Consider the following 48407-nt stretch of genomic DNA (forward strand, 5'->3'; position numbering starts at 1 on the left):
CTCATAATCATCAGGAATATTAGCAGTTGCAAAGTTTGTGAAATCATCTGTGTAGGCGACGAGTTCGCAAGATTTCATATATTGTTTGGTGGCTCTTTTTTGCGTGTGAGATTGTATGTTTTTTCTGCGAACACAAACGTAATTTTTACTAGACACATAATAGATCTTATACCCAGCGTTGTAACACTTTTTCAACCATTTCGCGTCAGATCCTCCGATGGTATCCTCCGGAAACTTGATTTTTTTCCATACGCTTTTTCGAAAGAATAATGTTCCGCCTTTCAGCCTTCTTCCGAGCATGTGTTCTTTTCCTTGACGGTACTCCATGAGCGCTTTCTTTTCCTCGAAGTATACATAAGTGGAATGTTTACCGACGATCGGTGCTTTTTTTGCCCTCAAGGCGAGAAGAGATTCTTTTAAATAATGGGGTCCATAGTAATCATCATCATCGAATTTTGCGATAAAAGTTCCCTTTGCTCTTTCAATGGCCCAATTCAGACATTTTCCTAAAGTGTAACGCTCGGGGAGCTTGTAGACTCTCACATTATCATATTCTTTTGCTTTTTTCTTCCATGCTTTAAGACTCATACTGTCATTATTCAGGATAATGATTAGTTCTTTATTCTGCCACTCCTGCCGTTCATAATTCGAAAAAATGTTGTCCATGAACTCGGGTCTCATGGTGCAAGCGATGATGGAAGCCATATTATCTGTTCAACTCCTTATCTATAATCGCTTTTTTTTTACTCCATGTAGAATTTTTCGTTACTTTATATTTTTTCTTTTTGATTACCTTTTTATAAAGCTTTAAAAAGTTATCTGTCATTACTTTATCTGAATAATATTTCTTAACGTACAAGCGGCACGTTTTTGGGGAGGGATAAGATTTACCACTTTTCACTTTGCGCGACATCTCATTCACATTATTACAGAGTAGCTGTGGCAAGCCATGAAGGACTTCAGGAATGGCTCCTGCTTTGAATGCAAGCACGGGTGTGCCGCAAGCTAATGCTTCAATGAGAACTAAACCGAAAGGTTCATTCCAAGTGGAAGTAAATAGGACACAGCTTGCTTCAGATAACAGTTTCATTTTCTGAGCGCCGCCAACAGGACCAATAAACCGGATCTTGTCATTTAAATGAGGTTTAATTTGTTCATTAAAGTACGCTACATAATTTGGGTTGTTATTAAAGGTCCCTGCGATAATCAGCTCTTTGCCTGTTTTCTGCGCGACCTCAACGGCAAGATGAACACCTTTTCCACTCATCATTCTGCCAATAAAGAGTAAGTAACCTTTTTTCTGCTTTTTATAAGGGTAGTCACTTAGACGGATTCCATTATGAACATAATAGCCTTTTTTGTTGATGTCTCTTATTTTTTTGCTGACAAACACAGGGATTTGGCTTCCTGCCGCGCTTTTAGAATGTGAATTACGGATGGTGGGAATAGGAGGGTTAGACTTGGCTACGATGCCGTAGTGGTCATGAATGATATCTACATCAGAAGGAGTGTTTTTAATGATAAATTCTAGTTGTTCTTCTTTACTATCTGATGGATATTCAAACGTTTTCGTCGCACGGGTGTTCGATCCTTTTTTTGCAAAGAGAATCACTTCATGCCCCCGATTAACTAATTCTTCCGTAAGATAATAAACATCTCGCTGCGTACCGCCGTAATCGATAGGCGGTACGGGAAGTGAATTTGTTGATACTTGAACAATCTTCAAAATGAATCTGCCTCCTTTGAACTAGCCGAAGCTAAGCCTTGCTACTCCACATTCTATGCTGATTGCTTTGGGATGGAATGGGCCTTTTTAGAACCTATTAAACTAATGACTCTTTCTCCTTTAAGGTACGAGAATCCAATCCAAAGCTATTTATTTTTCATAGAATATTGAGAATGTAGTAATGAAAGGAGTGTGCGATCCTTTGAAAGGACTAATCTTATGTGCAGGAAAAGGAACTCGGTTATATCCGTTCACCATTTCTCATCCTAAAACATTGATTCCTGTAGCGAACGTCCCATTGCTTCACGGATGCATTGATAAATTAATCGATCAAAACATAACCGAGATTGGGATCGTGATCCATCCTTCTCAGGAATCTAGTATCAGAGAAAGTGTGCAAAAGATGAACGGGCAAAATATCAGAATTACGTATATCTATCAACTAAGGCCCGCTGGCATTGCAAATGCAATCTTGCAGGCGAAGGATTTTATCGGTCAGGATTCATTTATATTGCTGCTAGGAGATAATCTAATCTCTACTTCACTCCAGATACTCAAAGATCAAGTGGATACAGAGAAAAATGATGCTGCTTTATTGTTAGCCGAGGTGGATTATCCTCAAGATTATGGAATTGCCGAGGTGGTTGGCTCAAAAATAGTACGGCTGGAAGAAAAACCGCAAAAGCCTAAATCCAATTTAGCTGTGCTGGGTGCTTATGCGTTTTCAACATCGGTATTTAAGGCGGCTGAATCGATCCAGCCATCTGCTAGAGGGGAATATGAGATCACGGATGCGATCCAGTGGCTGATTCAGGAAGGGTATCCGGTAGCTTATCAGAAGACAGAAATATCGAGTATTGATGTAGGAACAGTGGAGAGGTGGATTGCAGCCAACCGAAAAATGCTGAAAGAAATGCCATCTGAGAGCTATATTCATCCTTCGGTTATTGTAAAAAATAGTACCATTTTTGGACCTGTCTCTATTGAGCAAAACAGTGTTATAGAAGATGCGGTTATAGGTCCTTATGTATCCATTGGAGAGAACTCGACAATAAATGGCTGCTCTATACAGGACAGTATCCTCCTCAGTGATGTTCACATAAAGAAAATAGGGCAGCCCATTCGGAAGATGGTAATTGGCTCAGGTTCTACTTGGGTCGGGATCGAACAAAAAGGAGAAGATCTAGGATGAATATACTTGTGATTGGCACGGGGTATGTTGGAACAACAACAGCTTTGGTGTTTGCCGAAATGGGATGGAAGGTTACGGGGCTTGACACAGATCAGCAGAAATTAGATCAACTGCAAAAGGGCATCCTATATTTTCATGAACCTGGCTTAAAGGAACTGCTTATAAAACATAATAATTCAGGTCAACTTCAATTCACTTCAAATAAGAAAGAAGCCATCCAAAAGAATGACGTTATATTTATTTGTGTTGGGACCCCTTCACGTCCGGACGGGAGTGCAGATCTATCCTATGTGAAACAGGTGGCAGAAGATGTGGCTTATCATATGAATGGCTATAAACTTGTTGTAAATAAAAGTACAGTTCCCGTGGGAACACAGGAAAAAGTTACGGAATGGATCTCGGAATCGAATAGGCATGCACATCCTTATGATGTCGCTTCTAACCCTGAATTTTTACGTGAGGGAAAGGCATTAGAAGATTCATTACATCCTGACCGTATTATTATTGGAACGGAAAGTGACCGAGCGGCGAAATTGCTTCAGAAGCTGTATTCCTCTATGAATTGTGAAATGATCGAAACGACCCCGCGCACGGCCGAACTCATTAAATATGCATCCAATGCATTCCTTGCCACCAAAATCTCTTATATGAATGAACTTTCCAGGTTAAGCGATCGACTAGATGTAGATATCAGAGAGGTAGCCAAAGGCATGGGTCTCGATCTTAGAATTGGGTCAAGATTCTTGCAAGCCGGAATCGGCTATGGAGGGTCCTGTTTTCCTAAGGATGTATCTGCGTTACAGCAAACGGCTGAAGAGAATGGGATGAAACTGCACATATTAGAACAAGTGGTCAACGTAAATAAAAGCCAATATCTATACTTGCTTGATAAAGCAAAGAATAGACTAGGAGATTTTGCAGGCAAGAAAGTAGCTGTTCTAGGTTTAGCATTTAAACCCGACACTGACGACATCCGTGAAGCTCCGTCACTTCGTTTAATTCAGGACTTACTCGATCAACAAGCTACCGTTCATCTATATGACCCGATTGCCAAACTACCCGCTGGTTTCACACATGAACATCTGACCGTTGTTCCTATGGCTGAAGACGTATTTAAAGAGGCAGATGTAGTATTCATATGTACCGAATGGGCAATGTTCCAAGACCTAGACTGGAAATCATTGTATCAGCAAATGAAGCAGCCCAACCTTTTTGATGGACGGAATATGCTTGACGCGGAGACTATGAAGTCATTAGGTTACTACTATGAAGGCATTGGTTATAAGTAGAAGACAAAAATAGCGATCACAGGAGTGAATACATTCTATTAATGATGTTCATATAGGGAAAAGTGATGTTCTAATAGGGACAAGAGCTTATTATACTAGCTGCCAATTTGGCGGCTTTTTTCTTGTAAAACACGTAAACTAAATGTCATCTGAATGTAACTTTCATAGAAATGATCATGTTACTATGTATATATTACAAATTATACCAGGAGAATGATGCGACATGAAAAAACGATTAAAAGTCATAATGGTGACATGTTCCGCATTTGTATTGATATCCGGTTCTGCTGTCGCTATGACATCCTTGCCACAGATTTATATTAATAATGAGGAATATGCAAATTCCTATGGAAAATTAAAAATCGAAAAAGGTACGGCGATGATTTCTTTGCGCACCATGGTGCAGCTGTTTAAAGGAGAAGTGACATACAAAGACCACGGTATTTATATTACCCTTCCAGAAGCAACTCATTTAGCTAGACAAGTAGATGGTCTGATGAATGGGCTTGCTGCAACAACACCGGAAGAAGCAGCGAATACATGGATTCGCGGAGTTCAGCGTAGAAGCGGTCCAACTCAGTATGCAGTGATGACTTCAGAGTTGCAGAAAAAAACCAAACAAGAATTTGAAGATCATTCCTGGGTTACAGGCGGATCGAGTCCGCATATGGGAACGGTAACGAAGATGGATTCAAAAACCTTGTCAGCAGACAAAGTACAAATTTCATTTGCCTATCCGCTGGTCGTACCTGCTGATGGGATTGTAGATTATGGGAAAGCTGTCCTCACTATTGTGAGAGCAGGTGACCCTGAATATTGGGCGATCTCGGAAATATCTTTACAAGATCCCGGGGATACGGGTCTTATGATTGGTGCTAATCTGATTGATTAGTAGGCCAGCTTCTTCAATTGAAGAAGCTTTTTTCTTGTGGTATTCTTGATAATGCAAATCGTAATATAAACATGTAATTATATGTTTTTCTTCTTAATGAATTGATATCGTTTTGCTTTGCCGATCCTTGTGATCGGTTTTTTATAATTGGAGGAAGGAGATACATAGGAATGAAAGGTACAAACGATTTAACTCAAGGCCCAATTATGCCGACCTTAATGAAATTAGCGCTTCCTATTGTGGCGACGAATTTCATCTCCACCACTTATGGACTTGTGGATATGATCTGGGTTGGAAGACTTGGTAGCGGACCCGTTGCGGCGATTGGTACAGCAAGTTTTTTTATCAATTTAGCAATTGCATTATCTACCTTGATAACGATTGGTACGGGGATTAAAGTATCTCATTGTATGGGAGCAGGTCAGGAAGACAAAGCTAAGTCATATGTGAAAAATGGATTTGTGATGTCTGTTTTGTTAAGTGTACTGTATATGATTTTTGTTTTTCTTGCTCAGGACCAGCTGATTGGTTTCTTTGATCTTGGAAGTAGTGAAGTGGAACGAATGGCAAAACAGTTTCTACTCATCTCTATTTTAGGAACGGTTTTTTCCATACTGAATACGTTATACGCTACGATACTAAATGCAATGGGGAACAGTAAACAACCATTTCGAATTTATACGATTGGACTTATTTTAAATATTGTCTTGGACCCATTCCTCATCTTCGGTTTTGGAAGTTTTGAAGGATGGGGTGTCGTAGGGGCTGCTATTGCGACACTGACAGCAAATATCGTTGTGACCCTGTTATTTTTCTTGCAGACTCGTCATTCTAATCTGGTTACAATTGCACTTGTATGGGATGCCAAGCTTTTAAAAGAAGTCATCCGCATGGGGGTGCCGATCACGATCCAACGCGTTACTTTTACGATGATTTCAATTATTATTGCAAAATTAATTGTACGTTTTGGAGCGGAGGCCATTGCTGTACAAAAAGTAGGAATTCAAATCGAATCGATCTCTTATATGACCATTGGAGGTCTACAAGGTGCGATCGCTGCCTTTTTCGGACAAAATTATGGGGCCCGGCGGATGGATCGTATCCATGAGGGGTATGCCAAAGCGCTCTCGCTGACTTCTGTATTCGGTATTGTTATTTCTCTTATTTTTATACTATTCCCAGAGCAACTGTTTTCTCTATTCTTATCAGATGCGAAGAGTCTCGCTCTTGGAACGGATTATATGCGAATCTTAGGCTATTCTCAGTTGTTTATGTGTCTCGAACTTATGACAGTGGGTGCATTTAATGGAATAGGTAAAACGCATATTCCTCCGTTATTTAGCATCACTTTTACAGCACTAAGAATACCGCTCGCTATCATTTTATCGGAACCTTTCGGTTTAAATGGGATATGGATGGCAATTGCACTAAGCAGTGTGTTTAAAGGTCTGGTTCTCGTCTATTGGTTTAGAAGATCTTTACGCAAAATGGCGGTTCCACAAACGGTGATCTAAAACAAGAAGGAAGGTTCATTCATGAGATTACTAGATCATAAATTCATCCAAACAATAAGGGAACACTCATTACAAGAAGAGTTGCTCCAAGGTCGATTTGGACTGGAGAAAGAAAATGTAAGGGTTAATCAAGAGGGGAAACTTGCCTTAACTCCTCATCCAGAAGCTTTTGGAAATAAGCTCGAGCACCCTTATATTCAAACGGACTTTTCGGAGAGTCAAATGGAAATGATTACGCCCACTTTTGAATCGATAGAGGAAGCTTATTATTTTTTAGAAGCGCTGCAAGATATCGTATCTCACGAATTAATGGAGAAGGGGGAGTATTTGTGGCCGAGCAGCAATCCCCCAATGCTGCCAAAAGAAAATGAAATTCCAATCGCGCAAATGAACGATCCGATTGCGGATGAATATCGTCATGAGCTAGCGGATAAATACGGGCGGAAACGCCAGCTGCTTAGCGGAATTCATTATAACTTCTCGTTTGAAGAACGTTTTCTTCGCAAATTGCACCACATCGAAGGCGGCAGCGAAGAATACAAATTGTTCAAAGATGCGGTTTATTTTAAAGTAGCACGCAACATGCTTCGGTACCGCTGGATGCTGATCTATTTAACGGGGGCAAGCCCTGTGTTCGATAGAACTTATATGGATATTTGTGTAGCGACAGGACATTCCGATGATAACGAAAGCTATTATTTTCCGAATATGAATTCACTGCGAAATAGCTCATGTGGCTATCGAAATACAAAACCGATCAGGGTTTCTTATGATTCTGCTAAGGAGTATGTCCGTGATTTAAAAGAGTTGATTCAGAAGGATGAATTACTAAGTGTAAAAGAATTTTATAGTCCGGTTCGTATCAAAACAGCAAAAGGCATAGATCCGCTGCAAGAACTGCTAGAAGATGGAGTCGCTTATTTGGAACTGCGATTCATTGATTTAAACCCGCTGCATAAGAATGGAATTAGTATCGATACCTTAAGACTTATTCATTTTTTCTTACTCTTTATGCTGCTGAAGAAGGACGAGCCGTTTAGCGAGCAGGATCAAAAGATGGCTGATTTGAATCATGATCAGTTAATTACACATGGGATGACTGGCCATTTACACGACATAGAGAACAGTAACAAATGGATGAAAGAGACTGCGCTCACTTGCATAGAAGAAATGGAAGAGATGGTGGCTCTTTTGTTCCCTGAAAAAGAAAAGTATGTGCAAATTCTTGAGAACGCGAAACGAAAAATTAGGCATCCAGAACTTAGTGCTGCTTCGATCGTGAAGTCCGAAATTCAAAAATCTTCGTACCTTACGTACCATCTCGAAAAAGCGAAAGAATACGCCGAGCAAAGCATTTTGGCGGGATATCGTTTTTCCGGATATGAGGATCTTGAACTATCTACTCAACTTCTTCTAAAAGCAGCAGTAAAACGCGGGATAAAATTTGAAATACTAGACCGAGAAGAAAACTTTGTTGTATTAACCAAAGGAAATCATAAGGAATACGTGAAGCAAGCGACAAAGACATCGTTAGATTCGTATAGCACCGTCTTGATTATGGAAAATAAGGTCGTTACTAAGGCTGTACTATCTCAGCATGGCATACGCGTTCCGTCCGGTGAAGTGTTTCATAGTTTAGACGAAGCTAAACAATCGTATGATATGTACCGAGGTAAACCAATCGTGATTAAGCCGAAATCGACCAACTTCGGACTTGGTATTACAATTTTTAACGAAGAATATTCTAGAGAAGACATGGATAAAGCTTTCGAGATCGCTTTTACGCATGACCGAACCGTTCTTCTTGAAGAATTCATGACAGGAAAAGAATATCGTTTTCTCGTAATGGGGGATGAGGTTGTGGGCGTGCTGCACCGGGTTCCTGCCAATGTCGTGGGGGACGGTGTTCATACTATTCAGGAATTGGTTCATGAGAAGAATAAGGACCCACTTCGGGGAAGAGGGTACAAGACACCTTTGGAGAAGATCCAGCTTGGAGATTCAGAAGAGATGTTCCTGAAGAATCATAATAAAGGGTGGAACGATATTCCTGCAAAAGAGGAAGTCATCTATTTAAGAGAAAACTCGAATATCAGTACAGGCGGAGATAGCATTGATTATACGGATGAGGTAGATGTTAGCTATATGCGGATTGCGATTCAATCGGCAAAGGCTGCCGGTGCGACCATCTGCGGAGTGGATATGATGATTGATGATGTTCATGTTCAAGCGACAGAATCGAATTACAGCGTTATCGAAATCAACTTCAATCCTGCGATTCATATTCACTGTTACCCATATAAAGGAAAGAATCGGAAGGCGAATGAAAAAGTGCTTGATCTGCTGTTTAATAAGGGTCAACTGTAATTCGAATGAAATTGATTAGATTAATTTTAATATAGACATTACCGGATAGTATTGTCCCCTTCAAGCAGCAACTTATAAAGAAGACTCATGTTATCATGTAGAAATGAGTGAACTTGGAGGGGAATAAATGAAGCTTAATCTTGTACCCAGAGTTTGAATATGACACAATAACGATAACGAATGATGAGAAAAAGAATGTAATCTTCATCAACTATATGCTTATAAATGAGGGATTAACCATGAAACAAGACCCACTTCAAACTATTGAGCACGAGATCGCATTGCTAGTACGTCTTACAACTGCTTATAAGCCTCGCCTGGGAGTTCTTGATCGTTCTGAGTATCTTCTGCTTAGCGAACTGGATAATGATAGTCCGCTCGCGATGAATATCCTTGCTGAGAAATTACAACTTAGTCTCTCCACGGCAAGCAGACAAGTGGCTACGTTAGAAGCAAAGCATTTCATTCAGCGGTTTCCTGACCCACATAATGGACGGATTAGCCTTTTGGAAATTACGCAGGAGGGTAAAGAAGTTCTACAGAGAGTTCAGCGCGCTAGGTATGAAGTATATGAAAAGGTGCTTCAGGATTGGACCCATGATGAATTAAAAACCTTAGAAGCCAATTTGACTCGCTTAAATCGAGATTTCAAAAGATGGAATAAATAATCTACATAAACATCAAATTTTATCATTGGATAATTTTAGTGATTGATTTAATAATACGAAGTTGTATAATATAATTTACTCGCTATAACTTGTAACATACAACTTGTATATTGCAAGTTAGTTTATAAAGTGAGTTATTTTGATTTAGGAGGGTTCCAATTTATTCATTAAGCTAATCTTTTATTTTCCTATTAGGTTAGGACTCGTTAGACAACTAGAGGAGGACATACATGAGTCAAACCAACAATCCAGTAATGACCAATCCAAAGAAATTAAGTATTCCTAAATACATAATTATGTCGATTCTTACTATCTTTTCGATTGGACCACAATATTTTCTTAATCTTTCTTATACTGTTGGACAAAGTGTTATTCAGAATGGGCTTCACCTGAGTGCGCAGGAGATGCTTATTCCTTCAAGTTTATCCAGTCTTGCTTTTGCACTTGGCTTGCCATTAGGACGTGTTTTTTCTAAAAAATTCGGACTGAGAAACTTCTATCTTAGCCTTGTGTTTGTTTTTTTGTGCGGGACGATTATCGATGCTTTCTCCTATAATCTATCCACTTTGATCATCGGAAGGATGATCCAAGGGCTTAGTGCGGGGATGCTGTTTTTAACAATCCTTTCTGCCAAATTTCTTTCATTCCCGAACCATTTACGACAGTTCTTTTTGTTCTCGGTCGTTGTGGGACTTTTTGGTGCATCAGCTATTGGAGCAATATTTGGTACGATATCCTTAAGCACGGATGCTTGGCGCTGGTTGTATATTATTAATATATTTTGCTCACTACTTTGTCTCTGTGTTGGTTTTGTTACATTGCCTAAACAAAAAGTAGAACAAAAAGAAAAAACGGTGATCAATAAAAACGGACTTTTTTTATTAGGTCTTTTGACAGCAGCCTTCGCATTTCCCATACTTAATCTACAAGAAAAAGGCTTTGATTCCGTTTATGTTTGGCCTTTTCTCGTAATAGCCATAATTCTTATGGCGCTTCTTTTCAAAAATGATAGTCGAAATGAATTTCCTATTGTGCCAATTCGTGCTTTAGCCCAGCCCAAGGCTGTGTTTGGTACAATGATGGCAGCAGCGGGACATATCTCACTTATTGTTATCTTTGTTGGGGTTAATGGATACATGCGAACGATTAAAAATGTCTCGTTCATCGACTTCACTTATTTTTATTGCTGTTTCTTTATAGGCATTGTCATATCCGCAATTTTATGCGCTCTATTCTTCGATAGGTGGGGAGCAGGAATTCTAGGAATCGTAGGTTCGATGCTCACCGTTATCGTAAGTATAAAATGGTCCTCGATACAGCCGGAGGCATCTCTTATTGGGCTTAATCTTCAAATGGCTTGTTTAGGCTTTGGCCTCAGTATGACCTTTATATCAGGGGCAATAGGAACTTTATTTGCAGGGAATGCACATCAAGCATCCAGTCGATCTGCTTCACTGCACACGATAAGAAACTATGTCGGTGCCGTTTTTGCGCCGTTCCTAGGATGGTTCCTCTATCGTGTGAATGCAAATCAATATGAAAAACAGATAGGGCTACTTAATCAAATCGATGCCGCAGCAGATATAAATGCCAAAAAGGCAGCAATACTTAGCGCTTATCATGGGCTTTTCACGATTCTGCTTATATTAGGTATCATTATGTTAATTGCATCGATAGGGAAAATGGCAACGGGTAAAGGTCATGCTTTAGTGAAAAAAGAAAAAACCACCGTTTAATCTTGCCATCCAGGCGAAGAACTTTGAGTTCTTCGTCTTTTTTTATGTATGATATTACATGTGTAAAAATGTTAAAATGAAGAGATAGTGAATAAAGCCATATGGAAGGCAAGTAAGGTTGGGAGCAAAATATGATGACACAAAATATGAATACAACCGTTTGTATCGTTGGCGGAGGACCTTCAGGGTTGCTATTAGGTCTCTTGTTAGCTAAGCAAGGAACCCCTGTGACCGTGCTAGAGAGTCAACCAAATTTTGAACGTAAATTCAGAGGCGAAGTATTGCAACCTCGTTTCATTCGATTAATGAAACAATTAGGGCTGGATCAACATCTGTACCAGTATGAACATATAAAGCTGTTAACGGGAGAAATCTGGAGCGAGGATAAACTGATTTCGTCTATCGATTATGTAGAAGATACGCCAGAAGCGCCTTTTTCCGTACGAATGAAACAGTCTGTATTACTCCAAGCTCTATATGATGAAGCCGTAAAGTATGATCATTTTCACATGATTTTTAATGCCAGAGTGAAGTCATTGATCACAGAAGAAGACAGAATAAATGGGGTGGTTGCCCTTACTCAGAAAGAAGAAGTTCGAATTAATGCCCATTTGACTGTAGGTGCAGACGGCCGTTTTTCAACCATTCGAAAACAGGGTGATTTTTCGTATAAATATAAGAAACATGATTTTGATATGATTTGGTTCACCGTACCCATTCAGGAAGATCGTCATAAAGATATTTTTTTTAGAGTAACTACTTCTCGTAATTTCATTGTTGTACCAAGTTCGAGAGACGTACTACAAATCGGGTTTACAGTGAGGAAAGGGGAATGGGAGGTAATAAAGCAGAGAGGAATCGGTGCTCTGTCAGAGGAGTTAATCAGCGTATTCCCAGATTTACAAGAACCGCTGCGTGAGATTACTGATTTTCAGTCTTTTGTTACCTTAAAAGCCGATGTATTCTTTGTGGATCAATGGTATAAAAAAGGTTGCGTACTAATAGGAGATGCCGCTCATTGCTCGTCTCCAGTAGGCGCAATCGGCATTTCTTTGGCGGCAGAGACAGCAGCCCTATTAGCGGAGTTAATTCATGAGTCTATACAAGATGAGGATCTCGATTTTAGAAAAGTAGAGTCTTTAACCGCTTTACGAGCCAAAGAAGTGATGATGGTCCACCGGATGCAGGGATTGATCACGAAGGCCATTATTAAAGCTCCAAGATGGACAAAAAAATGGGTGATCATAGCTGCACCATTACTTTCTAAAACGAAGTTATTTCATCTTGCAAAAAGGAAGTTTTTATTAGGAAAGACTATTGATCGTCTAGGTAACTAGCGCCTTCTTTTATTAAAGAACGCCATTGGCGGAAAAGCGATCGCTGTAAAATAACTGTGGTATGAATGCTATTTTGTATTCGTACCACTTTAAACAAGAAGGGATTAAGATGGATTTCCGAAAGAAATCAATAGTCATAATACCTCTAATAGTTATAGCTTTGATAGCCTTTTTTAGTTTTTCTTTATATGACTCTCCCTCTAAAGTAGTGAAAAATTATATAAATCATGATTATGTTTCAAACCATGAAATAATAAACTCATCCGTTGTTAATCAATTCTTAGAATTTAATAAAAATAACAATTTACCAGAACCGATTATAAATATCAAAACGGTTAATCGATCTGCAAATCAATCGCAAGTGATCGTTAATTTTGAAATTTTCACTTATGATACGAATAATAATCTTAAACAGATATATTCTGGAAGTTTGTTATTTTCACTTATTCATACTAAGGGGAGATGGGAGATTAAATCCATAGACGTGATTAAAGATATAAGAGAATAAAACTCATTGCCTCTAAGGGAGACGATGAGTTTTTTGCATTCGCGAAAATCAATCCTAGTCAAGAACAACTGGGATTTTGTACAATATAAAGATAATTATTCAAATTATACCTGCTGAATGGAGAGAAGGGGACTTATGGAGAGAAAAAGAAAAACGATCTTATTTCAAGGGGATTCCATTACTGATGGAAATTGGGGACGAGATATGGACCTTAATCATATTCTTGGACATGGTTATGTATATCTTCTTGCAAGCCAGTTAGGAGCGGAGTTTGCAGCAAGCCAGCCTCATTTTATAAATAGAGGGATTAGTGGAAATCGAGTCTCCGATCTGTATGCACGTTGGAATGAAGATACGATTAGTTTACAACCTGACCTGATTAGTATTCTTATTGGTGTTAATGATGCAACGAGCCTTATTTCTGGTGATCCACGCGGAGCTACCGACCGTTTTGAACGAATCTATCACCAGCTGCTGAGCGAAACAAGAGAGGTTCTTCCTGAGACAGGATTGGTACTATGTGAGCCTTTTATTCTTCAGACAGAGTTAACAGCAAATAACTGGACAGAGCTGCGTAAAAAGACAGATGAGTATCGCTCTATCGTCAGGGAACTCTCACATACATACCATACCTTATTTGTCCCTCTGCAAGAGGTATTTGATCAGGCAGCAGACAAAGTGACCCCTGAATATTGGATGTGGGATGGAATTCACCCGACCGCTGCGGGACACGAGCTTATTGCTAATGAGTGGCTAAAGGTTGTGCAGCAAAGTGAGTACGCTATTGGGTAGGATGTGTGATGACCGTTATAACCTCTTAAGTTTAGATGCTTCGAAAATATCATGATGAAGAAAAGGAGAGAAAACATGAAGAACAATCCGATTATATGGGCCGATTACCCGGATCTTGACGTGATTAGAGTAGAAGATACGTATTATATGGTGAGTACGACGATGCATATGATGCCGGGGTGTGTTATCCTGCGTTCTTATGATTTGATCAACTGGGAAGTAGCTACTCATGTATACGATATACTTGAAGATACACCTGCTCAAAGACTAGAGGGAGATCAGCAAATCTATAGCCAAGGGATGTGGGCAGCCTCAATCCGTCATCACAAAGGGAAATTCTATGTCATTTTTGTAGCCAACGATACGCAGAAAACCTACTTGTATACGTCAAGTGATATAAATGGGCCGTGGACAAAACAGTATATTGAAGGGTTTTATCATGACTGTTCTCTTCTATTTGATGACGATGACCGTGTTTATCTCATTTATGGTAACGCTGACATTCATCTTACCGAACTAAAAGAGGACTTATCTGGACCAAAGCCAGACGGACTAAGTCGAATTATTGTGAGAGAACCGGGAGAGTACTTTTTAGGTTATGAAGGCGCCCATCTATATAAAATAAACGGAAAATACTATGCTTTCTTTATACATATTACACCTGCTACAAAAGGACGCAGAACGCAGGCTTGTTATGTTGCTGATTCTTTAGAGGGTGAATTTACAGGCGGAGAAGTTTTTAATGATGACATGGGGTATTTTAATGCCGGAGTAGCACAGGGTGGAATTGTCGATACGCCAGATGACGACTGGTATGCCATGTTATTTCAGGATCATGGTGCGGTTGGCCGTATCCCGGTTATCGTTCCTCTGCATTTTGAAAATGACTTTCCAGTATTTGCAAAAGAGGCTCCAACATGTATTGAGATACCAAGTACGAGACCCGGTTATGAGTATAAGCCCCTGATCGGAAGCGATGATTTTAGTTATGATACGGATGAGAATGGGAGGGTGAAGCTGAAAGATTTCTGGCAGTGGAATCATATCCCGAATGATGATCTATGGTCGGTGACAGATAAGCCAGGGACATACCGTATTCAATCTGGAAAAATAAGCCCCAATCTAACGTTTGCTCAGAACACGTTGACGCAGCGAGCGATGGGTCCTGCATGTGAGGCAGTTGTTACCCTAGATGGCAGTGAACTACAAGACGGGGATTATGCCGGTTTGAGTTTCTTAATCGGCACTTATGGATTGATTGCTCTAACGAAAGAGGCAGGGCAATATTACTTGGTAATGATCGCTCGAGATACCGACGATAAGTCGATCTTTGGAAATTTAGTAGATACGAAGCCCGGTGACATCTATGCAAAAATTCCCGTAAAAGGAAACAAAGTGACGTTGAAGGCATCGGCGAACTTCGTGAATAACACAGATGAGTGTATGTTCCACTACTTAGACGGTGAGAGCTGGAGAAAACTTGGAATTACACATCATATGGTGTATAAATTGGATCATTTTATGGGATGCCGCATTGGTTTATTTTTATTCTCTACAGAAAAAATCGGCGGAACTGCTGAGTTTTCTAATTTCGAGTATAACGTATTAAATTAACGTGTTCTATCAACGAATGAGAGCCCTGGTTAGAGGTGGGCTCTCTTTTGTGTTTACTACGTTTTATAAAACCAACAACAATAAATGACAAAAAACCTGTCCATGCATAACGCGCGAGTATCGCCACATAACATGAATCAAAGAGCATTTAAGGAGGAAATACGAATGTTTAAACGAGTAGACCGTCTCGCAATTGAATTGCCGCTTCCCCTGTCTTCAGGACCGGATCCGAACGGTGCCAGTGCAGTTCAGGAACTTATGGGTGGACGTTTCGGAGAGATGTCGACCTTGAATAATTATATGTTTCAGTCCTTCAACTTTAGAGGCAAATCTAAGTTGCGCCCGTTCTATGATATCGTGGCGAGTATTACAGCAGAAGAGTTTGGTCATGTTGAGCTTGTAGCAAATACGATTAATATTATGCTTAGCGGTACGACATCTCCAGGAGATCCAGATACAACGCCGCTGCGAGTAGGTAAAGATGCACGGATGACATCTCATTTTATTGAGTCTGCACAGACTGCACTTCCTTATGATTCCATGGGAAGACCTTGGAACGGGTCGTATGTGGTAAGCAGCGGGAATCTAATCTTCGATTTATTGCATAATTTCTTCTTGGAATGCGGAGCACGCACACATAAAATGAGAGTGTATGAAATGACAGATCATCCGGCGGCTCGAGAAATGACCGGGTATTTACTTGTGCGTGGCGGTGTACATATTTTGGCTTATGCGAAAGCACTTGAAATGGCTACAGGAGTAGATGTAACTAAGTTATTCCCCATACCTAGACTCGATAATAAAGTATTTGATACGACAAGAAAATGGGAAGCGGCTGGAGAACATCGAAGACTTTACACATTCAGTGACAAAGACTATCAGCAGATTGCCCAGATCTGGAAAGGGGTTCATCCAACAGATGGGGGTAAACTTGAGGCGTTTGCGGGGCTGCCAGGATATAGCGGACCTGTACCTGAATTACCGGACTTACCTGAAGAATTTGCCCCTGGGATCTCTGCGGAAGATCTTATTCTAATAGCGGAAAGGTTAAAAAGGTCTGCAGGTCTTTGATTATATAGCGATGGGATAATGTAACATATAAGGACCATAAAAGGAACCCGTGTTTTGTAAAAGACCAGGTTCCTTAAAAAGACTCAGACCGTTCTTAGGAAAGAACGGTCTGAGTCTTTTTGATACTTGAATCAATTTCATAACTCATTAAATCGATTCACTTACTATTTATTTATCGAATTCATCAAAATTGAAATCATCATCCGTCAGCGGTTCTACTTTCAAAGCACGAATGTAACCATTTCCTTTTTTGGAGAAGAAGTCATGCTGTTTGGTGTGAGTGCTAATCCCGTTTAACACAATGGGGTTAACTTCTTCGTCTTCAAATAGGGGTTCAAAGCCGAGGTTCATCATCGCTTTGTTAGCGTTATAGCGCAAGAATACTTCTACATCCTCCACTAAATCAATAGGAGTATAAACCTCTTTCGTGTATTGCAACTCGTTGAGATGAAGCTTTTGTAATAAATCGACGAGGTTCTGATACAACTCTCTTTGTTCTTCTGGATCTAAAGTGGCATAAATTTCTTGTGCTAACACACCAACATACACACCGTGAATACTCTCGTCACGTAGAATGAGATCAATGATTTCCCCACTGCATGTTAGTTTTCCTTGCCCCGCTAAATAGAGCGGATAGAAGAAACCACTGTAGAACAAATAACTCTCAAGCAGGACAGAAGCGCACATCGCCATAAATAAATCTTTAGAGGTTTCTATACTCGTGTAATACTCACGAATGATTTCTGCTTTGGTTTGCAGATAAGGATTTTCTTCTACCCAGCGGAATACTTGATCAATTTCTTCCGTTGAGGCCAAGGTTGTGAAAATACTGCTGTAAGACTTCGCATGAATTTGTTCCATCATCGCCATAAAACTAAGAACGGCTTTACGCTGGAGCCCGTCAACATGCTCCATGATCTGGGGCATGCCAACGCCTCCTTGAATGGTATCCAGGAGGGTAAGGCCTCCAAGAACTTTCATATAAGCATCTTTTTCTGTATCACTGAGCGTTACCCAGGTCATTTTGTCATCAGATAAAGGGATTTCGTCATCGGTCCAAAATTGCATGATGTTCTGATTCCAGAACATCAGTGTGAATTCATCATCTGCACGATTCCAGTTCACAGCTTGAATTGCCGGCATTTTATATCAAACTCCTATCTTAATAGCGCTAAAAGATCATTACTTTTATATAGAACAAGCAAGACATTCTTCCATCGTTAGCTTGTTAGTACGTGTATAATACAGAGATTTGAGCCCTTTATGAGCAGCATAGAGGTAGCACCGAGCCAAGTATCTAGTCGATACATCACTGTTCACATGCAGTACCGTCGAGATACCTTGGTCAACGTGAGGCTGAATTTCTGCAATCAAGTCAATCACTTTGAATTGATCCATCTGATACGCCGATTTGTAATAGAAGAGATTATCTTTTTGCAAGTATGGCATTGGATAATACGTTGTTGAATTTGCATAGGTACGTGTCTCAATCTGCTCTACGATCGGCATTACACTCGATGTTGCGTTTTGGATATAAGAAATGCTGGCTGTTGGAGCAATAGCCATACGATATGCGTGATAGAGACCATTCTCCATAACCTCAGACTTTAGTAGTTTCCAATCATCCGGAGTAGGGATGTAGATTCCGTTAAATAATGCTTGTACTTTGGATGTTGCAGGACGGTAATCGGTGGTTAGATAACGATCGAAGTAAACTCCCGTCGCATAATCCGATTCTTCAAATCCATAGAACCGCTGACCCGTTTGCTTAGAAAACTCCATACTTTTTTCCAAGGAGTGATAATTCATTGTCATGAAGAAGGTACGCACAAAGTCTTTGGCTTCAGTGCTTTCATAAGCAATCTTGTTTTTGGCAAAATAACCGTGAAGATTCATTACACCGAGGCCGACAGAATGCATTTCAGCATTTGCTTTTGCAACACCTGGAGCATTGTCAATATGAGTCATATCGCTGACAGAGGTCAGTGCAATCATACCTTCATGAACTGATTCCTTGAGCTTACCGCTCTCCATAACATTTACAATATTAAGGGAAGCAAGATTACAGCTAATATCTTTACGAATGATGTCGGGCTGTCCGTAATCCGTAATTTCAGAAGTCTCCTGCAGTTGGAAAATCTCTGTACAGAGGTTTGACATTTTTACTTGTCCTACATTTTTTAGCGGATGAGCTTGATTCGCGTTTGTTTTATTGACGATATACGGATAGCCGGATTCAAGCTGAACCATCGCTATTTTGGTCAGCATATCGCGTGCTCCCATGACTTTTTTCTTCTTCACACGATCGTCAGCCAGCAGCGTGTCATACATTACGTCAAGATCCATATCATCCAAATGAATACCATAATTCTTATATACACTATAAGGCGCGAAAACATAGAGCGGCTCATTATCTTGAGCCAGCTTATAGAAACGATTTGGAACTATAAGACCGATTGAAAGTGTTTTTAGACGAATTTTCTCATCTGCATTAATTTTTTTGCTATCCAGGAACTCCATTACATCCCAGCCGAAAATATTATAATAAGCGGCTCCCGAGCCTTTACGTTGTCCCATCTGGTCTGCATAAGAGAAACCATCTTCCATCAGTTTCAGAACAGGCGTAATTCCTTTAGCAGCACCTTCAACGCCCTTAATAGCTTCCCCACGAGCACGCAGTTTGGATAAGTTAACCGCAACGCCGCCGCCAATTTTGGACAATTGCATACAAGTGTTCAGTACATAGTTAATCGAGTTGAGTGCATCATCCATTTCAAGCAGGAAGCAAGAAACGAGTTCACCCCGCCGACTTTTTCCTGCATTTAAAAATGTGGGAGTTGCAGGTTGAAGGCGCTGCTCCATCATAGAACGAGACAACAAACAAGCCGTATCAAAGTTTCCTCGCCCTAGCTGAAGAGCGACTGCCGCTACACGATCAGCATACGATTCAAGGTAGGTTTTTCGGTCACGGCTTCGAAGTGCATAGTCCGTATAGAATTTGGATGCTGCCATGTAGGAAGGGAACTGGTACCCATAGCCGTGTGTAATTTCAAATACGGTTCTAACTTCATCCAGGGTATAAACAGCATAAAAATCTTCGTAATAATCTTGTTCAATCATATATTTGATCTGCTCATCAATGCTCGTAAACTGCAGACTTTTACTTTTTACTTCTTCCATGAATTCCTCTACAGCTTCTTTGTCTTTATGTAATTGAAAGAAACCATCAGAGTCACGCTGTAGTAACATGTTGTTTAATTCAATATGACGCAATGCGGCTCACCTCTTGTTTAAAATATTCAACATCACTTTTTGTACCGGATAATTCGAATTTACTAATAATAGGAACGTTATAAGATGCGGATATCAAATCTGCACTTTTCGCAAAACGTTCACCCCAGTTACGGTTACCGCTCGCAGCAACGCCGATGAGGTATTTCGAGTTTTTTTGCAAAAAAGAAGACACCTTATCAGGTATCTGTCCAAAACCTGTTGTATACGTGATGAGTACATAGGGTTCATCAATCGTCATTTGATTCTGAATTTGAACTGCCGGAAGTGAAAGTTTCGAAATGAATCTTTTTACATTTCCAGTCATGGAATCATAAACAATTAACAATATCTTATCCCCCTTGATTGATAAAAAAGGCATTAATTTTATACTATATATAGACTGTGTTTATAATTTTAAATCAATATATAGAATTGTCAAATGTTTTTAAGAGTCATGTATGACTCTTTATTCCAAATTTCCAAGATAGAGATTGAAACCTGAGATGATTCCAATTCGTATTCATAACTATATAAATTGGAGGCGATTTTAAATGAGTGGAAGAGGCTGTTTTAAATGCGGAGGTTTGGAAGCGGACACCAAAGAAGTTGCGATGACAGGTACTGGATTATCAAAAATGTTTGATATACAAAATAATCAATTTATTGTAGTTTACTGCAAAAATTGCGGGTATTCCGAATTCTATAACAAGAAATCCTCGAAGGCTTCGAATATCATCGACTTCTTTTTCGGTGGATAAGTTTTCAAAAGAGAGCCTTGGAATTACTTTTTGAATATAAGGAAATAAGGACGAAATTCAGGGACTACCCTGGTGTTTCGTCCTTTTTCATGTTTTTTAACATCATGAATACATAATATCCTTATACCATTCACCCATCGTTTTTTATATATCAACTCTACCTGAAAACGCTTTATAATATGTGTATTGACACATAGAAGGGAAGAACTTTATGACTCGTTTGTTTGTTAAAGGCGCAGACATCTCCATGCTGAAAGAAGTTGAAGACTTCGGAGGGAGATATTATCTAGGTGAGGAACAAAAAGACTTATTCGAAATATTACAAATAAAAGGATTGAATACGGTTAGATTGCGCTTGTGGGTGAACCCATATGATGAAGAAGGTAAGCCATATATGGGCGGCACGAATGATCTGGAGACGACGATTGAACTGGCAAAAAGAGCAAAAGCACACGGAATGCAGTTTATGCTAGATTTTCATTACAGTGATTTTTGGGCAGATCCGAAGAAACAAGACAAGCCAAAGGCTTGGCAGTCTTATACAGGTGAGAGGTTGCAAGAGGAAGTATATCGCTATACCAAGGAAGTGCTTGAAGTATGCAGACTGTGCGATGTCATGCCGGATCTGGTACAAATTGGAAATGAGACAACGAACGGCATGCTTTGGCCAGAAGGTAAAACACCTACCTATGTTCCTGAAAAGCAAAGCTTTGAAGAAACAGAAGCAGCGCAGTGGGATAAGTCGTACGATTCACTTGCGGCACTATTGAAAGCAGGTGTGCGGGCAGCAAGAGAAGCAGGACCTATGAAAATTATTTTGCACCTTGATGCCGGTGGGCAAAATGTATTATACCGCACATGGTTTGATGAAATGAGTAAACGAAATGTAGATTATGATATTATCGGTTTATCTTACTATCCGATCTGGCATGGCGGTCTCGAAGATTTACAGTTTAATTTGGAAGACATTAGTGCTCGCTTTAATAAAGAGGTGCTAGTTGTAGAAACGGCTTATGGACATACGACGGAAAGTTTGTCTGGAGCAGATATTTTCACAGAAGAAATGTCCAAAATTGCTGGATATCCGCCAACGGTGGAAGGCCAGGGGCAGTTTCTTCAAGATTTAATGGAGACAGTCCGTAAGATTCCTGACGGAAAAGGTCTCGGTATCGTATACTGGGAGCCGGCTTGGCTGCCGGTAAAAGGGACGAGCTGGGCAAGTCTGGCCGGTATGAAATATGGCAACGATGTCTCGGAAATGGGAAATCATTGGGCCAATCAAGGATTGTTCGATTTTGAGGGTAAGGCACTTGCTTCATTAGATGTGTTCCTAAAATAAAGGAATTGAAAAAAGCCGAGTATAGAGTTTTGGGCTCTATACTTGGTTTATTTTGTTATCATATGAATATTGAAGGGTCATTGAAGGGAGAGGATAAGGTGAACTGGGGCGATGAGAACAGAAGATGTGTATTTAATACAATAGAGCGCTCGCTTCCATTATTTGTTGAAACGATTGGATATAGTGCTTGGGAACGGATATTTACACGAACGGACGGATACCCGTATTATCACTGGCTATATACTTTGGAAGGGGAAGGAAGTATGGAAATGAGGGGAGAACGCTTCCTGCTGACGTCAGGTCAAGGAATACTACTCACCCCATTTACACCGCATTCCTATTCCCCTGCATCAGATCGATGGGTAACCGTATACATTACATTTGGCGGAACTGCTGCTGAGGCTATACTGAACTCGCTTGATATGAATACTTCCGCGATCTATTCTATCGATTCAGAAGGTGCATCTTTCGTATCTCTCATGGAAGAGATGATTTATAAAGCGGATTGGGATACGGAGCTCTCTGGAATGGAATTATCTACAGCACTCTATCGTTTTCTTATGCTGTTAAGAAACTACGGTATGCGTGACGAACAGCCCTCATTATCTCAATATTATGATAAGCTTCGTCCCGTTGTGCGATGGATGGAAGAGCATTTTTCATCGAATGTGGGGCTGGCTGAGATGGTGGAACAAGCGAATATGAGTGTTTCGTACTTGAATGAGCTTTTTCGGGATGCATTTGATATGAGTCCATACTCTTACCTGATCCACCTTCGTCTCCGTCAAGCTAAAAAAATGATGATCATGAATCCTGATAAGACTCTCAAAGAAGTGTCGGCACAGACTGGATTTAACGATGTGAGTCATTTCGTGGCAACGTTCCGAAAAAAGGAAGGCATTACACCCGCCAAATATAGAGAGCTACATATTTCTACGGAATCATCATCTGAAAACACTTCTCAAAGAACGAATTGAATAAATTAAAAAAGCAACCGAGATATCCGGTTGCTTTCTTGTGTGAATTTTTCACACAAGGTTAATTCTTGTCTTTCTACTCTTTCGGAAGCATAACCTACCATTGATGTTATTATTTCAACATATGAAAAATTCACAATAATAAAATCAATAACGCTTTCTATCTACTCCTCCTACAACCAACCTTATTCCGTATCTATTTCATTACATTGGTATTAAAAAACAAAAAACATATTATTCTAAAAAAAGATAGTTTATAATATCGGAAAATTAAAAATTCACTAAAAAATAGAAATGGGAGGAATCCGATGATTCAGTATCCATTTTTAGAAAAGGGAACGACCATTGGAGTTACGGCACCTTCATCGGGAGTTGATAAGACATTACATAAACTGCTTGAGCAGGCAGTCCTTCGTCTAGAGGCGAAAGGATACGGCGTGGTTTGCGGTCAAACGGTGTGGACTCAGCATAAAGCGAAATCAGCACCTGCCAGCATACGCGCTGATGAACTAAATGATTTTTTGCAGAATGACAAAATTGGTATGATTTTTCCGCCTTGGGGTGGGGAGTTATTAATTGAGATCTTGGATCAGATTGAATACGAACGAATTCAGCCAAAGTGGATCCTGGGTTACTCAGATACAAGTGTGTTGCTGCTGGCCATTACGCTTATGACGGGAATTGCTACAGCGCACGGTACGAATCTGATGGATATAAGAGGAATATACTCGGACGAGACGACTGCCATGTGGGAAACGGTTCTAGCTACACGGCCTGGTAAAACAAATCAGCAAATCTCTTCAGAACAATATCAGAAGAAATGGAACCACGAGGAGCCTTCACCCTGTATCTTCAAATTAACAGAACCTACCGAGTGGAAGACGATATTAGGATCGTCTGTTACTTTGCGAGGGCGTTTACTTGGTGGCTGCATTGATGTTATCCGGCATTTGATAGGGACTCCTTATGGTGATGTGCAAACATTTCAGCGTCAGTATATTCATAGTGAACCCATTCTTTGGTATTTAGAAAATTGTGAACTCAGTACAACGGACCTTCGTAGGTCTCTTGTTCAAATGAAACTGGCAGGTTGGTTTGCTCATTGCAGCGGTATTTTATTTGGACGAAGCCATGCGAATAAGTCAGTAGAAGGTTATGATGAACGGGATGTATACAAAGAAATTGCGGAAGAACTGGGTATCCCTGTCGTTTACGATATAGACTGTGGGCATATGCCACCTCAGATCACGTTGGTGAACGGAGCAGTAGCAGAGATTGAGGTGAGGAATGGCAAAGCTGCAATCATACAGATTTTTGAGTGATAAATCTTAGCCCCTATTCGTTAGAAGACAAATATGATCCGATTTTCTTATGGTTTTAGTAGAAAAGTTCGACAGTTACACATCTTGTTGGCTTCCATTATGTTAAATTAGAAGTGCAAAACATAAAAATATCTTAGGATTGGTGTGGTGAATCTTGATTTTTGAGGAAGTTATATTGAACACTCACGAATTAAAGGATTTAAAAACATTCTATGTCCAAACCATAGGACTAGGTTTAGTAAAAGAAGATACCAATTCATTTACAATTGCCGTTGGGGAAACGAATCTCACATTTGTTCTAACCGACGAGGAAGAGAACCCTTTTTATCACTTCGCAGTGAATATTAATGAGGACAAATTTAAACTTGCTAAGGCATATCTGTCAGAACGGGTTACTTTGCTAAAAAGCGAATCGCAAGATGAGTTCGAGTTTGAAAGTTGGAACGCTCATGCTGTCTATTTTTGTGATCCAGCGGGGAACATTGTTGAATTTATCGCTCGCCATAATATCAAAAGTAAAAGTGTTTCTTCCAATGAATTTACGAATGAAGATATTCTATGTGTTAGTGAAGTGGGATTACCCGTTCCTGATGTGGAAAGCGTGGTCTCTGCATTAGAAGCAGACATGAACCTGCCTTTATGGAAAGGGGATCGTTCCATATTTCAGCCTGTCGGGGATGAACATGGACTGTTTATTGTAGTTGTTACAGACCGGATTTGGTTGCCAACGAGTAAGAAAGCTACCATTTTCCCGATAACCATTAAAATAAAAGACAATGATAAAAAATACAACTTCTCAAATTTGCCTTATCAAATTATATAAAGAGTAATCATGATGAAGTCGCCATCTAGGCGACTTTTTTAGTACCTATACAGCAGCTTTAAGTTAACGTATACAGTTATGAGTTTCAACTTATTTAGAAGTAAAGCTTAATAACCACGGGCGATGTGTCGATATATAAATAATACTAACTTAATAGAGTGTACATAGGAGGAAGAAAATGCAGTTTACAGACTTAGGAAAACAATTTATTAATGGGGTATGGAGAGATGGTAAGAGTGAAAAGACGTTACCTGATATCAATCCATATAATGATGAGGTTATTACTACGTTCCATATAGCAAATGTCGCTGATATTGATGATGCATATCAAGCAGCACACCAAGCAAAACTCGAATGGGATAAGGTTAACGCATACAAAAAAAGAGATATTATAGAAAAAGCAGTTACATACATAGAAGCAAATGAAGAAGAGATTACATCCCTGATCATTCAAGAACTGGGTGGAACGCGGATGAAAGCAGCTTTTGAGATTGGCCTAGTGAAAAATATGATTAAAGAAGCAGCTACATTCCCGATTCGTATGGAAGGCAAGATTTTACCTTCTACGGAAGATGGTAAGGAAAACAGATTGTATAGAAGCCCAGCAGGTGTGGTAGGAGTAATTAGTCCATTTAACTTCCCTTTCTTCTTGTCCATGAAATCCGTAGCACCCGCACTCGGTGCCGGTAATGGCGTAGTATTGAAACCGCATGAGGATACACCAATCACGGGTGGAACTCTAATTGGTAAAATCTTTGAAGAAGCAGGGTTGCCAAAAGGTCTCTTGAATGTGGTTGTTACCGATATTAAAGAGATTGGCGATGCATTTGTAGAACATCCAATTCCAAGAATTATCTCCTTTACTGGATCGACAAAAGTCGGAAGTTATATTGGTCAACTGGCCGTTAAAAACTATAAAAAACCATTGCTTGAACTGGGCGGAAACAGTGCGTTTATTATTATGGAAGATGCAGATATTGATTATGCAGTACAAGCTGCAACGTTCAGCAGATTCACACATCAAGGCCAAATCTGTATGTGTGCGAACCGAATTGTTGTACAGAACTCCGTTTATAAAGAGTTTGTAGCTAAATTCAAAGAAAAAGTCGCTTCGTTAACGACAGGTGATCCGAGTGATCCACAGACGGTAATTGGTCCGGTTATCAATCATCGTCAAGCAGAGACACTTCAAAAGCTAATAGCAAAAGGTATTGAACAAGGCGCAGAACTTCTCGTAGAAGGAAAAATCACGGGCAGAATGGTAGAGCCGACCGTTCTCGTTAATGTGAAGACGGATATGGCAGTGGCTCAAGAAGAGTTGTTTGGCCCGGTAGTATGTATTATTCCGTTTGAGACCGAAGAAGAAGGAATTGCCATAGCAAACGATACACCGTTTGGACTCAGCGGAGCTATTCATACATCCAATGTTGAGCGCGGAGTAGAGATGGCGAAGAAAGTTCACACAGGCATGATTCATGTAAATGATATTACGATTAATGACGAGCCGATTGTAGCATTTGGCGGCGAGAAACAATCAGGAATGGGTCGTCTGAATGGACAATGGAGCTTGGATGAATTCACTACGATGAAATGGATTTCAGTCAACTACGGACAAAGAAGTTTTCCATATTAATGGGTGGGGGAGATACCATGAATCAGGCATCAGAAGATCACACGCAGCACGAGCTGATTAGAGCTTTTGTAAAGATCGCTCCCTTACTGAAAAGACTAACGAATGATGACATTACGATTGGTATTTATGATACCGAAAAACTGATCATTAACATTCCAGGCAATACATTCTCACTGAATGTCACTCCTGGCGACCCTTTGGTAGAAGGGGATATTGTAACAAACGCCATTAGAAATAATACCGATCTTTCTGCGGTTGTTCCAAAAGAGCTATTTGGGTTTCCGCTTGCTGCACGTGCGATACCATTGCATGATGAAGAGGGGAACGTCATTGGCGGTATTGGGATGGGGACGAGCTTAGAAAAAGCGAATAAGCTGTTTGAAATGGCAGAAAGTTTCTCCGCTATTGTCGAACAGACTACGGCATCTATAGAAGACATCAGTCAGTCGGTAACCCACCTTAACGATCGGGTAAGCGGCATAACAAGCCAAATGAATGACGTTAGTTCTAGTGCGCAGGAGATTGGTAAGATCTCTAGTGTGGTTAAGGAGATATCAGATCAGAGTAATATGTTAGGGCTTAATGCAGCTATTGAAGCGGCAAGAGCAGGAGAAGTGGGAAGAGGTTTCTCTGTCGTAGCCGACGAGATTCGAAAACTGGCGACAAGTTCTAAAGAGAATGTGAATCAGATTAATGGTATCACCAAGAACATTCAAGAACTTCTGATGCTATTAAATCATGCTTTTGCGGATGTCCACGCATTAACAGATACGCAGGCTATCACGATTAGAGAATTCTCAGCAACGATTATGGAGATAAGCAACAAAGCCGAGGAACTAGCACAAGTTGCTCAAGAAACACTTTATACAAAAGAAAACAAATAAGTGTTCTTAATACTCTTACATCATGTTATGTAATGGAATAACTATCGAATGAAAAGAGGAAATACAGATTTCTGTATTTCCTCTTTTTTATTTTCACGATGCTTATGAGCTTTGTAGTGTAACCTTCCGAACTATTTTATGTTAGATTAAATGAACAATATGTAATTATTAACAAGAGCAAGAATGAGCTAACCTTTAGTATAGGAATAATGTATTTGGAGGCGGGGATATGGCAATCTTCAAAAGAAATAAACGAGTAAGCTGGATCATTACAATTGTACTTCTTAGTGGAATCCTTTTTTTCTTTATCTTGTTTCTCAATGATGTACCGGGCGGGTTTTCAGACCGCCGTGTATCCAAGGCTTTAGGAATGACGAGTACGCTCAAGATTCCACTTGGCAAAACTCCGGAAGAGGCTGTCCAGAAATTTAGAGGGAATGATTCACCTAACCGAGTTATTTATCAAGAAACTGTTGAAGAGGGAGTTCTCATATTTATGAATCGTCCCGAAAAAGAGGATACGAGCAATCTTCAAGTGGAGTTTGTACGAAAAGCACGATTTGGATGGAAGTGGGTATGGGGTGGAGGATTTGGTACCTCGAGGGCAAACGCTGCTCTTATTTATATGAGCATGGCTGGACTAGATGATATTCCGACCCCTTTTCCCTTGATCTTTGGGAATGTTTTGGACCCATCAATAAAGAGCATAACTGCCGAGACCAAGGAAAGTGGAGTCATTAAGGCAAAACTAATCCCTATTGATCCAGATAAAACAATCTGGTTTGTGTTAATCCCTTCTGCAGTTGTTCCTCCTATAGAAATTAAAGGTTTTAACCAAGAAGGTGGACTCGTAGCTGATGGAATCATCAATGATTTTGACGATAGTAATAATATTGAACTTATACGCTGATGTAATCAAATCCACGACACAGAATTTTTACTTAAAAAGAAATAATGGTGACTGGATAAAGAAAGCAAAAAGTATAATTATAATACCATTTAAGGGGGTAATATATCTCCTGATTTTATAATTTTGATAATCGAGAAGAAATGCAGATTTCTGTATTTCTTCTTTTTTATTCTCTGGATACTTGCATATTAAATTCAGGTGAATAATAAACTGAGCTTATGATTATTGGCAATTTATGTTGATTTGAATTAATAATACTTCCAGCCTATATCTGTAAGCGCTCTTTTGTCCGATAAAAAGAATTGAATATGAGAGGAGTAATTTTATGCGTATACGAAAAAAGTTTAACAAAATGGTAATTCTGGCGCTGAGCATAAGTCTTGTGCTTTCGTTCTGGGCGAGTCAGCCCGTTCAGGCCAATGTATGGTCTCAGGATACTTTTGAAGAAGGTGACGCCCACTGGTCAGCCACAAGTGGGAATTGGTCCGTCGTTAGTGATCAGGGAAATGCGGTATATTATCAATCAAGTAATAGTGAAGGCCGAACTTCTGCGGGTGATCTGGAGTGGAAGGATTATTCCGTTACAGCAGATGTGAAAATTACAGATTTCAATGGTTCTACACGTACTTATGTAGCTGGACGATACATAGATGCAAACAATTACTATGCTGCTTCGCTGTTCAACAATGCTGGTGGGAAACTGGAGATTCGTAAAAAAGTCAAAGGTTCGTCAACGACATTAGCCACCAAAGCTGACTATGAGCTTAAGACAAATGAGTGGTATCAAATTAAACTTGAAATGAAAGGTTCAACGATTGATATGTATGTGAATGATGTATTGGAACTTTCCGCTACAGACACAGATCTAACGCAGGGAAGTGTGGGGCTCGTAACCATAAAATCTGCTGCGATGTACGATAATGTAAATATTTCAGGTGTAACGCCATCCTTACCAGTGCCTTCACCTGAAACACCGATCGACCCACCAACGGAAACGCCAGTTGATCCACCAGTAGATCCGCCAACGGAGATGCCAGATGATACATATGCGCTTAGTGAATACAATCTGAGTGGCTTTGCAACGGGAACTACAGGTGGAGGTCAAATTGCAGACACGGATCCTCGCTATGTTAAGGTATACAATGCTTCGGATCTCGCTCTAGCCTTGAAGAAAGGTTCGAAATACAAGGTCATAGAGATCATGAATGATCTAAATCTTGGCTGGAATGAGATTCCTGATGCGGCTAAGGTAGCACCTTTTAGCGCACATAATGCAGCACTGACACACCCAGTATTGAAGGAGACAGGGGTAAGCAAAATAAACATCGATAGTTTTGATGGACTGACAATTTTTTCGTCGAGCGGAGCAACAATTAAACATGCTGCCTTTACTTTTAAACGGAGTAACAACATCATTATTCGCAATTTAGAATTTGACGAGTTGTGGGAGTGGGACGAAGCTTCGAAAGGCGATTACGATAAGAATGATTGGGATTACATTACGGTGGAGAATAGCAGTAATATCTGGATTGATCATACGACATTCCATAAAGCCTATGACGGACTTATCGATATTAAAAAAGGCAGTAATGGTGTAACGATTTCTTGGTCTTCATTTGTCGGGGATGATCAGAGTTCCAACAGCTGGGTTACTCAGCAGATCAATGCGCTTGAAGCGAATAAAACGGCTTATCCGATGTACGCTTATTTGAGAAGCAGTTCTGTCGGAATGAGCAAAGAACAGATTATCGCGGTCGCAGCAAGCCAGAAGAAAGGCCATCTCATTGGAGCCAATGAGTTTGCTACGGATAATCCAGATCTAGAAGTCACCTTGCATCACAATTATTATAAAGATATTCAGGACCGTATGCCTCGTTTACGAGGAGGTAACGTGCATGCATATAACATTGTCATGGATAATGCGGAAGCTTGGACAATGAAGAACAACATTACATCGGATATGGCTAAGGCTATTTCTGCTAAAGGGTATCATTTTGGAATCACTAGCAATGGTGCCATCTCTACCGAAAATGGTTCAGTGTTACTAGAGAAATCCGTTATTCGTGGTGTTCAGTACCCGCTTCGTAACAATCAGGTTAGTGCGACTCAAAGTAAATATACAGGTAAAATTACAGCCGTAGATACAATCTATGAGCTGGATGAACTTCAGTATAGAGGTGGAAGTGAGGATGCTGGTAGTCCACTCTCACCAGTTCCAGCAGCAGTAATCCCTTTTTCTTGGAACGGTTTTAGTGTATTGCCGTACAGTTACACGGCAGAAGATCCTGCGGGACTTCAGGCAAGATTAACGGCTGCAAATGGTGCAGGCGCAGGTAAGTTATCCCTGAACACGACTCAATGGCTATCAACAAACTATAATTAAAAATTGAATAGTTGAATAATAGATCCTGATTAGAGGGCTGTCCTAATGTAGATTTTCTACGGAGGGACAGTTCTTTTTTACAGATGTGAAATATGATTAGTAGCTTGAGCTAAATAAACAAATGATTTGAGCTTAATAGTTAAGTATCTATTCCTTATTCTTGTTATTCTATAGGTAAAAGATAAAAAAGGCGGGACTCTGCACATGTCTATAAAAGTTAGAAAGACAATTAAGGCACCGCAAGAAATGGAAAAAGCACCTGATAAAAAAGGAAGCTTACATCAGAACGGGTTAACCGTTATTACTTTTTGCTTGCATACACAAGGTAAAAAGGGAGCCTTCTTTCTAAAGGATCATCTTTTGCTGTTCGTAAAGTCGGGCATTTATACGGTTCGCTTCAATGAAAGAGAATACACTGTTCGGAGCAACGAGATGATATTTATTCATAAATCGACCCTAATTGAGTACGATAAATCGGGGGAGCACGATTCAGATTACACGCTTGATTACATGATGTTTTTTCTGAATGAACAGTTGCTGGAGGAATTTGTTCAATTCGCTGATGTGGAACTAATTTCACCAGTAGACGATTTTATACCCGTATCCATCATGCCTGTTAATGAACTTACCCAATCATATTTTGAGTCGTTACAGCCCTATCTTGAAAAGCCTGAGAATGTCAGTGATGGACTGGTTAAGGTGAAAATGATGGAATTGTTATTTCATCTGGCAGATTCAAATGAACGTTTTTTATATCAGATGCTGTATTCTAATAATAATAAAAATCATAGTATTGGCAGAATAATGGAGGAGAATTTCACCAACCCCGTTTCACTTCATGATCTTGCTTATATGTCGGGAAGAAGTCTGTCGACGTTTAAACGAGAGTTTCAGGCAACGTATCATACGTCCCCTTTGAAGTGGATTCGCAACCGTAGGCTCGATGAAGCCAAGAAGCTGTTGTTAGAAACGACACTCTCCGTCACAGATATATGCTACACCATTGGATTCGAAAATATCGCCCACTTCTCCAAAGTGTTTAAGCTGCAGTTTGGACTCTCGCCTTCGGAATATCGAAAGCGATTCACGCAAAATGAGCTGAATGGACAAGCGTAATGAGCTTATCAGCAAAGAAACTTATTACCGTACTTGATATGCTTATCTCATGCTATACATTCAATACAGCTTGTTCATACTGGAAGTAAATGTGTGGACTCATATCTATAAGGAGAGGGGTTAAACAAATGAAATATAGTAAACTTGGAAATACCGGATTGGATGTTTCACGGCTTTGTCTTGGTTGTATGGGATTTGGAGAAGTAGGACCTAGCTCTCACAAATGGATACTTAATGAAGAGAACAGCCGTCCAATAATAAAGAAAGCGCTCGAGCTTGGCATCAACTTTTTTGATACAGCGAACGTATATGCACAGGGAACAAGCGAGGAAATCGTTGGCAAGGCACTCAAGGATTACGCAAACCGAGACGAAATTGTTCTTGCAACAAAAGTTTTTTCTCGAATGCATGAAGGTCCGAACGGTGCTGGTCTTTCTCGAAAGGCGATTATGAGTGAAATCGATAAGAGTCTCAAACGACTCGGAACCGACTATGTAGATCTATATCAAATCCACCGCTGGGATCACAATACGCCGATTGAAGAAACGATGGAAGCACTGCATGATGTGGTGAAGGCTGGTAAGGCAAGATATATAGGAGCATCTGTAATGCACGCTTGGCAGTTTCAAAAGGCTTTACATGTTGCGGAGAAAAATGGATGGACCCGATTTATATCAATGCAAAACCACTACAATCTGATCTACCGTGAAGAGGAAAGGGAGATGATGCCGCTGTGTAAGGAAGAAAATATAGGTGTCATTCCCTTTAGTCCGCTTGCGTCAGGCCGACTGACTCGTGATTGGCAGGAAACTACACAGCGTTCTGAAACCGATCAAGTGCAAAAAGTGAAGTACGATGCAACTGCGGAAGTCGACCGGGTTATTATCGATCAAGTCGCAGCCATTGCACAGAAACATGACGTTCCCCGCGCTCAAATTGCACTTGCCTGGTTACTGCAGAAAGATCCGGTTACAGCTCCCATTATCGGTGCTACGAAAATAACACATCTGGAAGATGCAGTAGCTGCGCTTTCGATTACGTTAACCCCTGATGAGGTAGCACTGCTGGAAGACTCCTATGTACCTCACCCTGTATACGATGCTATTGCAGGTTTTAAATAATAAATAACTGGTGACTGTTACGGACAAAGAAAAGCGATAAGTCGGCCACTTAGCTGGTTGTCTTATCGCTGGTTCGTGCAATTAGATATTCCTCGTAACCCCTAACTGAAAGATCATCTAACGAAACAACCTCACAAAAAAACTTATCTCTATGCCCTTTTTATCAGCATATCTCATTAATCGTTGAAAAGAATAAATCAACAAACCGTAAGAATGAACGATTAGTTAAATAATCCAGAAAAACGTTGAGCAGATGAAAAAGGGGGATATTGCAATGCAATTCAAGATGTATACGGATGTCCATGAGTTTTACAATAATACCTATGACGTACTGATGCGTCATGAAGCACAAAATTTGATTCCTCTTGGCAATATCATAATGGGGCATGAAGGAAAAGACAAAACAGACTGGCGTGATCCTGTAAATTGGTTTATGGCAACTATTTCGGACGCTAAGGGCATACGACTTACCGCCTTAATGACACCGCCGCACAATATTACGCTTTATGCAACAGACAATATTTTTAACCCAGAGGCTATAAACTGTCTGATAGATGGGCTGAAAGACCGTGAAATTCCTGGCGTGATAACTGAAAAAACCTTGGCAGAGTATTTTGCCAAAGAATATACCTTGCGCAAGGGAATAACCTTTAAAACAACCATGAGCCAACGTATATATGAACTTACAGCAGTAAACTCAGACATTCAAAAGGTTGGTAACGTTCGATTGCTAGATGAAAAGGATATTCACTTTTTCCCGTACTGGGCTGAAGCATTTTATGCTGCTGGGAGTTATGGCAAAACAGAAATGTCCATCCCGCAAGATGTAGAGCCTTACCTCTATCGAATAGCATCGAAAAAACTCTATATCTTAGAGGACAACGGGATACCCGTTTCTATGGCAGGATATACTAGGGAATTGCAGACGGCTATTGGTGTGGCATTTGTATATACCCCTCCATATTTACGAAGGAAGGGTTACGCTACTTCAATTGTGGAGCAAATAAGCCAACTTGCATTGGATCAAGGGTTTACTAAGTGCGTTTTATATACAGACTTAGCAAATCCCACATCTAATAGCATCTATCGAAAGATAGGATATATGCCAATTTGTGATTCGCTCCAGTTAAAATTCGAATATTAGAATGATGCGGACAAAACTTCTACTAACGTAAAAATAAGAGCATATACAGTAAAGACAACGAGGTGCGTTGTGGTGATGTATCGCCGTTTTCGTAAACTGAAACAGTAAACAGGTTCAATCACGTATATTACCGTTGATTATCAATATTGATAATTAGGCGTATATAACTTAAGTATTGAACTAAAGAGAACTTTAACGTCATTATGAAGCTAACAAGCGTATAGGTGCGAATTGATAGAAGCCTGGGAGGTGAACATATGAACGAAGTTATTAAAAAATACTCTATTGGGTATTATCGTTTTTATTGTTGCTTTGCCATTATTTTTTCTTACAAGCTCCGATGTTGAAGCTGAACTAACCTATTATGCTGCTATAGCATATGATCTTTTATACTTAGCTAGTGTTGTTATATCTACGGAAAGTAGTTGTCGAAAGAAACGCCTCGCAGTATTAATATCTCTGGAGAGCCGTTTGTGATAGCCAGACATTACGTCGACTATCATCGACACAGACTTGACTCTGTATGCGAATGGTACGAATTAAAGATAAGTTATGTTGTAACAAACTATCGAAATAATTGAAATATTATATTCGTATTCCATAATTGTGTTATTCTAATGCTGTTAGATGATAATATGGTTTGTTTGATCCATAGAGAGAGGAAGGGAGGAACGAAATCTCGAATTAATCTATATAAAGAGAGTGACCGTACTGCTTGCTAAAACAATAATATGATAAGCGGAGGTTTTTGTTATGCTCACAAAAATGAAGAAATATGGCCTATTAAGCCTAGCTTTTGTAATGCTGGCAACAGTTTTATTTACCGTTTGGAACACCCGCCTATCAGCAGCTAATTTCAGGTCATTGCAGGCTTCTCAAATTGTGTCGGAGATGGGTGCAGGATGGAATTTGGGAAATCAGCTTGAAGCAACGCTGAACGGCACACCGAATGAGTCCGCTTGGGGCAATCCTGTCATTACACCGCAATTGATTCAAAAGGTGAAGGCTGCCGGCTTCAAAACAATTCGAATCCCTGTATCTTATCTCAATAGTATTGGAAGCGCTCCCAATTATACAATTAACGACGCATGGCTGAATCGAATTCAAACCGTGGTTGATTATGCTTATAATGAAGGCTTGTATGTTATTATTAATCTTCATGGTGATGGATACAATTCCGTACCCGGCGGATGGTTGCTGGTGAATGGAGGCAATCAAAATGCCATCAAGGAAAAATACCAAAAGGTTTGGCAACAGATTGCTACTAGATTTAGTAACTATAATGAGCGTCTTATTTTCGAATCTATGAACGAAGTGTTCGATGGAACTTACGGGAATCCCAATTCGGCATATTATGCTAATTTGAACGCTTATAATCAGATTTTTGTGGATACGGTCCGTAAGACCGGAGGCAACAACAATGCTAGATGGCTCTTGATTCCTGGCTGGAATACCAATATTGATTACACTGTAGGTAATTACGGCTTCGTGCTTCCAACGGATAATTTCAGATCTTCAGCTATTCCTAGCTCGGAGAAGAGAATCATGATTTCAGCACACTATTACTCTCCGTGGGACTTTGCAGGTGAGGAATCCGGTAACATTACACAGTGGGGAGCAACTGCAACTAATCCTTCCAAGAAATCTAATTGGGGACAAGAAGACTATCTGGAATCGCAATTCAAATCCATGCACGATAAGTTTGTAACTCAAGGCTATCCGGTAGTAATTGGTGAATTCGGCTCTATCGATAAAACAGCGTCTGATTCAAGTAATAATGTATATCGTCAAGCTTTTGCCAAAGCTGTGACAGCAACCGCTAAGAAATACAAATCGGTTCCAGTTTATTGGGACAATGGCCATAACGGACAGCATGGTTTCGCTTTGTTTAACCGTTCGAATAATACTGTTACCCAACAAGGCATCATTAATGCCATCATGCAAGGTATGCAGTAAAGAAACATTGCTCTTAACCGTACAAAAGGCATGTTCCCGTAAAAGGGGGTATGCCTTTTTTTGTATCGTAAAGACGACAAGAATATGATACTTTGCGTTTGCTCAAGACAAGAACTTCTATACAATCCCGTTGGACCAAAAGCGCGCGAGTTATTAAGCTAACGGGCAGAATAGTTTAACAACCACTAGAATTAAATTCATATCTAGATTGAATGTTTATCTCATTAACAGAGAGCTAATATAAGAACAGGTGCCCATATATCAATAGGCACCATAAGTGTTCGAGAATTACTTTAGATTATTGATGGAGATGTCTAGCCGGTTAGAGATTTGCGGGAAATTGCCAATGAATACTTTTTTTGTTTTGGTCCCCTGCCGAGTATTGCCAATATAGTTGGCTCCTACTAAAAATAAACTAACGCTCCCAATTCCCTTTATTTAACTTTTTATGTAATTATCAAAATACAAATACATATAAAGAGAATAAGATGTCTATACTCTAGTTTTAATATGGCGCTCTAGCCAGTCAGTATTTAAAAGCCAAAGTTCCGTTGTCGGTTACTTTGGCTTTTATGTAGTGACTCAATTATTCTTTAATTTGACCAATAACATTCATGACATCATCAAGAGTACCTGTTATTGTAGAGGCAGTATAGAAATGATCCGATGTCATTAAATGAACGACTTTTCTATTCTCCCCATCTACATAGGCAGCAGTGTAATCATTAATTTTGGTTACTTGTACTTGTTCCAAATGATAGGAGTTTTCTAAACTTGCAATAGTCTCTTCATCAGTTAGAGTAGCGGGCACTTGAGTAAAGAGAATTTCACTACCAGATTGAGTGTTATAAAATGTCCGGAGCTGAAGCCCAATATCTGTTTTCCTTGCATATATTTCACCTTCGGTTAGTAACGCATTACTTTTAGTGACAGAAGATATATCTGGAACCGATTTAGGGATAAAGATTTCATTAGCCGACACTGTGGAAAGATCCACAGTTCCTTCCAGTTGAGTATCTTGATTTACTGTTGCGTCATTGTTTACAGCTTGCGAAGACTGAGCTTCTTGATTAGTTACTACTGAGCTTGTTGTAGCTTGAGCTTGTGCAATGCTATTCCCATCAGCGTAAGAATGGTAGATGAATCCTCCACTTGCAAGAATAGTGGCCACGCTTGCAACAAATAATGTTTTTTTCATTTTTCATCCTCCTTAATAAACGCTACCAGAGTTAACGACGGCGTTATTACTCTTATACAATAATTGATAGGACAAATTAGCATTGTTATTTTTGTTAGCATACATCGCCCAATATGTTGAGCTTTCCCCTGTCCATAAAGAGAAACTTACATCAGGAACTTCTACAATGGTATAGGAACTCATCTTATTCCAAGTCCCTGAACCAACTATACCGTCAGATGTTAGTTTGTGACTACTTTGAAAGCTTTTTGCCGCGTTAAACGTACCTGTTCCGAAACTGCCATCGATACTTCCGACTGTAGATTGTAACCCAAAGCAGTACAAATTAACTTGTAACGCCTTTACATAACCACCACTATTTCCACTTTTAAGTGTAGGGAAACCAGCAAAATCCACTGCTGCGCTTGCAGAAGCTATACCCGCCGCCAACGAGGAACCTAATAGGGCCAATGGGATAAGCTTTGCTAATAGTTTCTTTTTAAACATAGTTTAACTCCTTCCAAATAATAGTTTCATATATTAGAACACGTGAAAGTAGCAAAAAGTTATATATTTTAAAAAAAGTAAAAAAAATACAATAAGAGATTAAACTGTACCCTTTGTAAAGTTTAATCTATATCAGCTAATATCTTGTCAAGATTATCGGTAAAAGGAACTTAAATCATGATGACAAATAACCCTCCAACCCATTTTTTGGAAGCTTACACCAATTCAAAAAAGTTTGGCAGTGCGAAAAGATTTTTGATCTTCAGGATGACATAAAGCCAATGAACTAGCTTATTTGCCATGCGACTAATGCTATTTTATGTTGCTTTCCTTCTGCTCTTTTGCGATGTAAAAAATAAAAAGGAGGTTAATGAATGAAAGGAATCTTTGATCGGTTTGAAGGTGATTACGCGGTAATCGAAATAGATGGACAGACACATGATGTTTCTAATTCCATTGTTGATGCTTTTATCAAAGTGGGAGATGTAGTTACGTATGGAAGCCAAAACCGACTGAAATAGAGCAACGAGAGAAGCAAATTGAGAAGCTTATGGACGATGTTTGGGAAGATTGATCGATAATTTATTTCTACAATTATAGTTTACTTATTGTAAAAACCTGATTACGCTTTTAGAAGTCGGGTTTAATCTATTTATTCTATCTGATTTCTGTTCAGCGTTATTAACCGTTTGGATATTTCTTCTAAACCAGTTGAATTGATTGCAGAAATGGCTGTTATGAATAGGTTTTTTTAAATAAATGGTTTGAAGCAAGACCGCAATGAACGAAGTTATGTAATAAAATAGAATAATATATTATTATTGAAATTTATTTGGCAATTTAATCGATACAGCGAGCCCTTTTAGAACTATGCAAATACCGATTTTTGCTGGATCGTTGTCGACCGTCAATTCGATGACGTCAAAGGACACCCGAATCGGGTGCTCTTAGCTTTTGCTCAACCAACGATACGATGAACCCTATTATAAGAAGAAATGCTGATCATTAAGCTAACGGAAAAACGATAGTTGAACACAGCAGGGAGCAGCTTGCCAGTTGGCAGTTGCTCCTTTTAGTTATGCAAACCGGCAGGATAGTGCAATGTTCGTTGATTATTTTCACCGAGTTGTAGTAGACTCTTTTAAATTAGAATTAAAATCGGTATTAGGCAGAACATTAGGCTCTGCCTAATACCACACTGAAAGTGGGGTCAGTTTTCCCTTATGCTCTTTTATATCTTTAAGCGGATTGAGTTCTTTTTTTGTCTTGCAAAAAAATCATAAGAAAACTTCTGTAAATGGATTTTGTTACTAGAAAAAGTACAATTACATTGAAATAAAAAAATAAACTAGCGTCACACCTGAACGAGTCTTTTCAGTTGCTTTAGCTGAGAAAACGATCTCCAGGGCGACGAATAAAGCAAACTCTATTTTTGGGCAAAATCAGCCGAAAACGCTGATTTTGCTTTTTTTCGATTAACTCTAAAATGGAGCATAGGAGGATTATTTCCCAAAGATACGAACTCTCATTTTCATAGTCTAGCTTTCAATTACTAGGCAACTTTTGTGTGCAGCCGTTCTAACATATTCACAAAACAACGGATTTTAGACATAAGTAAAATAAAAGTGTATTTATCTTTGATAACGGACCAGTTTATATGCGAAGATGAAGTGAAAGGGAGAGTGTTTATGAGGGGACGAATAACGTCTATATGTGTATTGTTTGTCGTAGCTTCACTTTTAGGGGTGAGTGCTCAAGAGGTTGCTTATATGTCTATGTTTGATAAAACAGGTTTCGGTAGTCCTGAGGCATTAGTGTGGTCAACTTACTTGAGTTGGTTCTTCTTTGTGGTGATGTATATCCTTATAGCTGTTTCTGCCATTAAGAAAGATACTAAAGGCAGTAGTGTGAAGAAGGTTATATATACTTTGTTTGTAATTTTATCGATACCCATATCGGTGTGGTCGTTTTTTGTATTTGGGATGAATATAAGGTATTAAAACACCAATGTTATACTTATAGAAACGAACTTTGCTTAGAGATACAGCCTCACAAATTTATTTAAAATGTTCTGTTCTAAAGAATGGGGGAAAAATGTTAAATAAACTTGGTGCAAAGATTGGTATCCGCATATTTATGGATGAATACGAGAGATTGGCCGGTATTGGATATGCAGACGTGGAGTCTTGGATTGATCCTATTGCAGCAAGAAAGCTTAGCGCTGATGGAATATCCGAAGATGAAAAAAATTATTGGTAGCGGAGATTAGAAAAAAAATTTCTAGAACAGTTAATGAAGTGTAGATTAAGCTAACGGAAAAACGTTAGTTCAAAATAAGAACAAAAAAACAGCCGACCAAAAACTCAATGTCATTTAGTTAAGCTTTAAGACAAAACCTGAATTAAATTTAAAACGGCACGGGAAAAAGTCCTGTGCTGTTTTTTTGGTGTAAGTAAAAAAGAGCACAGCAAACAAAGCAGATGAAATATCCGCTAAAAAAAGTTTGTGTGAAACGGATTATGCTACTCTGTAGACGAAGCTAACAACGGATCTATACTGAATTTTTCGTGTATTCTTCTGCCCTTGACGAATAGATCGAATTGGCAACATGTTTTTACGAATCAGCGCTTCCAAATCGGGTGGGGATTCGTCGTCTCGTAAGCGCAGAAAATGTCTACAAACGTAAACAGAGACCGTAAAGTTTATGGGTACCGTTTATCCACCGTGCGAGGTAATCATTTTAGCAAAATTGTACATGATCATTTTTGCGAAGGAATCTCTTGGGTGATGGATTCTTGTCTCTTTGCGTGAAAATTTGTCAGACCAACAGGGTATTTTGATTTCATCAGGGGGGAAATCAGTAGCAGAAAGATTGGTAATGATCGTTTTATAAGTGCCATTAGGCAGGATAAAACGAACAACCCGAAAGGAAATTGGATAAAACATGCGCTCATTCAAATCCAAGAAATCAAATGTAGAGGTGGAAGGGATGTACTTGTAAAGCTCGGGCTGAGCCTTAACCTTTTGTTTTTTGATGAGTGTCCGATGAACATCAATATCAAACTCTCTACTGATGGCAAAACGTAATCTCGAAAAAATACCATTGGAGTTTACACCCTTACCCGTATGACATAGTTCCAACCTTTGCGTTCAATATGCACGAAGTTATTGTAACTTTTGATATTTATTAAACCTTTTTGGGGCGGATAGATGGGGGCCGCTTTAGATAATATTAAAAAATTAAGATTATTCCTAACTTTATAGTTCCTTATTGCGTTATTTATGTAAGGGAACAAAGTTACTCGACATAATCTATCAAATTAAATGACAGAAGGAGGTTGTTTTCCTAGAAAAATTAATTCAAAATACAAAATATAGTAAATATCCCAAAAAAAGAGAGGTAGAGAGTTAATGAAAAAACAATTTGGCAGTTTATTATTGGCAACCGCTATGTTGGTAGGTTCAGCTGGTATGGTTGGTGCTGAAGCTTCTCCTGAAGCTGAAGCAAAGGAAGCTTTGACTAGCTATTATGAGGGATTAAAGGCTTTAGATCCCAAAACTATTCTTAATAATAGTAAAAGCATTGCATGGCCAACCCGGGCAGAATACGAAACTGAAATTCAAAGTCTCGCTACAGTAGAGGGCTACGAGAATGTCAAAGTAGTAGACTACACTGTTCTTGAATTTGAAAAAGTAAGTGACATTCATTTTGTTGCAACAGTAGATAATGAATATGCCAATGGGCGTGACTTCCCAGCATTTGAATTGCCTGTAATTCAAGAAGATGGTGAATGGCTTGTAGTTGAACGGGGCGTAACATTTGTAGAAAAAGATGACTATGCTGCTGAAAAAGCATCGTTTGCAAAATCTGATTCTGCGGCACCTGCAGAGGAAGTAGTTGGGGAAGATGAAGTATATGTTGCAACCATTTCTTCAAATCTCCCGGATCTCTTTGCTTCGATTCCTGAAAATTCAGTAGACTTATCCAGCATTCAACCGTTACGTGACCATCGAGTGGTATGATCGTCGAATTCCAGCATCCGCCGTAAGTCGTGTTGCTGGAACCTTTTCGGGCCCGTATAACACAGGTACTAGGATTCACGGATGGCAAGACCTAACACTTCAAGGCACTGCATATGTTGACTATCGCCTAGATGAATTCCTAGGAGGATCTGCTTATACACGAGTAAGTGCTGTTAGCATCTACAAGAATATCCCAGAAAGTGATACAGGGAATTGGTTCGGCGTATATTTTAATGATGTACCAACCTCTACGCCGCTTTCACTAGAGATTTATAACAGACAGGCAGTGGCTGTGGATGTTGCGGGTAACATTTATAACTAATACTTAGGCTTAAAAAAAGATGTCCTTAATAGGGCAATGTCATTAAGATAAGCTCTAGATAGGACTAAGAAAAAATGAAATTCGAAACGGCATGGGTAAAATACCTGTGCTGTTTGTTTTTTTTTTGATACAAGTAAGAAAAAAAGAGCACAGCAAACAAAGCAGGTGGAATATCCGCTTGAAAAAATGTTTATGTGGACTGAATTATGCTACTCTGTAGGCGAAGCTAATAGCTGATTTATAGCGGATTTTGGGCATATTCTTCTGCCCTGGGCGAATGGGTGGAGACGGCAAAATGTTTTTGCGAATCAGCGCTTCAATATCGGGTGGAGGTTCATCGTCCCGTGAGCGCAGGAAATGCCTACCAACATAAACGGCAACCGTAAAGTTGACTTGGTATGGGTAAAACGTTAGTTCAAGAAGAAAAAGTAAGCAACCGATCAATAGACCGGTTGCTTACTTTTTCTTTAAGATATTCGGCAGTTAGTTCCAATATGTGGATTGTATTGTTAAAATAAAATAGTTACCTTTTTATGTAAGGGAGAATGATTTAATGAAAGGTCGAGTTTATGTTGAGTATAGAAGGCTAGGTTTTTTTGCTGTAGAGACCGCGGACGATGATTTCTCCATAATTGAGGTGCGAAATGGACTTCCTTCTTTAGAGGACGAGCTGATCGGGGAGCTTAATTCGCTTGGCGAACAGCAACTATACAATGAGACAACAAAAGAAGAATTAGATGTGTCCATAAAATTTATACATGCAACACTCGCCGAAGCGAAGAACTATATTAAAGGTGCTATCAGAGGGAAATAGTTAGATGATTAACCTAACTGTAAAACGTTAGTTGAACACAGCAGGGAGCAGCTTACCAGTTGGCAGCTGCCCTTTTTGTTATGCAAACTGGGCAGTATAGTTCAATAAATGTGTGGTAGCTGTGTAGTATAGATGTTTTGTGGATGAATGCATGTTTGTTAATATTATTCCCTATTACTAAAGAGTCATTATAGAAATAATATTAATATTGGTAAATTATGACTGATGAGTATAACGATGACGTGATATACTTCTCTAGTAATATTTAAAGAGCAAGGAAAAAATATATAAGTATATAGGGGATGGATGAAAATGAAGAAAAAAATACTTTCCTGTAGTCTTGCTGCTACATTACTTCTTGGAGGAGCATATACCTTGAATGTATACGCCAGTGATGAAACAATATCCAATACAACAACTGTAACAGCTTCATATAAAGTGGAACAAACTGCTGATGTATCAACTGACTACTCGTATACAACTACTCCTTTATTAGAGGTTTATCAAGCAGGAAATCATATTCCTTTGGATTTAGTAGGCAAGCCTCTTTCTAGCAAGTCTAAAGCTGCAGTCACAGAAATTAGTGAAAACCCAATTATTGATTTGAACGCTTTGGCAACTGATTTTGGTGATGAAATTCAAACTAGAGTTGATTATAAGCTGAAAAGTGGATCTGAGATCCAAATTTTTCAAAATGATATACAGGGAACTCAAGAATCAACAGTAGAATATTTTAAAAATTCGGAATATTATGATGCCGCTAAAATCAGTGTAGAGGAAATTAATGGATACAAAGCAGTAATTATAGATGACCAACCAAAAGTCGTATATATAGTATCAAACGATCATCTTTATGTAATTGCAACTGTTGATCCTGATGTGACAGTTGATTACCTTAAAGCGGTAGCTATGCAAATCCATGAGTAATAAATCTATAAAAGTGTGATGTTAAAAATCGATGATATATTTGCTATAAAATCATTATCTCCAACCCATACGGTTATACAGTCCCAAGGTATTCAGGTAAAGGCTAGCAAGGATAATCTTGAAAACATTGTACTCCGATTTGAGAGGGTTTAAGTAATAATTTACAGCAACAAATCATTTCATCTTTATCGATATAATTTGACGTTTACGCTAACGAAAAAACGTTAGTTGAACACAGCAGGGAGCAGCTTGTCAGTTGGCAGCTGCTCCCTTTTAGTTATACAACGAGCAGGTTAGTTGTGTGATAGAATGGTTTTTTTGTTAGAATTAAACAAAACGGAGGGGGTGATGCACGTTGGATAAGAAGAAGTACTTTATTCTAATGCCACCAATGTTTATAATTGGGCTATTTTTACTTTACTTTATTCCAGCAAATCAGAGACATTATGTGTCGTTAGTTCCTATTGTATTTTGGTTGATATATTACACTTGGATATTTATTGATAGGAAACAAAAGAAAAATTAATGGGAACCTACTCAAAATTGAGAAAGTAAAAAAAGAGTTTTTTTCTTTTAATTACATAAACGGAGGAGCAATAATAATCGTTATTGAATTTAAATTACTTGGTCCCCTATTCAACTAACGGAAAAACGATAGTTGAACACAGCAGGGAGCAGCTTGCCAGTTGGCAGCTGCTCTCTTTTAGTTATGCAAACGAGCAGTTTAGTTGAATGAAGAATTATTTGTAACTTTAATAATGAAATTAACGTTAAGTGATAAAGGAGGAAGGGATATGAAAGGGATTGCTACAATGTTTATCTTTCTGATTTTTATTATAAGTGGTTGTAATACTGCAGAATTAAAAGTAGCAGAAGAACAAGCAAAATTAAGCGTTATTGAACAACATACTAAACACATCGGCAAAGTCAAAATACTATCGGTAGACCTCAAAAGAAATAGCTATTTAATTAAGTGGGAAAATGAAGAAAATTGTGAGAAGGGTATCGATTCTGTCGACGGAGAAAGTGGAGCTATTGAAATGATTGAGGCTTCAATCTGTTGAAAGTATTCTTATAAGTAGAAAGCATTGTTATTGAATTTAATAGGGATTGGAGAGGGGAAATGAGTAATTTAATACGATTTGGTCTAATTGTCATTTCATTAATTCTTACTTTAATCGGATTTTTAAAACTATCCAACAGTCCAAAAAGCTCAAGACTCAACAAGTGAGTATATAAGGTCGGTAGGAGGAAGTTTAGATACAAATACATCAACTAACGAAAAAACTTATTTAAAAAAAAGGAGTTAAGGCCAACGTGAAAACGAAAAAGGATATATTATTTCTTCTAATTGCATTAATACTGGCAGTAATTATCTTACTAAGTTTTTGGTTTTACTCTAGTAAAGCTTATTATCCAACGCTTCCTTTTGAAGGTATATCAAAGAAAGAAGTTGTTGAAAAATTGGATAAGAGTAACAATGAACTAGTTGAATTATCAAAAGTTAATGGATTTTATTGGCTCGGTTATAGCGGAAATCAACAAGAAGGAAGAGACAAAGTCATAAGGGAGATGGAGGATCAAGGGTTAAAGTATGACTCTTACGAGGGTTCTGGGATATTTTTTGAAGGTGAAGGAAGGATTATTATAACAGGGCAGATGTGGACTACCAATTATGTATTATACAAAGTGCCAGCAGAAAGTTATTTAGGTGCAGGGGATCATTAAATTCACAACTGGTTAATTACGCTAACGAAAAAACAGATTTTAGGATGGTAATATTGGAGATTTTATAAGTTTCACTGTCACATGTAAGATAGGCTCTTATTGTTGCTAGTGGATTGGGGATTTCAATGTAGATTAATCAAAATAAAAAAGGAGGATTCAAATAAATGAACAAAAAATTTTTAGCGAGTATCATAACAGCGGCATTATTAGTCGGTGGAAGCACATATACTTATACAACTTTCGCATCAGAAGCTAACTACAGTTCAAACGTAGCAGAAAAATCAACTTTAGAAAATACAGAGATACAAGAAGATCATAATGTAACAATTAAGCCTATTTCTACAGTGCCAAATGATCAAATACACATACCGTTGGATTTGGCTAATCCAAGTGTGATTGAAAAGTATTCCGCGGACATAACAGATGATAATCCGATTAGTGAATTATTAGGTAGTTATACAACAGACTATGGAGATGACTCTATCGAAGTTAGTGCAAATTATATTTTAGAAAGCGGTTCTGCTGTAGATTTTATCCAAGTTCCTTTAAATATAACTCCTGAAGAAGCAGTTGATTTCTATACTTCCGGTGTATACTCAGATGCAGAAATAACAACTGGAGAGGTTAATGGATACAAAGTTGTATATGTTAAGGGAGAAGCAAGAAAGGCTATTCATATGATGTCTGAAAGGTATGCCTATACTATTAATACTGTTTTTGATGATGTAAGTATTGAGTACCTAGAGGAATTAGCAAAACTTATCACAGAATAACAGATGAAATTATGGGCTTTTTCTTCAGTGCTTTGAGCAAAACTTAAATAGCTTAAATGTTTTCTTATGTACATGTTTGTAAAACAAATTAAATTCAGCTTGCATGTTTATCTCTAGAACCTTGATTTACATATCAGGGTTTTTTTATTAGGGTGCTGTTGACTACTATATTCGTTACTATCCTGACATTGAAGACGAAGATTGAAACTCATGGCATGGTAGAGTGGTGGACAGATAATAATTTCGAGAATGGTTTATAAACAGGGCGGTGGCTTCCTTGATTAATCTGAAGGATTTTGATGACTTAAGCGTAGTTAACAAGCTATTATCTGAATGCATGTGTTCTGATGAAGAATAAAATGATTGAACTAACGAAAAAACGTTAGTTCAATACAGGATAGAGCAGTCTGCCGATAGCATTTGTTGATCTAAAGGGCAAGATAGAGTGTTCACTTCGCGAACACTTCACATAATGAAAGTTTTGTTAAATGTGTCATAGGTGGGAGGTAAAATTTAATGGACAAAGACTTAGAAATACTATTTATGAATGAAAAGGTATTAGAAGGTAGTTTTTTATTTTACTTCCATGAAAAAAGTTCTTTTCAAGAGGGTGCATTCTGGGATTACTATAATAGTGTTATATCAATAACAAGCAATAAAATTAAGGATGAATTAGAAGACGATAATGCTACCACAAAAGCAATTGTATACACACATAATGAAATATTGAAGAAATTTATACATCACTTATCTCCCAATGATATGTATGAAATTAAAAACTTCCCAATCGATAATTTACATTTGTATAATGAAAGATTGAGTTATATGTTAGAGGGATATTTCAAAGGATTTGTTATAAATGAAGACTTATATGATGAGGACTTAAAGAACCCGATGTCATAGCAAAATGGCTAGGAAGAGAATACATGCTATCACCTGCTAAAAATTATTCATCGCATCATAATAAAACATTAAGCTTACGAAAAACGATAGTTGAACACATCAGGGAGTAGCTTGCCGGTTGGCAGCTGCTCCATTTTCCGTTAAGTTAACCAGCAGGTTAACTTAATACCGCATTGAATGATTTTTTTGGTTTTATGGTATAATATTACATTAGTGAATTGTTTTAGATCAATGAGCACCAGGGGGCTATATGAAAAAAAGATATGTTATTATTCTACTATTGATTTTTGGTATATCATTTTTAATTGGTTATAATAGGTACTTTTATAATTTTAAAAGTCTTGATAACGCAACATTATTTTCAGATTCCATAAAATCACCAGATGGTAAATATAAAGCTAGCCCGTATTATTTAAATTATGGTGGTGCAGCAGGTGGGGTAAGTTATATTGTCGAAGTTGAACAAACTCAGACTGGTGAAAAGAAAAAGGTATATTCAAGTAACCATAAAGATGATTTTTCGATATCTTGGAAATCTATAGACGTCCTTTCTATAAAAAATGAAAGTCCTACATATAATGAATATAGAAATATTGATTTGAATGTTAATACGGATATATATGAAGAATCAGGAGCTGCCTGCCGAAGTTTATTACTTAAAGAGAAATTTGAAAACTGCTATAAAGCTGAGGACATTAAGGTGCCTCTTATTTTCAAGCTACTAGGTTATTGAGCTAACGATAAAACGTTAGTTCAAGAAGAAAAAGTAAGCAACCGATCAATAGACCGGTTGCTTTTTCTTTAAGCTACTGGGCAGGATAGTTTAATTCACTTCGCGATGCAGATTTTTCGGCTTAATATCGAAACTTTTTCCAAGTGTTTATAGTC

At 38.8% G+C, this 48407-nt stretch carries 44 protein-coding genes (1 of these 44 running past the window's edge); 36 read left to right on the plus strand and 8 right to left on the minus strand.

Translation table 11 applies throughout. From position 1 onward, the window contains the following. Together H9647_RS10800 and H9647_RS10805 are read right to left on the minus strand one after the other, a co-directional pair. Positions 1 to 705: the 5' portion of a glycosyltransferase gene (locus H9647_RS10800; protein WP_191799774.1), read on the minus strand. It extends 36 nt beyond the left edge of the window; 705 of the gene's 741 nt are visible here — the first part of the coding sequence; the start codon lies at positions 703 to 705; its stop codon lies beyond the left edge, outside the window. A gap of 1 nt (position 706) precedes the next feature. Continuing rightward, positions 707 to 1726 (minus strand): glycosyltransferase, encoded by a 1020-nt coding sequence (locus H9647_RS10805; protein WP_191799775.1) that lies wholly within the window; start codon positions 1724 to 1726, stop codon positions 707 to 709. 202 nt (positions 1727 to 1928) lie between these two features. On the opposite strand from H9647_RS10805, the gene H9647_RS10810 reads away from it, so the two are divergent. The 12 genes from H9647_RS10810 (at position 1929) to H9647_RS10865 (ending at position 16706) form a co-directional block, all read left to right on the plus strand. Further along, positions 1929 to 2918, plus strand: a complete 990-nt coding sequence (locus H9647_RS10810) for a sugar phosphate nucleotidyltransferase (protein ID WP_191799776.1) — start codon at positions 1929 to 1931, stop codon at positions 2916 to 2918. Next, positions 2915 to 4207 (plus strand): UDP-glucose dehydrogenase family protein, encoded by a 1293-nt coding sequence (locus tag H9647_RS10815; protein ID WP_191799777.1) that lies wholly within the window; start codon positions 2915 to 2917, stop codon positions 4205 to 4207. Before H9647_RS10810 ends, H9647_RS10815 begins: the two co-directional genes overlap by 4 nt. A gap of 223 nt (positions 4208 to 4430) precedes the next feature. Next, positions 4431 to 5099 (plus strand): hypothetical protein, encoded by a 669-nt coding sequence (locus H9647_RS10820; protein WP_191799778.1) that lies wholly within the window; start codon positions 4431 to 4433, stop codon positions 5097 to 5099. 170 nt (positions 5100 to 5269) lie between these two features. Next, positions 5270 to 6613 carry an MATE family efflux transporter gene (locus H9647_RS10825; protein WP_191799779.1) on the plus strand — a complete coding sequence of 448 codons (1344 nt, stop codon included), beginning with the start codon at positions 5270 to 5272 and terminating at the stop codon, positions 6611 to 6613. A 21-nt stretch (positions 6614 to 6634) separates the two neighbouring features. Continuing rightward, complete coding sequence (gshAB, locus tag H9647_RS10830; RefSeq protein WP_191799780.1) at positions 6635 to 8980, plus strand: bifunctional glutamate--cysteine ligase GshA/glutathione synthetase GshB; 2346 nt, start codon at positions 6635 to 6637, stop codon at positions 8978 to 8980. 239 nt (positions 8981 to 9219) lie between these two features. Beyond that, a complete protein-coding gene (locus H9647_RS10835) occupies positions 9220 to 9648 on the plus strand; it encodes a MarR family winged helix-turn-helix transcriptional regulator (RefSeq protein WP_191799781.1) in 429 nt (142 codons plus the stop codon). A gap of 230 nt (positions 9649 to 9878) precedes the next feature. Next, complete coding sequence (locus H9647_RS10840; RefSeq protein WP_191799782.1) at positions 9879 to 11384, plus strand: MFS transporter; 1506 nt, start codon at positions 9879 to 9881, stop codon at positions 11382 to 11384. A 131-nt stretch (positions 11385 to 11515) separates the two neighbouring features. After that, positions 11516 to 12721 (plus strand): FAD-dependent monooxygenase, encoded by a 1206-nt coding sequence (locus H9647_RS10845; RefSeq protein WP_191799783.1) that lies wholly within the window; start codon positions 11516 to 11518, stop codon positions 12719 to 12721. 109 nt (positions 12722 to 12830) lie between these two features. Continuing rightward, complete coding sequence (locus tag H9647_RS10850) at positions 12831 to 13229, plus strand: hypothetical protein (protein WP_191799784.1); 399 nt, start codon at positions 12831 to 12833, stop codon at positions 13227 to 13229. 135 nt (positions 13230 to 13364) lie between these two features. Next, positions 13365 to 14021 (plus strand): SGNH/GDSL hydrolase family protein, encoded by a 657-nt coding sequence (locus H9647_RS10855; protein WP_191799785.1) that lies wholly within the window; start codon positions 13365 to 13367, stop codon positions 14019 to 14021. A gap of 75 nt (positions 14022 to 14096) precedes the next feature. After that, positions 14097 to 15635, plus strand: coding sequence for a glycoside hydrolase family 43 protein (locus H9647_RS10860; RefSeq protein WP_191799786.1), 1539 nt, complete (start codon positions 14097 to 14099; stop codon positions 15633 to 15635). Positions 15636 to 15800: 165 nt separating this feature from the next. Continuing rightward, positions 15801 to 16706 carry a manganese catalase family protein gene (locus tag H9647_RS10865; RefSeq protein ID WP_191799787.1) on the plus strand — a complete coding sequence of 302 codons (906 nt, stop codon included), beginning with the start codon at positions 15801 to 15803 and terminating at the stop codon, positions 16704 to 16706. Positions 16707 to 16874: 168 nt separating this feature from the next. On the opposite strand, the gene nrdF is transcribed toward H9647_RS10865, so the two are convergent. Genes nrdF through nrdI form a run of 3 tightly spaced genes read right to left on the minus strand, consistent with a single transcriptional unit; the run spans position 16875 to position 20325 of the window. Beyond that, positions 16875 to 17849, minus strand: a complete 975-nt coding sequence (nrdF, locus tag H9647_RS10870; RefSeq protein ID WP_191799788.1) for a class 1b ribonucleoside-diphosphate reductase subunit beta — start codon at positions 17847 to 17849, stop codon at positions 16875 to 16877. Positions 17850 to 17894: 45 nt separating this feature from the next. Continuing rightward, a complete protein-coding gene (gene nrdE, locus H9647_RS10875) occupies positions 17895 to 19979 on the minus strand; it encodes a class 1b ribonucleoside-diphosphate reductase subunit alpha (RefSeq protein WP_191799789.1) in 2085 nt (694 codons plus the stop codon). Further along, entirely contained in the window at positions 19966 to 20325 is a 360-nt protein-coding gene (gene nrdI, locus H9647_RS10880; protein ID WP_191799790.1) for a class Ib ribonucleoside-diphosphate reductase assembly flavoprotein NrdI, read from the minus strand. The genes nrdE and nrdI overlap by 14 nt, the downstream gene beginning before the upstream one ends. A gap of 205 nt (positions 20326 to 20530) precedes the next feature. Here nrdI and H9647_RS10885 point away from each other — a divergent pair, with 205 nt between their 5' ends. From H9647_RS10885 to H9647_RS10945, 13 genes are all read left to right on the plus strand, one after another. Continuing rightward, positions 20531 to 20737 carry a zinc ribbon domain-containing protein gene (locus tag H9647_RS10885; RefSeq protein ID WP_191799791.1) on the plus strand — a complete coding sequence of 69 codons (207 nt, stop codon included), beginning with the start codon at positions 20531 to 20533 and terminating at the stop codon, positions 20735 to 20737. Between the two features lie 211 nt (positions 20738 to 20948). Beyond that, a complete protein-coding gene (locus tag H9647_RS10890; RefSeq protein WP_191799792.1) occupies positions 20949 to 22076 on the plus strand; it encodes a glycoside hydrolase family 53 protein in 1128 nt (375 codons plus the stop codon). A 62-nt stretch (positions 22077 to 22138) separates the two neighbouring features. Next, positions 22139 to 23053, plus strand: coding sequence for an AraC family transcriptional regulator (locus H9647_RS10895; protein WP_191799793.1), 915 nt, complete (start codon positions 22139 to 22141; stop codon positions 23051 to 23053). Between the two features lie 308 nt (positions 23054 to 23361). Next, entirely contained in the window at positions 23362 to 24375 is a 1014-nt protein-coding gene (locus tag H9647_RS10900) for a S66 family peptidase (protein WP_191799794.1), read from the plus strand. Positions 24376 to 24550: 175 nt separating this feature from the next. After that, positions 24551 to 25198, plus strand: coding sequence for a VOC family protein (locus H9647_RS10905; RefSeq protein ID WP_191799795.1), 648 nt, complete (start codon positions 24551 to 24553; stop codon positions 25196 to 25198). A gap of 178 nt (positions 25199 to 25376) precedes the next feature. Beyond that, the gene (locus tag H9647_RS10910) at positions 25377 to 26831 is read left to right on the plus strand and encodes an aldehyde dehydrogenase family protein (protein WP_191799796.1); all 1455 of its coding nucleotides are present in this window, start codon (positions 25377 to 25379) and stop codon (positions 26829 to 26831) included. 17 nt (positions 26832 to 26848) lie between these two features. Beyond that, complete coding sequence (locus H9647_RS25990) at positions 26849 to 27715, plus strand: methyl-accepting chemotaxis protein (RefSeq protein WP_191799797.1); 867 nt, start codon at positions 26849 to 26851, stop codon at positions 27713 to 27715. A 229-nt stretch (positions 27716 to 27944) separates the two neighbouring features. After that, positions 27945 to 28625 (plus strand): hypothetical protein, encoded by a 681-nt coding sequence (locus H9647_RS10920; protein ID WP_191799798.1) that lies wholly within the window; start codon positions 27945 to 27947, stop codon positions 28623 to 28625. A 325-nt stretch (positions 28626 to 28950) separates the two neighbouring features. Continuing rightward, on the plus strand, positions 28951 to 31008 hold the full coding sequence (locus tag H9647_RS10925) for a pectate lyase family protein (protein ID WP_191799799.1): 2058 nt from the start codon (positions 28951 to 28953) through the stop codon (positions 31006 to 31008). Between the two features lie 204 nt (positions 31009 to 31212). Next, positions 31213 to 32124 (plus strand): helix-turn-helix domain-containing protein, encoded by a 912-nt coding sequence (locus tag H9647_RS10930; RefSeq protein ID WP_191799800.1) that lies wholly within the window; start codon positions 31213 to 31215, stop codon positions 32122 to 32124. Positions 32125 to 32252: 128 nt separating this feature from the next. Further along, the gene (locus H9647_RS10935) at positions 32253 to 33245 is read left to right on the plus strand and encodes an aldo/keto reductase (protein ID WP_191799801.1); all 993 of its coding nucleotides are present in this window, start codon (positions 32253 to 32255) and stop codon (positions 33243 to 33245) included. Positions 33246 to 33519: 274 nt separating this feature from the next. After that, entirely contained in the window at positions 33520 to 34389 is an 870-nt protein-coding gene (locus H9647_RS10940; protein WP_191799802.1) for a GNAT family N-acetyltransferase, read from the plus strand. Between the two features lie 753 nt (positions 34390 to 35142). Continuing rightward, positions 35143 to 36345, plus strand: a complete 1203-nt coding sequence (locus H9647_RS10945; protein WP_191799803.1) for a glycoside hydrolase family 5 protein — start codon at positions 35143 to 35145, stop codon at positions 36343 to 36345. 586 nt (positions 36346 to 36931) lie between these two features. On the opposite strand, the gene H9647_RS10950 is transcribed toward H9647_RS10945, so the two are convergent. Both H9647_RS10950 and H9647_RS10955 read right to left on the minus strand, forming a co-directional pair. Beyond that, positions 36932 to 37543, minus strand: a complete 612-nt coding sequence (locus H9647_RS10950) for a hypothetical protein (RefSeq protein ID WP_191799804.1) — start codon at positions 37541 to 37543, stop codon at positions 36932 to 36934. Positions 37544 to 37555: 12 nt separating this feature from the next. Continuing rightward, positions 37556 to 38029: a peptidoglycan-binding domain-containing protein gene (locus tag H9647_RS10955; RefSeq protein WP_191799805.1), complete on the minus strand. Its 474-nt coding sequence runs from the start codon at positions 38027 to 38029 to the stop codon at positions 37556 to 37558. A 374-nt stretch (positions 38030 to 38403) separates the two neighbouring features. On the opposite strand from H9647_RS10955, the gene H9647_RS10960 reads away from it, so the two are divergent. Both H9647_RS10960 and H9647_RS25995 read left to right on the plus strand, forming a co-directional pair. Continuing rightward, positions 38404 to 38550: a DUF3006 domain-containing protein gene (locus H9647_RS10960; RefSeq protein ID WP_225229212.1), complete on the plus strand. Its 147-nt coding sequence runs from the start codon at positions 38404 to 38406 to the stop codon at positions 38548 to 38550. 1619 nt (positions 38551 to 40169) lie between these two features. Next, entirely contained in the window at positions 40170 to 40298 is a 129-nt protein-coding gene (locus H9647_RS25995) for a hypothetical protein (RefSeq protein ID WP_263621317.1), read from the plus strand. Between the two features lie 446 nt (positions 40299 to 40744). Here the strand turns inward: H9647_RS25995 and H9647_RS10965 are convergent, their stop codons facing one another. Next, positions 40745 to 41170, minus strand: a complete 426-nt coding sequence (locus H9647_RS10965) for a hypothetical protein (RefSeq protein ID WP_191799806.1) — start codon at positions 41168 to 41170, stop codon at positions 40745 to 40747. A gap of 270 nt (positions 41171 to 41440) precedes the next feature. On the opposite strand from H9647_RS10965, the gene H9647_RS10970 reads away from it, so the two are divergent. The 9 genes from H9647_RS10970 (at position 41441) to H9647_RS11010 (ending at position 48252) form a co-directional block, all read left to right on the plus strand. Continuing rightward, positions 41441 to 42052, plus strand: coding sequence for a hypothetical protein (locus tag H9647_RS10970; RefSeq protein WP_191799807.1), 612 nt, complete (start codon positions 41441 to 41443; stop codon positions 42050 to 42052). Further along, positions 42033 to 42374: a hypothetical protein gene (locus H9647_RS10975; protein ID WP_191799808.1), complete on the plus strand. Its 342-nt coding sequence runs from the start codon at positions 42033 to 42035 to the stop codon at positions 42372 to 42374. Before H9647_RS10970 ends, H9647_RS10975 begins: the two co-directional genes overlap by 20 nt. A 553-nt stretch (positions 42375 to 42927) precedes the next feature. Next, on the plus strand, positions 42928 to 43188 hold the full coding sequence (locus tag H9647_RS10980; RefSeq protein ID WP_191799809.1) for a hypothetical protein: 261 nt from the start codon (positions 42928 to 42930) through the stop codon (positions 43186 to 43188). A 312-nt stretch (positions 43189 to 43500) separates the two neighbouring features. Continuing rightward, positions 43501 to 44115 carry a hypothetical protein gene (locus H9647_RS10985; protein WP_191799810.1) on the plus strand — a complete coding sequence of 205 codons (615 nt, stop codon included), beginning with the start codon at positions 43501 to 43503 and terminating at the stop codon, positions 44113 to 44115. Positions 44116 to 44909: 794 nt separating this feature from the next. Further along, a complete protein-coding gene (locus H9647_RS10990) occupies positions 44910 to 45179 on the plus strand; it encodes a hypothetical protein (RefSeq protein ID WP_191799811.1) in 270 nt (89 codons plus the stop codon). Positions 45180 to 45432: 253 nt separating this feature from the next. After that, complete coding sequence (locus H9647_RS10995; protein WP_191799812.1) at positions 45433 to 45843, plus strand: hypothetical protein; 411 nt, start codon at positions 45433 to 45435, stop codon at positions 45841 to 45843. 164 nt (positions 45844 to 46007) lie between these two features. Then, complete coding sequence (locus H9647_RS11000; RefSeq protein ID WP_191799813.1) at positions 46008 to 46616, plus strand: hypothetical protein; 609 nt, start codon at positions 46008 to 46010, stop codon at positions 46614 to 46616. A 516-nt stretch (positions 46617 to 47132) separates the two neighbouring features. Beyond that, positions 47133 to 47519, plus strand: a complete 387-nt coding sequence (locus tag H9647_RS11005) for an Imm41 family immunity protein (RefSeq protein ID WP_191799814.1) — start codon at positions 47133 to 47135, stop codon at positions 47517 to 47519. 250 nt (positions 47520 to 47769) lie between these two features. After that, positions 47770 to 48252 (plus strand): DUF5412 family protein, encoded by a 483-nt coding sequence (locus H9647_RS11010; protein WP_191799815.1) that lies wholly within the window; start codon positions 47770 to 47772, stop codon positions 48250 to 48252. Positions 48253 to 48407 lie beyond the last annotated feature (155 nt).

Origin of the sequence: Paenibacillus gallinarum, from assembly GCF_014836635.1 — a bacterium.
Lineage (GTDB): Bacteria > Bacillota > Bacilli > Paenibacillales > Paenibacillaceae > Paenibacillus > Paenibacillus gallinarum.

Coding starts and splice junctions, on each gene's coding strand:
- H9647_RS10835 (WP_191799781.1), top strand. CDS start 9,220: ATGAAACAAGACCCACTTCAAACTATTGAGCACGAGATCGCATTGCTA.
- H9647_RS10950 (WP_191799804.1), bottom strand. CDS start 37,543: ATGAAAAAAACATTATTTGTTGCAAGCGTGGCCACTATTCTTGCAAGT.
- H9647_RS10970 (WP_191799807.1), top strand. CDS start 41,441: ATGAAAAAACAATTTGGCAGTTTATTATTGGCAACCGCTATGTTGGTA.
- H9647_RS10820 (WP_191799778.1), top strand. CDS start 4,431: ATGAAAAAACGATTAAAAGTCATAATGGTGACATGTTCCGCATTTGTA.
- H9647_RS11005 (WP_191799814.1), top strand. CDS start 47,133: ATGGACAAAGACTTAGAAATACTATTTATGAATGAAAAGGTATTAGAA.
- H9647_RS10960 (WP_225229212.1), top strand. CDS start 38,404: ATGAAAGGAATCTTTGATCGGTTTGAAGGTGATTACGCGGTAATCGAA.
- H9647_RS10940 (WP_191799802.1), top strand. CDS start 33,520: ATGCAATTCAAGATGTATACGGATGTCCATGAGTTTTACAATAATACC.
- H9647_RS10945 (WP_191799803.1), top strand. CDS start 35,143: ATGCTCACAAAAATGAAGAAATATGGCCTATTAAGCCTAGCTTTTGTA.
- H9647_RS10890 (WP_191799792.1), top strand. CDS start 20,949: ATGACTCGTTTGTTTGTTAAAGGCGCAGACATCTCCATGCTGAAAGAA.
- H9647_RS11000 (WP_191799813.1), top strand. CDS start 46,008: ATGAACAAAAAATTTTTAGCGAGTATCATAACAGCGGCATTATTAGTC.
- H9647_RS10985 (WP_191799810.1), top strand. CDS start 43,501: ATGAAGAAAAAAATACTTTCCTGTAGTCTTGCTGCTACATTACTTCTT.
- H9647_RS10910 (WP_191799796.1), top strand. CDS start 25,377: ATGCAGTTTACAGACTTAGGAAAACAATTTATTAATGGGGTATGGAGA.
- H9647_RS10980 (WP_191799809.1), top strand. CDS start 42,928: ATGAAAGGTCGAGTTTATGTTGAGTATAGAAGGCTAGGTTTTTTTGCT.
- H9647_RS11010 (WP_191799815.1), top strand. CDS start 47,770: ATGAAAAAAAGATATGTTATTATTCTACTATTGATTTTTGGTATATCA.
- H9647_RS10925 (WP_191799799.1), top strand. CDS start 28,951: ATGCGTATACGAAAAAAGTTTAACAAAATGGTAATTCTGGCGCTGAGC.
- H9647_RS10935 (WP_191799801.1), top strand. CDS start 32,253: ATGAAATATAGTAAACTTGGAAATACCGGATTGGATGTTTCACGGCTT.
- gshAB (WP_191799780.1), top strand. CDS start 6,635: ATGAGATTACTAGATCATAAATTCATCCAAACAATAAGGGAACACTCA.
- H9647_RS10850 (WP_191799784.1), top strand. CDS start 12,831: ATGGATTTCCGAAAGAAATCAATAGTCATAATACCTCTAATAGTTATA.
- H9647_RS10845 (WP_191799783.1), top strand. CDS start 11,516: ATGATGACACAAAATATGAATACAACCGTTTGTATCGTTGGCGGAGGA.
- H9647_RS10900 (WP_191799794.1), top strand. CDS start 23,362: ATGATTCAGTATCCATTTTTAGAAAAGGGAACGACCATTGGAGTTACG.
- H9647_RS10865 (WP_191799787.1), top strand. CDS start 15,801: ATGTTTAAACGAGTAGACCGTCTCGCAATTGAATTGCCGCTTCCCCTG.
- nrdF (WP_191799788.1), bottom strand. CDS start 17,849: ATGCCGGCAATTCAAGCTGTGAACTGGAATCGTGCAGATGATGAATTC.
- H9647_RS10815 (WP_191799777.1), top strand. CDS start 2,915: ATGAATATACTTGTGATTGGCACGGGGTATGTTGGAACAACAACAGCT.
- H9647_RS10955 (WP_191799805.1), bottom strand. CDS start 38,029: ATGTTTAAAAAGAAACTATTAGCAAAGCTTATCCCATTGGCCCTATTA.
- H9647_RS10895 (WP_191799793.1), top strand. CDS start 22,139: ATGAATATTGAAGGGTCATTGAAGGGAGAGGATAAGGTGAACTGGGGC.
- H9647_RS10885 (WP_191799791.1), top strand. CDS start 20,531: ATGAGTGGAAGAGGCTGTTTTAAATGCGGAGGTTTGGAAGCGGACACC.
- H9647_RS25990 (WP_191799797.1), top strand. CDS start 26,849: ATGAATCAGGCATCAGAAGATCACACGCAGCACGAGCTGATTAGAGCT.
- H9647_RS10840 (WP_191799782.1), top strand. CDS start 9,879: ATGAGTCAAACCAACAATCCAGTAATGACCAATCCAAAGAAATTAAGT.
- H9647_RS10930 (WP_191799800.1), top strand. CDS start 31,213: ATGTCTATAAAAGTTAGAAAGACAATTAAGGCACCGCAAGAAATGGAA.
- H9647_RS10920 (WP_191799798.1), top strand. CDS start 27,945: ATGGCAATCTTCAAAAGAAATAAACGAGTAAGCTGGATCATTACAATT.
- H9647_RS10855 (WP_191799785.1), top strand. CDS start 13,365: ATGGAGAGAAAAAGAAAAACGATCTTATTTCAAGGGGATTCCATTACT.
- H9647_RS25995 (WP_263621317.1), top strand. CDS start 40,170: ATGAATACGAGAGATTGGCCGGTATTGGATATGCAGACGTGGAGTCTT.
- H9647_RS10990 (WP_191799811.1), top strand. CDS start 44,910: ATGAAAGGGATTGCTACAATGTTTATCTTTCTGATTTTTATTATAAGT.
- H9647_RS10825 (WP_191799779.1), top strand. CDS start 5,270: ATGAAAGGTACAAACGATTTAACTCAAGGCCCAATTATGCCGACCTTA.
- H9647_RS10860 (WP_191799786.1), top strand. CDS start 14,097: ATGAAGAACAATCCGATTATATGGGCCGATTACCCGGATCTTGACGTG.